Raw genomic sequence first — 57,396 nt, 5'->3', positions numbered from 1 at the left:
GCAGCAGTACCGTGGTCGGCGCATACGGCATCTCGCTGAAGCCGCTGGCGTGCGCAAGGGCCGCCGCGGACGCGGTCGGGTCGCCGACCTTGGACGGGGCGATCTCCGCGACCAGCTCGGCGCCGAAGCCGTCGCGCCGGTAGGTGCTACGCAGGCCATCGAAGCGCAACGTCGACGCCGGCAGCATCGCGTCCGGCCGCGCCACGCCGCCCGGCAGGCGGAAGCTGCCCATGTCCGCCCGCACCTGCCAACCGGCCGCGCGCAGGGTGTCGTCGTCGTGCAGTTCGCCGCTGGCGCTGCCGGCCCGCCAGCGCAGGAACAGCTCGCCCACCACCTGCTGCACCGCGTAGTTGTAGTAGTCGCGCACCTGGGTCTGCCGGTCCTCGAAGGCGCGCGCGCTGGCCGGCCGCTGGGTGTAGAACAGATACGCGTAGGCGTAGCGTGCCGCTTCCAGCCAGGCCTGCAGCGCCGCATCGTCCTGCGCCTGGCCCTGGCGCGAGGTACGCGCGTTGGCCGCATGCACCCACAGCTCCGACAGCGTCGCCAGCCGCCGCTCCTGGTCCAGCCCCTGCAATGCGCGCAGCTGCGTGACGCAGGCCGGGATGTCCGCCTCGCAGGTCTTGGGATCGAGCGCGAGCACGCGCAGCGTCTCCAGGCTGGCGTCGCTGAGCCTGCCGGTGCTGAGCACGTCGCCGCGCTGGGTGGCGATGTAGTCGGCGGCGCTGCGCGACTGCACGCTGACCATTGCGCAGCCGGCACCGAGCAGCAGCGCGGCAGCCAGCAGCGCGGCGCCCGCACACCGCGCAAGACGTGCGCGCAGGGTCATGGCGTGACCGTGGGATCGTCGCCGGGAATGCCGGCGCGGATGCGCGTGGAGAAGTCGGCGCCAGCGCCGGCCGCGCGTGCGCGCTCGCCGATGCGGCCGCGCGCGCGCAGCGTGGCCAGGCTGTAGCCTGGCACGAAGCCGTGTTGCGCGTAGACGTAGGACGGCAGGTAGCCGGACAGCAGCAGGCGATAGTCCAGCGGCAGCGCAGGATCGAGCTTGCGCGCCAGTTCGAACACGATGGTGGTGCAGTTGCTGGTGGCGGTGTTGTAGAAGCGCGGCGTGCGCTGCAGTTGCTGCGCCTGTGCCACGTAGCCGAGGAACAGCTGGCGCAGTTGTGCGCGCGAGAGATTGAGCCGGTACAGGTACACGTCCTCGCCGCGCACGTTGCTGCGCACCGCCAGGATGTCGCGCTCGTCGGCGGCCACCATCACCTGTTCGAAATTGCGGAAGAACCCGGCCAGCGCCGAAAACGCTTCGCCGCGCTCCTTGCGGATCTCCAGCGAGAACACCACCCGGCGGCCGTCGTCGAAGCCGAACGAGACCAGGGTGTGGGCGATCGCCGGCCCCATCCAGTACGACAGCGCCAGGTCCGCCGAGGCGAGTTGCTCCAGGTCGTAGCGCCGGGTCTCCCAGCGCGGGGTGTAGTCGTGGTCGCTGCGCCAGGCGAAGTTGCGCACGTTGTGCAAGGTCACCACCTGCCCGTCCACCTGCGGCTGCAGCAACTGCGCGACATCGTCGGCCCACTCGCGGTTCTGCTGCGGCTGCAGCGTCGACCAGCCCACCACCATGCCCGCACAGCCGAGCGCGAACAGCAGCGGCAGCACGCGGTACTCGCGCGGATGGCGAAGGCCCCACAGCGCCGCGGCGCCCAGCGCGGCCCACAGCAGTGCCGAGCCGTAGCGCACCACGGCACCGGTATGCGGCAGATAGGCCAGAAACAACGCGCCCCACAGGCTGGCGACCAGCACCGCCAGCATCGCCACGACGCGCGCCAGCCGCCACGACCAGGCGCGTCGGCGCGCGGCGCTGTCGGCGCTCACAAGTCCGCCGCCGCCGCGGGCGTGGCCAGGGCGTGGCACAGCAGGCGGCAACCGCGTTGCGCCAGCGCCTTGCGTTCGGCCTCGTCGCTGCCGCGCTGGCAGGCGCCAAGCATGTCCATCGCCAGGGCCAGGTCCTGCTCGCCCAGGTCCGCGCGGCACAGGCCGGCGCCGATCGCACGCTGCAGGAACGGCAGCAGGATCGCCATCGCCCGCGTATGCGCCGCAGCGATCATCGGATGCTCGCGCGGCATCGACCGCCAATAGTCGGCCAGCGGCGCCGACATCGCGATGTGTTCGGCGACGTCGTACATCAGCAGGAACAGCCCGTCCGGCCGCGCACCGATCTCGCGCGCGCAGCCCTCCAGGCCGTCCAGGCCACGATCCAGCAGCGCCGCGATCAGTGCGGTGCGGTCGGCGAAATGGCGGTACAGGGTCGCGCGGCCCAGTCCGGCGCGCTCGACCACCAGTTCCAGCGGCGCCAGCACGCCGTGCTCGCAGAACACCTCGTCGGCGGCGTCCAGCAACAGGCGGCGGCGGTGGGCGGTATCGGCTCGCATCTCCATGCGCGGCATTATCGGACGATTTTGTCCGCTTGCAAGCGAATGGCGACGGGCGGCCGCCGGCAGCGGCCGGCGGCGCCTTGATGCACCAGCCTCAGCCGGTGTTCTGCACGCCCTGGGCGACGCCGTTGACGCAGGCCACCAGCGCCCGCAGCAGGTCCTCGTCCTCGCCCTCGGTGGCGCGCCAGCGCTGCAGCAGATCCACCTGCAGCACGCTGATCGGGTCGATGTAGGGGTTGCGCAGGCGGATCGATAGCGCCAGGCGCGGATCGTGCTGCAGCAGCGAGGCCTGCCCGGTCAATGCCTTCACCCAGCCCTTGGTCAGCGCCAGTTCGTCGCGGATGCGCGGGAAGAAGCGCGCGTGCAGCGGCCCGGACAGGCGCGAGAACATCTCGGCGATGTTGAGGTCGCCCTTGGACAGGACCATGGCGATGTCGTCGAGGAAGGTGCGGAAGAACGGCCAGTCGGCGGCCATCGCGCGCAGCGCGTCCTCGTGGCCGGCGTCCACCGCCGCCTGCAGGCCGCTGCCCACGCCGTACCAGCCCGGGATCACCGCGCGCGCCTGGCTCCAGGCGAACACCCAGGGGATCGCACGCAGGTTGGATAGCGCCGCATCCTGGCCGAGACGGCGCGACGGCCGCGAGCCCAGGGTCATGCGCTCGATCACGTCGATCGGCGTGGCCAGGCGGAAATAGCGCATGAACTCGGCATCGCCGACGAAGCTGCGGTACGCCTGGCTGCTGTGTTCGGCGACCAGGTCCATCACCGGCCGCCAGCCGGCCTCGCGCGCGTCGGCCGCACGCGGGCGCAGGCTCGACAGCAGCACCGCGCCGGTCATCTGTTCCAGCGAGCGCAGCGCCAGCGCGCGGATGCCGTACTTGCGATGGATCACCTCGCCCTGCTCGGTCACGCGCAGGCGCCCGTCGACGCTGCCGCGCGGCGCAGCCTCCAGCGCACGCGTGGTCTTGCCGCCGCCGCGCACGATCGAGCCGCCACGGCCATGGAAGAAGGTCAGGCGGATGCCCAGTTCGGCCGCCGCCTCCAGCAGTTCCACCTGCGCGCGCTGCAGGCCCCAGCGCGAGGCGGCGATGCCGCCGTCCTTGCCGCTGTCCGAATAGCCGAGCATCACCATCTGCACGTCGTCGCGCGCGGCCAGGTGGCGGCGGTAGACCGGGTCGGCCAGCAGGTCGCGCAGGGTCGCGGTGCCGCCGCGCAGATCGGCCACGGTCTCGAACAACGGCACGATGTCCAGCGGCACCGCGCCGTCGGCATCGACCAGGCCTCCGCGGCGCGCCAGCGCCAGCACGGTCAGCACGTCGGCACGGTCGTGCGCCATCGAGATGATGTAGCTGCCCAGCGCGTCGGCGCCGTGCCGTGCGCGCGCATCGGCGAGCGCGGCGAACACCGCGTCCAGCCGCGCATTGCCGTCGTCGTCGGCCGCCGGCAGGGTCTGCTCGCCGCCGGCATAGGAGCCGAGCAGGTGCGCCCGCTCCTGCACCGACCGCGCGTCCCAGTCATGCGTGTCCAGCGCGGCGGCGACCGCGCGCGCATGCACGCTGGACTCCTGGCGCACGTCCAGCCGCGCCAGGTGGAACCCAAAGCTGCGTACCCGCCACAGCAGGCGCCGCACCGCGAACCAGCCGGCGTGCAGGCCCTTGTTGGCCTGCAGGCTGTCCAGGATCAACTGCAGGTCGCTTTCCAGTTCCGCCGGCGCGGCATAGGCGCCGGGCGCATCGTCCAGGGTCGCCTGCAGCCGCGCGCGCATCAGGTCGTTGAGCAGGCGGTAGGGCATGTCGCCATGGCGCGGGCGCGAGCGCGCCGCGGCCTCCGGCAACAGTTGCCGGTAACGCGCCAGTTGCTCCAGCAGCGGCGCGCTGACCGCGACCAGGGTGGTCGACTGGCTGAGTAGGCTGGCCAGCTGCCACAGCTCCTTCAGATAGCGCTCCAGCACCGCGCGCCGCTGCGCGTCGAGCGTGGCGGTGATGGTGGCGGCATCGACGTTGGGGTTGCCGTCCATGTCGCCACCGACCCAGGTGCCGAAGCGCAGCAGCCGCGGCAGGGGCAGCGCCTGGCCGTAGGTCTGCTCGATGGCGTGCTCCAGGGTCTCATACATCACCGGGATCACCCGATACAGCACCTGGGTCAGGTAGAAACCGACATGCTCGCGCTCGTCCTCCACGGTGGGCCGCACCGGCGAGGAATCGGCGGTCTGCCACGAGGCGGTCAGCGCCATGCGGAACCGCGCCGCGTCGGTCGCGCGCTCGCCCGGGGTGCGCAGGCCGTCGAGGTTGTCGACCAGGCTGGCCACCATCAACTGTTCCTTCTCCAGCAGCGCACGCCGCACCGCCTCGGTCGGGTGTGCGGTGAACACCGGCTCGACGTCGATGCGCGGCAGCCAGTCGCGCAGTTCCTCGATGCCGACGCCCTGCGCCTTGAGCCGGCGCAAGGCGTCGAGCAGGCCGTCCGGCTGCGGCGTGTCGGCGCTGCTGCGCTGGTAGTCGCGCCGGCGGCGGATGCGGTGCACGCGCTCGGCGATGTTGACCACCTGGAAATAGGTGCTGAAGGCGCGCACCAGCGCTTCGGCGTCGCGCGGTGCACGCCCGGCGAGTTGCTCGCTCAGCGAGGACAGCGGCGCGGCACGTTCGCGGCGCGCGATCGCGGTGGTGCGGATGCGTTCGATTTCGTCGAGAAACTGCGCAGACACCTGTTCGGCGAGCAGGTCGCCCACCAGGGCGCCGAGCCGGCGCACGTCGTCGCGTAAGGGAAGGTCGGGCGTGGCGAAGACGATGCTGCTGCGGGACTCGTTCATCGGGAAACGCATGGCTCGGCAGTGGGGGCGTCGCAAGCCTAACCGAAAAGGGAGCGCGTTCCCGTCGGCCATGGCGACGGTTTCAAAGCGAACCATTTGCCTTGCACGCCAGTCCCTGCTGCGCCCCGGCCGCGCGAATGCGCAGCCGGGGCGCAGGCACGGCTCAGGGCGACGCGGCGCCGGCCGCAGTCGTGCCCGGACTCGGCGTGGACTTGGGCGTGGGCGCCGGTCCCAGATAGGTGCGCAGCCAGCGCTCGCTCTCGGCCAGCATCTGCAGCACCGACTCGCGCGCACGGTAGGCATGCGCCTCGTTGGGCAGCATCACCAGCCGGGCGGTGCCGCCATTGCCCTTGATCGCCGCGTACATGCGCTCGCTCTGGATCGGGAAGGTGCCGGAGTTGTTGTCCTCGGCGCCGTGGATCAGCAGCAGCGGATCCTTGATCCGGTCGGCGTAGTTGAACGGCGACATCGCCTGGTACACCGGCTGCGCCTGCCAGTAGGTGCGCTCCTCGGACTGGAAGCCGAACGGGGTCAGCGAGCGGTTGTAGGCGCCGCTGCGGGCGATGCCGGCCTTGAACAGGCGGGTGTGCGCGAGCAGGTTGGCGGTCATGAAGGCGCCATACGAATGCCCGCCGATGGCGATGCGATCGCGATCGGCGACGCCGCGCCGCACCACCTCGTCCACCGCCGCCTGCGCATCGGCGACCAGTTGCTCGACGTAGGTGTCGTTGGGTTCGCGCGTGCCCTCGCCGACGATCGGCATCGACGGATCGTTGAGCACCGCATAGCCCAAGGCCAGGAACGCCTGCGGGCCCCAGTAACCGATCGCATTGAAACGGTACGGCGAATCGGTGACCTGGCTGGCGGCGTCGGCGGATTTGAACTCGCCCGGGTAGGCCCACATCAGCATCGGCAGCGGGCCGTCGCGCTTGGCGTCGTAGCCCGGCGGCAGCAGCAGGGTCGCGGTCAGTTCCACGCCGTCCTTGCGCCGGTAGCGGATCTGCTCCTTGTGCACGTCGCGCAACTGCGGCGTGGGATGGGTGAAGCGGGTCAGCGCCACCGGCGCCGCGTCCGCACCGTCGAGCCGATAGAAATTGCGCGGCTCCTGCGGCGTCTCGCGGGTGATCAGCAGGCGTTGGCCGCTGTCGTCGAGCAGCGCCTGTGGCACCGCGTAGTACGGTGCCTGCGACTGGAACAGGCGGGTGCTTTGCCGCGTGTCCAGATCGTAGCGATCCAGGAACGGCCGATCGCCCTGCGGCGAGGCGCCCTCGCCGCGCAGGAACAGGCTGTGGCCGTCGGCGGCGATCAGCAGGCGCGGGTTGCCGGCGGCATCGCGCACCGTCACCGGCGTCCCCGGATCGGCATAGCGGTCTTCCTGCGAACGCTGCACCAGCAGCTGCGGCGCCTGGGCGGGATGGTCCGGGGCCACGCGCCACTGCCTGGTCTGGCGCGTCTTCCACCAGAACTCGTCGATCAGGGCGAGATCGCCGCGGCCCCAGACAATGCCGGCAAAACGCGACTGCAGGCGCGCCAGCGTCACCGGCGGCGCGGTGAACGGCGCCGCCTGCATCAGCACCGCGTCGCGCACGGCCGCGTCGCGCGCCGGGTCGCCGCCGTCCTGGGCCTCGGCCCAGACCAGGGTGGCCGGCGCGTCGCTGCGCCAGTCGATGTCGCGCACGCCGGTGCGCACCGCATCGTTGCCGGTCGGCAGGCCTTCCACCAGCGGCAGCTGCGCCACCGTGTGCACCGGCTTGCCGGCGCGGTCGAGCACCTCGATGGTGCGCGGGAAGCCGCTGGCCGGCACCAGGTAGGAGAACGGCCGCTGCAGGCGCTGCGCCAGCAGATAACGGCCGTCCGGCGACGGCGCCAGCGACAGGTACAGGTTGGGGCTGGCGATGCGCTGCACCTGCCCGTCGACGTCGACCAGCGCCGGCTGCGCGCGTAGCTGGTCATCGAACTGGCGCGCATCGGCCTCGTTCTTCAGCAGGTCCTGGTAGGTGCGCAAGGCGGTGGCGCCGCCACCGGCGGTCTGTTGCACCGCCGGCCCGGTCGGCACCGCGTCGGCGGGCGGCGCCGCGCCCTGCTCCTGCGGCTGCAGCAGCACCAGCAACTGGCGGCTGTCCGGCATCCACGCATAGCCCTCGCCGGATACCGTATTGAGCCGCTCGGCGACGCGCCGTGCACGCTGCGCGGCGATGTCCACCACCCACAGCTCGTTGGCGCCGCTGCGCGCGTCGACGCGGTTGAAGGCCAGATGCCGCTGGTCCGGTGCCCAGGCCATGCCGGCGATCGACAGCGGCGACGGCAGGCCCTCGATCTGCAGCTCGCTGCCGTCGGCGATGCGCAGCAGCCACAGCTTGTCGCCGAAGGCGAAACGGCTCTGCGAGCGAGTACGCGGATGGATGCGCAGCCCGGCGAGCTTGAGTTCCGGCTGCGCGACCTGGGCGATGCCGGGCAGCGCGGGCAACTGCAGCATCGCCGCCAGATCGCGCCGCGGGCTCAGCGCCAGCTGCGGCGGCCGCGGCGCATCGACGATGGCCTGCAGCGGCGCCGACGGCAGTTGATAGCCGCTGTCGGCCGGATCGGCGCTCACGGCAGCCGCCGCAGGTACCGAGGCCGCGTTGGCGGCGGCGCTGCCGGCCGCGGCCAGGGCCGCGCACAGCAGGCTGAAGACCGGCCTGGCGACGCGGCGGCGCCCGCGCACTGTGATCTGGTTCATCTCTCCCCTCTCCTCGCATCGATCGAACCACCGACGGTAGCAGGGCCGGCGCCGGCCGCCCCCTGTCGATGGTTGGGCCTGATCGCGTGTTCAAGCGCCACACGCGGCAGCCGCTATAATCGGTTACCCCTTGCGCCGAGGGGCGCTGCGACCGGATCGAGACCGAATTTCCCGTCTCCAGACCCGGCCAGGCTCGGCGCGAGGCTTGAGCGACAACGGCGCCCGGACTTCGCGAGTTTCTCGCCATTGACCGGAGCTTTATCGATGAACGCTGCACTCAAGCATTTTTCCACCGAGGGCGACTACAAGGTCGCCGACATTTCCCTGGCCGATTGGGGCCGCAAGGAACTGGACATCGCCGAGCACGAGATGCCGGGCCTGATGTCGATCCGCCGCCAGTACGCCACCGCCAAGCCGCTGGCCGGCGTGCGCGTCACCGGCTCGCTGCACATGACCATCCAGACCGCGGTGCTGATCGAGACGCTGAAGGACATCGGCGCCGACGTGCGCTGGGCCTCGTGCAACATCTTCTCCACCCAGGACCACGCCGCCGCCGCGATCGCCGCCACCGGCACCCCCGTGTTCGCCTGGAAGGGCGAGACCCTGGAGGAATACTGGGACTGCACCCTCGACGCACTGACCTTCACCCTGCCCGACGGCACCCAGACCGGCCCGGAACTGGTGGTGGACGACGGCGGCGACGTGACCCTGCTGATCCACAAGGGCTATGAGCTGGAGAACGGCTCCAAGTGGGTGGACGAACCGGCCTCCTCGCACGAGGAGCAAGTGATCAAGAACCTGCTCAAGCGCGTGGCGGTGGAGCGCCCGGGCTACTGGACCCGCGTGGTCAAGGACTGGAAGGGCGTCTCCGAAGAGACCACCACCGGCGTGCACCGCCTGTACCAGCTGGCCGAGGCCGGCACCCTGCTGATCCCGGCGATCAACGTCAACGATTCGGTGACCAAGAGCAAGTTCGACAACCTGTACGGCTGCCGCGAGTCGCTGGCCGACGGCCTCAAGCGCGCGATGGACGTGATGCTGGCCGGCAAGGTCGCGGTGGTGTGCGGCTACGGCGACGTCGGCAAGGGCTCGGCGCACAGCCTGCGCGCCTACGGTGCCCGCGTCATCGTCACCGAGATCGACCCGATCTGCGCGCTGCAGGCGGCGATGGAAGGCTTCGAGGTCAACACCGTCGAGGACACCCTCGGCCAGGCCGACATCTACGTCACCACCACCGGCAACAAGGACATCATCCGCATCGAGCACCTGACGCAGATGAAGGACCAGGCCATCGTCTGCAACATCGGCCACTTCGACAACGAGATCCAGGTCGAGGCGCTGTACAAGCTGCCGGGCGTGCAGAAGATCAACATCAAGCCGCAGGTGGACAAGTTCGTGCTGCCCAACGGCAACGCGATCTTCCTGCTGGCCGAAGGCCGCCTGGTCAACCTGGGCTGCGCCACCGGCCACCCCAGCTTCGTGATGTCCAACAGCTTCGCCAACCAGACCCTGGCGCAGATCGACCTGTGGCAGAACAAGGACAGCTACGAGAAGCAGGTGTACCGCCTGCCGAAGAAGCTGGACGAGGAAGTGGCGCGCCTGCACCTGGAGAAGATCGGCGTGAAGCTGACCAAGCTCACCGACGCGCAGGCCGCCTACCTCGGCGTGCCGGTCGACGGCCCGTTCAAGCCGGAGCACTACCGCTACTGAGCCATCGGCAAGACATCGCCAGGCAGACAGGAACGGGCGCCGCGAGGCGCCCGTTTTTCGTGCGATCGGCGCTGCGCGCGCGTGGAGGAAAGGGAGCTGGAAATCGTACGGAGCGAAAAACCGCAGACATCGCCACCTTCCGCCAATCCTGCTCCAAGCGGCCTTTTCCCGCCAGTTGGCCGACGCGTCTGTACAGCTAGGTCATCTGCACCACACCTGCGCTACGGGGACCTGGCGTTGTATCGCGATGTGGACGTGACCGATACGGTGATCGTGCTGGCCATCCGCGCACAGCGGGAGGCGGGCTATGCGCGCGACGCATGAAACACCAGCGGCGCGATCACGATCATAGCCACCAGTTGGCGCCGGCCGCCGAAACGCTACGCTGCGCCGATCGCCCGCGATCCGGCAGCACGCCTTCATCGCCGTCCTCCATCTCCAGCGCGTTGCGCGGCAGGGTGATCGGTGCCATCGGCAACGCGTTCTGCCCCGCACGGCCGACCCCACTGCCCTCACCAAGCCGACCGACGCCCAGGCAACCCTCTCGCCCGCCTGCGGCGCATCCGCACCTGCGTTATCATTGGATGATAATCATTCGTATTAACCCGCAGACATGGCGTTCGCCGCGGCCACCGTCCCTTCCCGCTCGACCTGGCGCCACGATGCCCTGCCGCGTGCGCTCGCGGCCGGCATCGCCATCGGCGCGCATCTGGCGCTGGCGTGGCTGCTGTTCGGCATCGCCACGGCGCCACCGCCGTTGCCGCCGCCACAGGAATCGGTGCGGATGCGCCTGACCCTGCTGCCGCCTGCGGCGCCGCCGATGCCGGTGGCGCCGAAGGAGGCGCCACAACCGCGCCCGGAACACGCGGCGGCGCCGCAGGCGCGGCGACCGCCGGCCGTGCAGCCCCCGCCGGTGCAGCGCCCCACCGCGCGCCCATTGCCGGCATCGCCGCCGCTGCCGCAGCCTGCGGCCGATGCGCTGGCGCACCGCCCCGGCACCGATCCCAGCGCCGCCACTGCCGATGCGCCGCAGGCGGTGGAGGCGGCGGAGGCGGCGGCGCCGTCCTCGCCGCCGCTGCCGCCGGCGGCGCAGGCGGCCGGCACCAGCGACCCGAACTGGGAAGGCAAGGTGCTGGCGCGGCTGCACCAGTTCCGCCGCTACCCGCGGCAGGCGCGCAATCGCCGCCAGGAGGGCGTGGCCTACGTACGTGCGCGGCTCGACCGGCAGGGCCGCGTGCTGTCGGCGACGATCCGCCACGGCAGCGGCTACGCCCTGCTCGACCAGGAGGCCCTGCAGACCTTCCTGCGCGCGCAGCCGCTGCCGCGCGCGCCGGACACGCTGCCGGACCCGGTCGAAGTCGACGTCCCGGTCGAATTCTTCCTGCGCTGAGCCGGCGCCGGTGTTGGCGCGCGGCAAAGCGGCCGCTGCAGGCCCCGGCGCAGCGCGTGCCCGCGCCTGCGCAGCGGCGGCTGCCTACAAGGTATCCAGGAACGCGGTGATCGCCTCCAGCTCGCTCCGGTGCAGGTCCAGCGGTTGCAGCAACGGGTCCGGCTGCGGGAACAGGGGGTCGCCCAACTGCGCCGGCCTGGGCTTGGGCCGCGGCATGCCGACGTTGTACAGGTTGACGATACCGCGCAAGTCGGCGAACCCGCCGTTGTGCATCCACGGCCCGGTCTTGCCGACACCGCGCAGCGAGGGCGTGCGGAACTTGCCGCTGTCGGCGGGATCGCCGGTGACCTCGTAGCGGCCCAGGTCCTGCCGCGCGCGGCCGTAGAAATGCAGGCCCAGGTTGTGGAAGCCGTTGTCGGTCAGCGCCGGCCCGCTGTGACAGTTCATGCAGCGCGCGTGGGTGCGGAACAGATGCAGCCCCCACACCTGCTGGTCGCTGAGCAGGTCGCGGCGCCCCTCCAGGAAGCGGTCGAAGCGGTTGGCGCGCGGGACCAGGCTGCGCTGGTACGCCGCCAGCGCCTGCGCGAGTTGCGGCGCGTCGATGCGCCGCGTCCCGAAGACGCGCTGGAACTGCGCCGGATAGTCCGCACTGCGGTTCAGCCGCCGCAACAGCGCGGCGATGTCGAAATCCATTTCCTTGCGATCGACGATGGGATGCAACGCCTGCTCTTCCAGGGTGCGCGCGCGTCCGTCCCAGAACAGCGGCTGCGCATAGGCCGCCATCGCCACGCTCATCGCGTTGCGCCGCCCGCGCTGGCGGGCGTTGCCGAACGGCACGCTGCGGCCGTCGCCCCAGCCCAGTTCGCGGTCGTGGCAACTGGCGCAGGCGATCTGCCCGGAGCGCGACAGGCGCGGGTCCTCGAACAGCATGCGGCCCAAGGCGATCTTGTCCGGCGTGCCGGGATTGTCCGGCGGCGCCGGGGCCGTCGCCGGCAGCGGCGCCAGCTCGCTCCACTGCGCGCCGTCGGCCACCTGCGGTGCCGGCCACTGCGCGATCGGCTGGGCATACACCCGGCGCAGGCAGGCATAGTCGATCGTCGCTGCGCTCGCCGCGATGCGGGTGCGGCACTGCGCCAACGCCGCATCGGCCTCTGCCGCGGCGGCCGCAGGCGCGGGCGGGACCGCCTGCGGCGCTGCCGCCAGCCCGGCCAGCAGCAGCGCGAGGCAATACCGCCGCACGCGCCTGCGCCGGCCGCGCGCCGCCCCCTGCGGCGCAACGGCCGGCGCCCGCGCCTGCACGCTCTCGCGCATCAGAAGCGGTAGCCGGCTTCCAGCCAATAGCTGCGCCCGGCTTCGTAGTAGGCGGAACTGCCGGCGCCGACGATGGGGTTGGCCCGGTTGAGCACGTTCATCGCCTCCAGCCGCGCGTAGACCTGTTGCGCGCGCGGCAGCTCGACGCTGTATTCCAGGGTGGTATCGAGGCTGAAGGAGCGCGGATAGACCACGTCGGCATAGACGTCGAGGGTCTGTCCCTGGTAGTCGGCGCTGCCGCGCTGCAGGATGTTGCGGAAGCCGGCGCGGTAGCGCAGGAAATTGCTCCACAGCAGTTCGCCGGGTCCCAGCGCACGCCGGGTCTGCGTGGACAGGCGTGCGTTCCACCGGCGCGCGAAGTCGGTGGCCGGCAGGTCGTACAGCCACGTCGGCTGTCCCTTGTACAGCACCAGCGCGTCCGCGGCGTCGTTCCAGCTCGACTGGTAATCGGAGTAGTTGCGCCGGCTGTCGGTGTAGTCGAACGCGAACTGCGCCTGCGTGGTGCTGCCGCCCCACACCAGCGGCGCCTGCGGCGCCACGCTCAGGGTATAGACCGCGCTGCGGCTGCGGCCCTTGTTGACATACTCGTAGACGTTCGTGGCGTAGGCGCCGCTGGCATCGTTGCTGCGGACCGACTGTCGCAGCACTTCGTCGCGGTTGTCGCGGTTGACGTACTTCAGGCCGATCTCCATGCCTGCCCAGCGCTGGTCCACGCCCACCGTCCATTCGTCGGTATGGGGAATGTCGACGTCGGCCAGGCGGTTGCTGGAGCCGCCGCTGGTGCCGGTGACGCTGTCCCAGGCGGTGCGGCTGCTGCTGCGGGTCTTGGTCAGGCCCAGGCGCTCGCGCCCTTCGCGCAGCAGATAGCTGAAGAAGTTGCGCCCGTAGTAGCGGTTGAGGCCGGCACTGAGCACCGTCGCGCGGTCGCCGCGCAGGTCCCACGAGGCGGCCAGGCGCGGCGCCAGCGTGGCCCTGTCCCAGATATCGTCCTGGTCCAGGCGCAGGCCCGGACGCAGGCTGAGGTCGCCGATGCGGATGTCGTCCTGCAGCCACGCCGCCCATTCGTCGCCGCTGACCGCGAACTCGCCCGCGCGGTAGATCGTCAGGCGCCGGAAATACTGTCCGCGGCCGGCGATCAGCGTGCCGGACGTGGCCGCCACCGGCGACAGCGAACAGCTGTCGCTGTCCACGCGCCCGTCGGCGGTGGTGCAACTGGTCGTGGCGTAGGGTTGCAGGTAGGAGAGGTGGTCGTTGAGGCGGGCGTAGTTCGCCTTGCGCCGCTGGTAGGACACGCCGGCCTGCAGTTCGTGGCGGGTCGCGCCCCAGGCGAAGGCTTCGCGGTCGAGCTGGAGCTGGTAGCCGAGCTTGCGATCGTGCTGGTCGACGTTGCCCCAGCTGCCCTCGAAACTGCTGTTGTTGACGCCCCAGTCGTAGGCTGCCGACTTCGCCCAGGCCTTCCAGTAGTTCACCTGGCTGCGCCGCGAGCTCTCCAGGTCGCTGTAGCTGAGCGTGTTGCGCAAACGCCAGGCGCCGTGCTCGGCATTGGCACGCAGGCTCAGCACCGGGCCGCCGGACTTCAGGTCGAACCAGGCGTTGTTGGCGTTCTGGATGAAGTAGCGGTCGTCGCTGGGCGCATAGGCGAGGCTGGCGCCAAGCTCCAGGCCGCTCTGGCCGCGCCAGTCCGCGGCCAGGGTGACCGCGCTGTTCTGGCGCGTTTGCGTCTTGCGGTTGCTGTCGCTGCTGCTGAGGTTGCCGGCGGTGTAGCCGCGCAGCGGAATCTCCGAGCGCGTGCGCACCAGCGTGCCGACCAGGCCGAGGCCGGACGCGGTCCGCCCTTCCAGGCGCAGGCCGAACTTGGCCTTGTCGTAGCGCGGCTGGTAGGACGCGCTGGCCGACTGCGCGAAGCTCTGCTCCTGGCCCGTCGGCACGATGATCTCGTCCCAGGCCGAACGCGCCATCCGCCACCAGAGCTTGCCGCGCAGCGCATCGCCGGCCTTGCGGGTCTGCGCATCGACCACGCCGCCGGTGAAGTTGCCGAAGGCCGCCGGCACGTTGCTGTCGTAGACGGTCACGCTCTCCAGCAGATCGGTGTCCACCGCCACGCCTTGGGAGTGGCTGGGCACGTCGGCGAAATGGTTGGGGTTGTCGAAGGTCGGATCGATGTCGTTGTTGAAGCTCACCCCGTCCAGCAGGAACAGGTTCTGGTAGAACGGCGCGCCGTTGATGCTGATGTCGGCGGGACGGATCTCGCCCATGTTGCGCGAACTGCGCGCGGTCTCGCTGAACTGTACGGCCGGATCGATCCGCAGCAGCGTGGCGATGTCGCCGTCGCCCTTCGGCGCGCCCTCGAGGTAAGCCTGGTCCAGCGCCATTCCCTCCGAGTACGGAAACGTCCGCTGCGCGCCGATGCGCAGCGGCGCGAACGGCAGCGCCGCGGTGCCGGCCGGGGCCGGCACCAGGGTGTAGCTGCCGTCGGCGCGCGCGATCAGGCGCAGCCCCGATCCCGCCAGCAGGCGCTCCAGGCCTTCGCGATCATCCACCTGCCCTTGCAGCGGCGGCGCCTGCCGGCCCTCGGTCAGCGCGGGATCGAACGCCAGCGCGATGCCGCGCTGCCCGGCGAAGGTGCTCAGGGCACTGCCGAGCGGACCGGCCGGCAGATCGACCGGGGCGCTGTGCGCGTGGGCGAGGGACGGTGGCACGGCGGCAAGGGCGACGGCCAGCAGGCTGGCGCGGAAGGGACGTGGGAGGCGACGCATGGGCGATGGACTCGACGAAGAAGGATTCGCAGCCTTGCCACGCGAGTCGCGAAAAAGTGTCAGCGCGGTTGCGTAGGCACGCGCTCGCGCGGCGCCAGCGTGGTCCACCAGCCGTCCGCCTGCCGCCGCACGCGCACCGGATAGGTCGCTTCCAGCAGCGCCAGGCTGCGCTCGGGATCGTCCACCGGGAACGCGCCGGACACCCGCAGCCCGGCGATCGCCGGATCGCAGCGCAGCACGCCGCGGCGGTAGCGGCCCAGTTCGCGCAACAGCTCCGCCAGCGGCCACGCATCGGCGACCAGCATGCCGCGCGTCCAGGCGGCGGCTCCCGGCGCGATGGCCCGCAGCGCGCCGCAGTGGCGGCGATCGAAACGCAGCGCCTGCCCGGCCGGCACCCGGCAAGGACGCGCCGCCGCGCCCGGCTGCGCCAGCACCGCGCCCTCCAGCACCGCCACGCGCGTGCCGCCGGCATCGGCGCGCACCTCGAAGCGCGTGCCCAGCGCCTGCAGCGCGCCATCGGCGGTGGTCACCCGGAATGCGCGGGCGGGGCGCTGCGGGTCGGCCGCGGTCGTCACCAGGATCCTTCCGTGGCGCAGGCGGAGCAGGCGCTGCTGCGCACCGAAGGCCACCTGCAGCGCGGTGTCCGTGTCCAGCTCGAGCAGGCTCGCATCGTCCAGGCGCAGCCGCCGGCGTTCGCCGACCGCCGTCTGCAGCGTCGCGCCGGCCGGCGACCGGCCCAGCCACTGCCAGCCCAGCCACGCGCCGGGCGCCAGCAGCAGCAACGCGCCCACCGACTTGATCGCCGCGCGGCGCCCGCCACGCGACGGGCGGTCCAGCACCGGCCGCGCCAGCGTCGCCGGTACCGCCGCGATCAGGTCGTGCAGGCGCTCCACGCGCGCCCAGGCACGGGCGTGATCGGGGTGCTGCGCCCGCCAGCGCGCGCATGCGGCGTGCTCGGCCTCGCCGGCCGCGTCGTCGCCCAGCCGGACCAGCCACTCCACCGCCTGCTCCAGGACACGCGGATCCAGCCCCGCGTCCGCCGGCTCAGGGCGCATGCAGCAGGCAACCGAGCAGGGCGCGCTTCATGTGCCGCTTGACCGTGCTGAGCGACACCCCCAGCCGGCTGGCGATCTCGGCGTAACCGAGCCCGTCGAACTGCGACAGCAGGAACACCCGGCGCGCCTGCGCGGGCAGGCCGTCGAGCATCGCATCGATCGCCTCCAGCGCCTCGCGCACCAGCGCCTGCTGTTCGGCCGACGGCATCGCTGACTCCGGCAGCGCCGCCAGCCGTTGCAGGTAGGCGCGCTCCAAGGATTGCCGCCGGCACCAGTTGGCCATCAGGCCCTTGGCGACGGTGGTCAGATAGGCGCGCGGCTCGTGCAGGCAAGCAAGGTCGCGTCCGCTGAGCAGGCGCGCGAAGGTGTCCTGCGCCAGATCGGCGGCGACGTCGCGGCAGCCCAGACGCCCGGCAAGCCAGCGCTGCAGCCAGGGCTGATGATCACGGTAGAGCTGACCGAGCGAATCCCGATGGAGAAGCATGCGACCCCCGAGCGAAGCGGCATGGGGCCGCTTCGACGCGCGTGGCTCGCCCCCAACAAAAGAAAACGATTCTTATTTACTTTAGCGACCGACGTCAATGCCTGGCGGCGGGCGGCGGGGTCCGGCGTCGGCCTCGTCCATGCGTAGCGCATGGCGCGGAGGGCGATCGCACCAAGGGCTTCGGAAGCGTCGGCGCACGCCGCTGCCGGCGACGGGAGTGGCGTGCGCTACAGGGTGAAACTGCGCTTGATGGTGAACGCCCAGGCGCCGTCGATCGGGTTGGAGACATGTACCCGGCCATCCCCATCCGCCACGCCCGTGGTGTAGCGGCGATAGACGCCGGCGCTGTTCCAGGCGCGTGCATAGCTCACGCCGAACTCGGTGCCGCGCCAGGTGCGGCTCAGGCCCACGCGCGCGTCGGTCCAGCCGTAGTCGGCGAAGTTGCGTACGTGCTGGTGGCCGGCATGCACGCTCACCTGCCAGTCCGAGGCCAGCGGCAGCGTGGCGTCCAAGGCCAGATAGCCGGAGCCGCGCGAGTGCCGGCCCTGGCCGACGCCCAGCGTGGCGCTGTTGTAGCCGAAGTAGTCGCGCGTCCAGGTACTGGCGTAGGACAGCTCCAGTGTGCGCCAGTGACCGGCGACGATGGCCTCCCCGTAGTCGTAGCGGGTGCCGCTGGCGCTCATGCGCGCGCCGGGATAGGCGTAGTGGTAGATGCCGGCGCGCCAGCCCCAGTCGCCACGGCTGGCCGCGTAACCGGCATACACGTCCCACTCCACGTGCCCGCCTTCGATGAAGTACGGGCTTACCCCCGATGCCCAGGTGCCGGCATACCAGCCGCTGTCCGCGGCCACGTCCAGCCCGCCCTGCACCACCGGCCGGCCCCAGCTTTGCTCGAATCCGCGCGAGACGTAGTTCGAGGTCGCCGCCAGATTGGCGCTGGCGGTCCCGGCCCAGGCCGGTGCAGCGGCGCCCAACGCGATCAGCAGCATGCCCGTGCGCACGGCCCTCATGACACCAGCTCCAGCCGCGTCCGGCTCGACGCACCCAGGCCGCCCGGCGATGGCGCCGCGAGCTTGAACAGCGCCACCGCGCGCTGCAGTTCCTAGGCCTGCTCTTCCATCGCCCGCGCCGCCGCCGTGGCTTCCTCGACCAATGCGGCGTTCTGCTGCGTCACCTCGTCCATCTGCACGATGGTCTTGCCCACCTGTTCGATGCCGGCACTCTGTTCCTGCGAAGCGGCGGCGATCTCGCTCATGATGTCGGTGACCCGGCGCACGCTGGCCACCACCTCGCGCATGGTGTCGCCGGCGCCGTTGACCAGCGCGGTGCCGTCGTCGATCTTCCCGACCGAGGCGTCGATCAGGCCCTTGATCTCGTGCGCCGCGGTCGCCGACCGCTGTGCCAGCGCACGTACCTCGCTTGCCACCACCGCAAAGCCGCGACCCTGCTCGCCGGCACGCGCCGCCTCCACCGCGGCATTGAGCGCCAGGATGTTGGTCTGGAAGGCGATGCCGTCGATCACACCGATGATCTCGGCCATTTTCTTCGAGGCCGCGGCGATACCTGTCATGGTCTCCACCACCTGCTCGACCACCGCGCCGCCGCGCGAGGCCACGCCGGCGGTGTCCTGCGCCAGTCGGTTGGCCTGGTGCGCATGCTCGGCGTTCTGCTTCACCGTGGAGGTCAGTTCCTCCATCGAGGCCGCGGTTTCTTCCAGGTTGGCGGCTTGTTGCTCGGTGCGGCGCGACAGGTCGTCGTTGCCGGCCGCAATTTCGCCGGCGGCGGTGTTGATCGCGGTGGTGGCCTGCTGGATGCGGCCGACGATGCCGGTCAACTGCTCCACGGTGGCATTGGCATCGTCGCGCATCTGCGCGAACACGCCATGGAACTCGCCGTGCATGCGCGCGGTGAGGTCGCCCTGCGCCACGGCGCGCAACAACGCCGACAAGGCCGAGAGGTTCCCTTCGGTCAGCTCCATCAGGCGGTTCAGCCCGACCACCATGCCGCGGAAGTCGTACTGGAAGCGCTCGGCATCGCCGCGCCGGGAGAAATCGCCGGAGGCGGCCGCCTGCGCCAGCTCGGTGATGGCCTGGTTGATCGCCTGCAGGCTGTGCTTGGTGGTGCGCATCGCCTCGGTGATCGCCGCCTTCTCGCCCGGCAGCGGCTCCATGTCCACCTGCATGTTGCCGATCGCGTACTGCGACATCACCTCGACCAGGCGCCGCTGCACGTCCACATGCGCGGCGACCAGCGCGTTGGTGCCGTGGACCATGCGTCCGTACTCGCCGGGGAAGCGCTCGGCGTCCATCCGGTAGCTCATCTCGCCGGCGTCGTGGCGCTGCGCCATCTCCGCCTGCGCCTGCATCACCGCCTGCAACTGCGTCTGCATGCTGCCCATCGCGTCCAGCAACTGCCCCAGCTCGTCGTCGCGACGGTGGCGGACCTGGCTGTCCAGGCGTCCGGCGGCGACCGCGGAGGACACGCGCACCGCCTCGGCCAACGGATCGAGCACCTGCCGGCGCAGCAGCAGGTACAGCGCGCCGCTCAGCACCAGCGCCGAGAGCAGGCCGACCGCGGCGATGGTCCACAGCAACGCACGCGCCTTGGCCATCACCAGCGCGTACGGCACCGAGATGCCCAGCGCGAACGCTTGCGGCGCATCGCCGATCTTCAGCGGCACGAACACGTTCAACGCATCCTCGCCATCGGCACGGCGATGGTCGAACACCACCTGCCCCTTGGCCACGCGCGCGAGCATGTCCTTGGACCAGGCGTCGTTGCGGGTCTTGCCGACCTGCTGCGGATCGCGGCTGGCCATCACCATGCCCAACGGCGACAACAGGCTGGCATGGCCCTCGCCCATCGGCCGCAGCGCGGCGATGCGCTGCTGCAGGGTATCGAGGGTGAAGTCGACGGTGACCACGCCCAGGAAGCGGCCGTTCTCCAGGATCGGCGTGGCCAGCGTGGTCATCAGCGTGTCCTTGCCGGCCACCGGGTAGTAGTACGGCTCGATCACCACCGGCTTGTGCGTGTTGCGCGCCAGCAGGTACCAGTCGCCGTCGCCCGGCTTCTCGTAGTCGCGCAGCGCCTCGCGCACCAGCGTGCCGTTCTGCCGCGACCACCAGGTCATGTAGCGGCCGGTGGCGTCGTGGCCCTCGGCACCGACGAAGCCCTTGTCGTTGCCGTCGAACGCGTCCGGCTCCCACATGGTGCTGATGCCCAGCCACTGCGGATGCGCATCGAGCTGGCTGCGCAGCACCGCGGTGGCGGTGGTACGCGACAGGCCGCCGGCGCCGTGCTGCACGCGGAAGCTGTTGGCCAGCGCCTCGCTGGCGTCGAAGGCCACGCCGATCTCGCGCGACACGCGCTGCGCTTCCAGTTGCGCGAGGTTCTCGATGCTGGTGCGCGAGGTCGACAGCAACGCATCGCTGCTGCGCCAGTAGATGATCATCGCGGTCAGGCCGAAACAGGCCAGCGCGAGCAGGCCGGTACCCAGCATCAGGCGTTTGGCGACGCTGCCGCGACGGCGATGCGGCGACGGAGTGGACATGACAACTTCCTTGGCGGGGGGAGGGAATGCGGTCGCGGAGAACGCGCCGCGCAGCACAGCCCGCCGCGGCGCACGGCGCGAGCGCGCGTGTCCGTGCCGATGACCTGCTGCCCGGGACGCCTTCCCCACCGGCCACGACGCGCCGCCGGAAATCGCTTCCCGGCACTGCTGCGTGTGGCCCACCCTCTCGCTATCGTCCTGCCGTGCGCAAACTTGATGCCCATCCCGTGCGGACCGGATGAACGGACATGGCTCCGCCGTGAAAGTGGTCAATAGCGCGCTGTTTACTCTTGCGCGCGTGCGCCAGTGAACAGGCATGCACACTGATGCAGCACGGCCTTGTCGACTTCGGCAAGGTACAAGACGCAGGACCACAGACGTAACAGCGCATGGAGCCGCCGCAGGCAAGCGGCGATCACACCTGCGCTGTGACCGGCGCAAGCATCACCGTCGCGCACTCATCGATGCATGCGTACAACCGGCTCGCTGCGCGCAGATGGCGCGCGCATAGCGCTTACGGCCGCCAGTTGGCGTTGTGCTCCCAGAACGCCACGCTGCGCCGGTAGGCGTCGCGATCCAGCGCCACGCCCGAGCCGCCCTCCTCTACGCCCAGCGCATTGCGCAGCATGGTGATCGGCGCCATCGGAATCTCCTGCGGCTCGGCGGTATACAGGCAACCGACCACGCCCCAGTCGGCCTCGATCGGCGCCCCCTCGTGCGCGAGCTGTTCGCGGCTGTAGAGGATCGGCAGCAGATAGGCGGCCACCGGCGGCTCGACGCCTTCGAACCAGCGCACCAGCACCGGCAGTTCCTCGCGGCTGCGTGCCTCGTAGCCGGAGCGCAGCAGGCGCCGGTTGGCGTCGGTGATCGGCACGGTCAGGCAGCGCGTCGAGGTCCAGTTGCGATGCACGTGCAACTTGCAGAACGGCGCGTAGCCGTCCAGCACCTGCAGCGGCGCGTGCGTGTTGAGATGCTGCTCGAACTGCTCCGGCGTGCAGTCCTGGATCGCGTTGCGGCGGCCGTCGCGCGGAAACAGGCGGGTGCGGGCGAACGGCGTGAGGACGATGGACATGGCGTGCATGGCGAACAAGGGCGGACAAGCGTAGCGCGCGGCCGGGACCGTGCCCACCGCTGCCACCGTCACCGCGCCGGCAACCCTCGGCATCGAACGACCCCGTAGGGGCGGCTTCAGCCGCGACCGGCGTTCCCGGGGAGGCCGGTCGCGGCTGAAGCCGCCCCTACGGAGCGTGCAGCCGGCTTGCGCCTACGGATGCGCCAGGGCGTAGTCGATCGCCGCGCGCACCGCCGCCACCTGCGCGGCGTTGCACTGCTGCGGCGTGGCGCTGGCGCTGTCCGGGTACACCTCGGTGGTGGTGGTGTAGCGCGCGTCGGTGATGCCCGCGCACAGGCCCAGCCGCTTCACCGGGTAGTTGATGACCCCCGGCGCCGCCAGCGGCGTGCCGATCAATGTGCCCGCGGCGTCGGCCGGCGCGATGTGGGTAACCTGCGCCACCGCGGCCAGCACCGCCTGCTGGAAGGCCGGCTGCGGATTCTCGCTGTCGCCGACCAGGTAGAAGCCGTCGGGGATGCCGCCCGGTTCGTAGGCGATGCCATCGCGCGCGGCCAGCGCCGGGCGGAACTCGGACTCGTCGCTGTCGGTGGTCTCGTGCAGGTCGATGTGCATGCGCACCCGATCGCGCAACGGCGCGACCAGACGCAGCAGCGCCGCCGATTCCTGCGCCGGGCTGTCGGCGCGGAACGAACGGTTGGGATCGATCGCATCGGCGTTCCAGCGGTGGATGCGCTCGTACGCCCAGGGGCTCACGCACGGCGCCAGCAGCACGTTGGCGCGGCCGGCGTAGTCCTGCGCGTGCTGCTGCGCGAACTGCAGCGCGCCGTGCACGCCGCTGGTCTCGTAGCCATGCACGCCACCGGTGACCAGCATGCACGGCAGCGCGTCGTCCCAACCGCGGCTGCGCAGCGCCAGCAACGGATAGCGCTCCTGCGCGTACGCCAACTGCCCGTACTCGACCACGTCCCAGTGCCCGCGCAGGTCTTCGATGGCAGCGACCACTTCGTCCTGGTAGCTACGCCGGCGCGGCTGCCCGGCCAGCCAGGCCGCCTTCTCGGCGGCGCCCCAGGGCACGCCGGGGGTTCCGATCGGATAGAAGGCTGCGCTGGTCATGGTGCGGCTCCGCGTCGACAGGTGAGGGCGGCGACTGTAGCAAAGCACATGGGCCGCGATGCGACACGTGCCAAGAATGCAGCGCGCACGGTGCTCCCACGCGGAAGCGGATGCCGATCCCGCTTTCTTGCGCTGTCGCCATGAATACGTATGTAGCGCACGCATGTTGCGCCGCGATGCGCGCTTAGCATCCTCCCGCCGCACGCCTGCCCGCGGCGACGTCACGCCCTGTCCTGCAGGCGCCTTGCCTGCGCCCACGCACCGAGGAGATCGAACGATGCGCGTTCCATCCGCTGCAAATCGTCTGCTACGCCTGCACCGCTGGCGCAGCCTGCTGGTCGGCCTGCTGCTGTTCCTGGCCACCGCCAGCGCCCAGGCCGACGTCATCCTGCATGCGTTCAACTGGCCCTATGCCACCGTGGAAGCGCGCGCCGCGCAGATCGCCGCCGCCGGCTACCGCAAGGTGCTGGTGGCGCCGGCCTACCGCTCGCAGGGCGACGCCTGGTGGGCGCGCTACCAGCCGCAGGACATGCGCCTGATCGACAACCCGCTCGGCGACACCGACGCCTTCGCCAGCATGGTGCAGGCGCTGAAGGCGGTCGGCGTGGAGACCTATGCGGACGTGGTGCTCAACCACATGGCCAACGAGGCGGCCACGCGCTCGGACCTGAACTACCCCGGCAGCGCGGTGCTCGGCCAGTACGCCGCCAATCCGCAGCGTTATGCGTCGCTGCGGCTGTTCGGCGACCTCTCGCAGAATTTTCTCGGCGCCAACGACTTCGGCCCGGCGCAGTGCATCACCAACTACAACGATCCCTACCAGGTGCGCACCTACCGCATCTGCGGCGGCGGCAGCGATCCCGGCCTGCCGGATCTGGTCGGCAACGACTGGGTGGTGCAGCAGCAGCGCAATTACCTGCTGGCGCTGAAGGCGCTGGGCGTCACCGGCTTTCGCGTCGACGCGGCCAAGCACATGACCTTCGATCATCTGAACAAGGTACTCGATGCTCAGGTCCGCTCCGGCGTGCTGGTGTTCGGCGAAGTGATCACCGGCGGCGGCAGCGGCAATGCCGACTACGACCAGTTCCTGGCGCCGTACCTGCAGGCCACCCCGCACGCGGCCTACGACTTCCCGCTCTTCAACTCGGTGCGCAACGCCTTCGCCTACGGCGGCAGCATGGACCTGCTGGTGGATCCGGGCGCCTACGGCCAGGCGCTGCCGGGCGCGCGCGCAGTGACCTTCGCCATCACCCACGACATCCCCAACAACGCCGGCTTCCGCTACGCGATCATGGATCCGGTCGACGAGACCCTGGCCTACGCCTACCTGCTCGGCCGCGACGGCGGCGTGCCGATGGTGTACTCGGACAACAACGAGAGCGGCGACAACCGCTGGGTCAACGCCTACCAGCGCGACGACCTCAAGCGCATGGTCGGCTTCCACAACGCCGCGCAGGGCCGCGACATGCAGGTGCTGGCGCACGGTGCCTGCTACCTGCTGTTCCGCCGCGGCGACCTGGGCATCGTCGGCATCAACAAGTGCGGCACCACCGTCACCGCCGCGGTGCCGATGAACGGCAGCGTGCTGCGCTGGAACGTCGACTACACCGATGCGCTGGGCTCCGGCAGCGTGGTGCGCATCTCCAGCGGCAGCTACACCTTCAGCCTGCCGCCTCGGCAGGCGCGGATGTGGAAGCGCTGAGCGTCCGCATCCGGCCGATGCGCCGCGCGGGCGCGTCGGCCTAGGGCGTGTCGCCAATTCGCGAGTATTGCCGCGTTGGGTCTGGCAGGCCCGCGGCGGCGTTGCACGGCGCAGTGCCTGACTGGCCGTCAGGTCAAGCCGCGCGGGCCGGCCGCGCGCCTGCCAGGCCCAACCCGAAGCGCCGCGATTGCGCACGTCATGGCCGCGTCGTCGTGGCCCGGCATGCTCATGGATTAGTGACACGCCCTATCCGGCGACGGCAGCGCGACGCCGGCCGCGACCATTCCCAATCACCCGTAATCTTGCACATCCATCCGGATGAAGAGATATACTGACCGCACCGCCCGCTGCGTTGCGCCCATGACCGCCATCAGCTTCGAGTTCTATCCGCCCAAGACCGACGAGCAGCGCGCGCAGCTCGACCGCACCGCTGCGCGGCTGAAGGCCTACGCTCCGGAATACGTCTCCTGCACCTTCGGCGCCGGCGGCTCGACCCTCAGCTACACCTCCGAGACCGTGCGCCACCTCAAGCAGCACCACCGCTTCGAGGCCGCCCCGCACCTGTCCTGCGTGGGTGGCAGCCGCGAGGAGATCCGCGAACTGCTCAAGCTGTACCGCGCGATCGGCTGCCGCCGCCTGGTCGCGCTGCGCGGCGACCTGCCCTCCGGCATGGGCCACCCCGGCGACCTGCGCTATGCCGCCGACCTGATCGCCTTCATCCGCGCCGAGCACGGCGATGCCTTCCACCTGGAAGTGGGCGCGTATCCGGAGACGCATCCGCAGGCCAACGACGCGCTCAGCGACCTGCGCCACTTCAAGGCCAAGGTCGACGCCGGCGCCGATGCCGCCATCACCCAGTATTTCTACAACGCCGACGCCTACTTCCACTTCGTCGACGCGGTGCGCAAGCTCGGCGTGCAGATCCCGATCGTGCCCGGCATCATGCCGATCTCCAACTTCAGCCAGCTGCGGCGCTTCTCCGAACAGTGCGGCGCGGAAATCCCGCGCTGGATCGGCAAGCGCATGCAGGCCTACGGCGACGATGCCGAGGCCATCCGCGAGTTCGGCGCCGACGTGGTCGCCACGTTGTGCCAACGCCTGATCGACGGCGGCGCGCCCGGGCTGCATTTCTACACCCTCAACCTGGCCAAGCCGACCACCAGCGTCCTGGCGCGCCTGCGCGGCGCCATCGACGCCGGCTGAGCGGCGCGGTCGCTGCCGCTCGGGATTGGGGATTGGGGATTGGGGATTGGGGATTGGGGATTGGGGATTGGGGATTCGCCAAAGCGGGGCCGCGTGCCGCTGTTGCCAATCCCGAATCCCGAATCACCAATCCCGGCGTCACCACCCATTCGCTCCGCGGTCACGCCGGCTGCGGCTACCCTGCGCCGATGCGCGCTCTTCCGCCGATGCTGCTGCTCCTGTGCCTCTGCGTGTTCGCCACGCCCGCCGCGGCGCAGCGGGTGAACCGCTGCAGCGGCCCCGACGGCACCACCGTGTTCAGCGATCGGCGCTGCGAGGACGTCGGCGCGATCGACCGGCTGCCGCCACCGGCCGCACCCGGCAACGTCGATGGCAGCGCCCGCGCCCTGGCGCCGCCGCAGTGCGTGCGCCGGCTCAGCGTATTGGCGCAGCAGATCCGCACCGCGGTGGAAACCCGCGACGTCAACCGGCTGTCGGCGCTGTACTGGTGGAACGGCGTCTCCGACGCCGGCGCGCAGCGCGTGCTCGACCGGCTGGACGCGATCGTGCGCCGCCCCCTTGTCGCGATCGTGCCGGTGTTGCCGGGCGACTCGGCAGAGAGCGCCAACACTACGCCCGCCGCGACGGCGGCCGTGCCGATGCCGGGCACGCCGGACAGCGACGACACCGGTGGCCCTCCGCGGGCGCACGCGACCGGGCTGCGCCTGCAGCAGACCTTGAGCGGCAGCATCACCCCGGCCTCCACCGTGCTGGGGCTGCGCCGGCAGTACGACTGTTTCTGGATCAGTTTCTGAGGAGCCGGGATTGGGGATTGGGGATTCGCTATGGCGGCTCCCTGTACACGCCCCCCCCTCGCGTAGGAGCGGCTCCAGCCGCGACGTGGTGAAGCCGGGAATCGGGAATGGGGATTGGGGAATCGCAACAGCGGCTTCTCCCTACGCGCCACGCCACCTTCGCGGAGGAGTGGCTTCAGCCGCTACTTGTCGGCGATCCGATGTCGCGGCTGAAGCCGCTCCTACGGGCAGCGGTTGCCGCCGCTCCACTCACGCCACATCGGCCGCCAGCGGCCACAGCGCGCGGATCGCGGCGATGCCCTGGCCGCCATGGCGGCGCGCCTCGGCCACCTGGGTCGGCGCCAGGCCGCCGATCGGATAGATCGGCAGGGCGACCTGCTCGCGCAGGCGCTCGAACGCCTCCCAGCCCAGCGGTGCGGCGCCAGGATGGCTGGCGGTGGCGGCCAGCGGCCCGACCACCGCGAAATCGCAGCCAATGCGCTGCGCCGCCTGCAACTCTTCGAGGCTGTGGCAGGACGCCGCCACGGGCTGTCCGGCCGGCAACGGACGCGCCTGCCATTGCGGCAGTTGCTCCGCGCCCAGGTGCACGCCCACGCCCAGGTCCTGCGCCAGCGCCACGTCACGATTGACCAGCACCTGTGCGCCACGCGCCGCGCACAGCGTCGCCGCGGCCCGCGCCAGCGGCAGCCACTGCTCGGCCGGCAGGCCGCGCGCGCGCAACTGCACGCGGCGCACACCGGCGTCCAGCGCGCGCTCCAGCGCCGCCAACCACGGGCCCGGTTCGGTCGGCTCCGGGGTCACCAGGTAGCAAGCGGGTTGGCGCAGCATCGCCACCACCGGCTGGTCGGCCGGCGGCATCGCGTAGCGGCCCAGCTTGTCGGCGCTCACCCAGGTCAGCGCCTGGCCCTCGCGGCCGCGCGGCGTGCCCTTCCACGCCGACACCTGGCGCACTTCCAGGCGCAGGCGCTTGTCCGGGTAGCGCTGCGGCACTTCCATCAGCCAGTCGCCGACCACGGCCTCGATCCCCAGTTCCTCCTGCAGCTCGCGCACCAGCGCCTGCTCCGAGGTCTCGCCGGGCTCGCGCTTGCCACCGGGGAATTCCCACAGGCCGGCCAGGTCACGGCCCTCGGTGCGGCGGGTCAGCAGGATACGGCCGCGCGCATCGGTGATTACGCCGGCAACGACATGAATGGATCTGAGCGGTTCGGACATGGCGCAAGCTTGCCGTTTCCGGCAGCGCCAACGCAATCAACCGGGGTCACATCGGCGTCGATCGGCGTCGGAGCGCGGCGACCGCATCGGCGGGCATGCCCGCAATGTCGATGCGCGGCGCGGCAGTGCGCCTGACGCAGGGACCTGCCAGACCGTCATCGGACACGGTACGCGTGCGCCCCGATCCGCATGCCACGCTGCGTGGCGCGCCGCGCACGGCGCTGCCGCGGCATGCATCGCGACGGCTGCTGCATTTCTGCATCCGACCGCCACTCAGGCGTCCAGGCCGTGGCCGATGCGCCACAGCACGCCGCTGGGGTCGTGCAGGGTGAAGTCGCGCATGCCCCAGGGCCGGGCCTCGGGATCGCCCAGGCGCGCACCATAACGGCCGGCCAGATCGGCCGCATGCAGCCGCCGCCACCAGGCATCGGCGTCCTCCACCCACAGATGCAGCACCAGGTTCTGCGCCAGGCCTGCGTGGTAGAAATCCTGCAACAGAAACGCGCAACGGTCGCCGTGGCGGAAGCAGAGCAGGCCGTCGCCGAGCGGCTCGGGCGCGAACCCGAGTTCCGCATAGAAGCGCGCCGACAGCGCGAAATCCTGCGCGGGCACGAAGACCTTCAGTTCCAGGCTGTGCAAGGGAGCCAAGACGATTCCTCCGACGCATTCGTGCCCCGCATTGCCGAGCATGCCATGCCGCGACGGGGCGCGCGCCGGCAACGAGTGCACACGCGAAGCTCCACTCATGCCCCGGCCTGACACGGTCAGCGGCGCACGCGCGACCGCGACTCGCGGTTGACTCGACAGACGGGCTCCCCCCACCCTCACAGGGGCTGGGTCAGATACCGCTGCAGCGTCTCCCCCAACACCCGCACCGCCAGCGGCCGGGTCAGGCCCCTGGCCGGAAACTCCAGCACGTAGCGCACCAGGGCGAAGCCCAGCATCTGCGAGGCGATCAGGGTCGCGCGCGTCTCCGCCGCCGCGCCCGGCCCCAGGTAGCGGCGCACGGCCGTGCGCAACTGCTTCTCGAAGATCTCGGTGAGCCGCGCCTGCGCATCGGCGTGGCTCACCGCCGCGCGCAGCAAGGCCACCAGTTGATGGCCCGAGGGCGCGTCCTCCCAGACCGCGAAGAAATGCGCCGCCAGACGTTCGCCCACCTCCTCGGCCGGGACGTCGCGCAGATCCGGCAACTGCAGGTCGAACTCCACCGCCGCCAGGAACAACTGCTCCTTGCTGCCGTAGTAGCGGATCACCAGCGCGACGTTGGCCTGCGCCTGCGCGGCGATCTGGCGCACCGTGGCGCCGTCGTAGCCGTGCAGGGCGAACAGCGCCCGCGCCGATTCGAGAATGCGGTCTTTGGTGGCCTGCGAACGTGTCACGGGGGCGCCCCTGGAGAAAACAGGCGAAGCGCCTGTAAACATAAGTTTACTCCATGCCGAAAAGGGCGCAGAATGTAAACACACGCTTACCCAGGGAGAGGCGATGAACGCCCACGCAGACACGCTGTCCACGGACGTCCTGATCGTGGGCGCCGGCCCCAGTGGCCTGGCACTGCGCCTGGCCCTGGACCGCCTCGGGATCGCCTCGCTCCTGGTCGACCGGCATGCGGCGGGGCTGAACACCTCGCGCGCCGCGGTGATCCATGCACGCACCCTGGAAGTGCTGGAACCGCTCGGCGTGGTGCCGCGCCTGCTTGCGGCGGGCGTGCAGGCCACTCGGTTCCGCGTGCGCGACGGCGACCGGAGCCTGCTGCAGATCAGCTTCGACGACCTGCCCTCGGCGCATCGGTATGCGCTGATGTGCCCGCAGAACGCCACCGAGGCGATTCTGGGCGATGGGCTGGCGCCAGACTCCGCCACGGTGTGGCGGCCGGCACGCCTGCTCGCGTTTGCGGAGACAGCCGACGGCGTCAGCGCCGATCTGGAACTGCCGGAGCAGCGCCAGCGACGCGTCCATGCGCAATGGATCGTCGGCTGCGACGGCGCGCACAGCGCCGTGCGCGAGGGCGCGGGGATCGCATTCCAGGGCGGCGACTACGCGGAGACCTTCGTGCTCGCCGATGTGCGCATGGCCTGGCCGCTGCCGCGCGAGGAGGTCAGCCTGTTCTTCTCGCCGCAGGGCTTGATGGTGGTGGCGCCGTTGCCGGAACCCGACGGCACGGCGGGCGATCGCCACCGGATCGTGGTCACGGTGGCGGACGCCATCGGGCCGCCGACGCTGGCGCAGATGCAGGCCGTGCTCGACGCGCGCGGACCGCAAAGTGCGCGCGCGCGCATCGACGCGATGCTGTGGAGTTCGGATTTCCATCTGCAGCACCGGGTGGCCGCGCACCTGCGCCGAGGGCGGGCCCTGCTGTGCGGCGATGCGGCGCACGTGCACAGCCCCGCCGGAGGCCAGGGCATGAATACCGGCATCCAGGACGCGATCGCCCTGGCGCCGGCGCTGCAGCGGGCGCTACGCCAGCACGATGCCCGCGGCCTGGACGCGTGGGCGACCGGCCGCCATCGCATCGCCCGCGGCGTGGTGCGCATGACCGACGCGATGACGCGCGCGGCCACCGCCACCGGGCCGGTGGCGCGCAGCGTCCGCAACGGCCTGCTTGGGTTGATCGATCATGCGCCGCCGATCCGACACAGGCTGGCGGCCCGATTGGCCGAACTGGGTAACTGAGCGGCGAACCGCCGCTGCTCCGCAAAGGGACGGGAGCAGCGGATCCTGGTCCTCCGTGGTGGAGGACCAAGCACGCAACGGCTGCGCGCGTGCGCAGCCCTGCGTGGAGGCCAGACTCAGCTCAGCTGGCCGTGGCAGTGCTTGTACTTCTTGCCGCTGCCGCAGGGGCACGGATCGTTGCGGCCGACCTTCGGCGCTTCGCGGGTCACCTGCGCCACGGTCGGCGCCGCGGCGCCGCCGCCCTGCACCTGCTCGGCTTCCTCGTCGGCACCGTAGCCGCCGGCATCCTGGTGCTGGAACTGCGCCTGGCGCAGTTGCGCCTCCATCTGCTGGCGCTCCTGCGCCTCCAGCGCCGCCACTTCCTCCTCGCTGCGGATGCGCACCCGCGCCAGCAGGGTCACCACTTCGCGCTTGGCGTGCTCCAGCATCTCCGAGAACAGCTCGAAGGCTTCCTTCTTGTATTCCTGCTTGGGCTGCTTCTGCGCGTAGCCGCGCAGATGGATGCCCTGGCGCAGGTAGTCCATGCGCGCCAGGTGCTCCTTCCAGCTCTGGTCCAGCACGGTGAGCATCACGTGCTTCTCCAGCGCGCGCATGGTCTCGCCGCCGATGGCCGATTCCTTCTCGCGGAAATGGCGGTCCACTTCCTCGCGCACCTTCTCGACGATGCCGTCCGCGTCCAGTTCCTCCTGGCGCTTGACCAGGTCGCTGATCGACAGCGACAGGCCCAGCTCGCTGGCCAGCGTGGCCTCCAGGCCCGGCAGGTCCCACTGGTCGTCCACCGAGTTCGGCGGCACGAAGCGCGACACGATGTCGTAGATCACGTCGTCGCGGATGCCGTCGACGTTCTCCTTCACCGACTCGGCGTCCAGCAGCTCGTCGCGCTGGGCGTAGATCACCTTGCGCTGGTCGTTGTTGACGTCGTCGAAGTCGAGCAGGTTCTTGCGGATGTCGAAGTTGTGCGCCTCAACCTTGCGCTGCGCCTTCTCGATCTGCCGGCTGACCAGCTTGTCCTCGATGACGTCGTCTTCCTTCATGCCCATCATGCGCATCGCCTTCTGCACCCAGTCCGAGGCGAAGATGCGCATCAGGTTGTCTTCCAGCGACAGGTAGAAGCGCGAGGAACCCGGGTCGCCCTGGCGGCCGGAGCGGCCGCGCAGCTGGTTGTCGATACGCCGCGACTCGTGGCGCTCGGTGCCGATGATGTGCAGGCCGCCGGCGGCCTTGACCGCGTCGTGGCGCTCCTGCCAGGCCGCCTTCAGGCGCGCGCGCGTGGCCTCGTCCGGCTCCTCGCCCAGCGCGTGCAGTTCGGCCTCCAGCGAGCCGCCCAGCACGATGTCGGTACCGCGGCCGGCCATGTTGGTGGCGATGGTGACCGCGCCCGGCTGGCCGGCATTGGCCACGATCTGCGCTTCGCGCTCGTGCTGCTTGGCGTTGAGCACCTCGTGCTTCACGCCCGCCTTGCGCAGGTGCTCGGACAGCATTTCCGAGGTCTCGATCGAGGTGGTGCCGACCAGCACCGGCTGGCCGCGCTTGGCGCAGTCCTCGATGTCGGCCAGCACCGCATTGAACTTGCCCTGGCGGTTGAGGAACACCTGGTCCGGCCAGTCCTTGCGGATCGTCGGGCGGTTGGTCGGGATCACCACCACTTCCAGGCCGTAGATGCTCTGGAATTCGTAGGCTTCGGTATCGGCCGTACCGGTCATGCCGGACAGCTTCTTGTACATGCGGAACAGGTTCTGGAAGGTGATGCTGGCCAGCGTCTGGTTCTCGCGCTGCACCGGCACGCCTTCCTTCGCCTCCACCGCCTGGTGCAGGCCGTCGGACCAGCGGCGACCCGGCAGGGTGCGGCCGGTGAACTCGTCGACGATCACCACTTCGCCGTCGCGCACGATGTAGTCGACGTCGCGCTGGTAGATCGCGTGGGCGCGCAGCGCGGCATTGAGGTGGTGGACCACGCTCAGGTTCTGCGCGCCGTACAGGCGGTCTTCCTCGTCGGCGAGGATGCCGGCGGCGCGCAGCAGTTCTTCGGCGTGCTCCATGCCCGCTTCGGACAGGTGCACCTGCTTGCCTTTCTCGTCGACCCAGAAGTCGCCCTCGCCCTCTTCCGACTCCTGCTTGACCAGCTGCGGCACGATGCGGTTGACGCGGATGTACAGTTCCGGCGACTCGTCGGCCGGGCCGGAGATGATCAGCGGGGTGCGCGCTTCGTCGATCAGGATCGAGTCGACCTCGTCGACGATGGCGTAGTTGAGCCCGCGCTGGAAGCGGTCGGCCTTGGACAGCGCCATGTTGTCGCGCAGGTAGTCGAAGCCGAATTCGTTGTTGGTGCCGTAGGTGATGTCGGCGGCGTAGGCGGCGTGCTTGTCGCTGTGCGGCATGCCCGGGTACACCACGCCCACGGTCAGGCCCAGCCAGTTGTACAGCTTGCCCATCTGCGCGGCGTCGCGGCGCGCCAGGTAGTCGTTGACGGTGACCACGTGCACGCCCTTGTCTTCCAGCGCGTTGAGGTACACCGGCAGCGTCGCGACCAGGGTCTTGCCCTCGCCGGTGCGCATTTCCGCGATCTTGCCCAGGTGCAGGACCATGCCGCCGATCAACTGCACGTCGTAGTGGCGCATGCCCAGCACGCGGCGGCTGGCCTCGCGGCACACCGCGAACGCTTCCGGCAGCACCTTGTCCAGGGTCTCGCCGCCGGCGATGCGCCCGCGCAGTTCCGGGGTCTTGGCCTGCAGCTGCTCGTCGGAGAGCTGCTCCATCTCCGGCTCCAGCGCATTGATCTTGGCGACGATACGGTGGAGCTGGCGCAGTTGGCGCTCGTTGCGGCTACCGAAAACGCGAGTAAGCAGACTGTTGATCATTGAAGGAACCGGTTGGAAAGGAACGCCTCGGCGGCCCGATCCCCAGGGAATCGACGGGCCGCAAACGAAACAGGGCGCGAGGCGCCCTGTCGATGGCAAAGCACATTGTAGCTTGGGGCGGGGTCCGGCGATTCAATGCCGGCACACCGCCCCTGCCGGACTCAGCCGCGGCCGCGGCGGCCCACCGGAATGGCGCCATCGCCGAGGAACTTGGCCGGGTTCACCACCACCCCGTCCTTCCACACCTCGAAATGCACGTGGGCACCGGTGGAACGGCCGGTGGAGCCGGCCTTGGCCACTTCCTGGCCGACCCGCACCAGGTCGCCGACCTTCACCGACAGCCGCGAATTGTGCGCGTAGCGGGTGACATAGCCATTGCCGTGGTCGACCTCGACCACATTGCCGTAACCGCCGCGCACGCCGGAGTAGCTGACCACGCCGTCGGCCACCGCCAGCACCGGGTCGCCGACATTGGCGTGGAAGTCGATGCCCTTGTGGTTGCCGGTGCCGCGGCCGAACGGATCGGCGCGGCCGCCGAAGGCCGAGGTGATGTAGCTGTTGCGGATCGGCATCCGCGAAGGCACCGCGTTCTGGTCCAGCTGATGGTCGAACAGCAGCGATTCCAGCACCGACAGCTGCTGGCCGGAGGTGGCGAACTGCTGCTGCAGCCCGTCCAGTTCCTTGCCCAGCTGCTGCGCCGGCATGTCGTGGCTGGGCTCGTCGTCGCCGCCACCGACGCCGACCGGCTGGTCGAAGTCGAACTCGCCGTCCTGCAGCTTGCCCATGCGGGTCAGGCGCTCGCCGAGCGCATTGAGCCGGGTCGCCTGCGCCTGCAGTTCGCCCAGGCGCGCGGCCAGGGCGTTGACCTGGGTCTGCGCGTCGCGGCGCACCTGCGCCAGCTCCTGGTCCTGCCGCTCGAGCTTGGCGCGCAGTTGCGCCGAACCACCCCACCCGGCCGCAGCGCTGACGCCGATGCCGAGTACCATGCCGAGGCCGAGCACGGTACCGAGCGCGGCGAGGGGGCGGCGATCGGCGAATTCGCGCAATCGCCACGGCAACGTCTTGACCCCCTTTTCACTGGAACGGATTACGATCTTCTTGAACGTCATATGAGTTTTCATGTCTAAGCGAAAGTCCGGCGAAGGCCATACCGCCACGCCGCAGCCGGCGCTGGACGCCGCACTGGCGGACAAGGCGGGCGACCCGTTGCGACGTGCCTTGTGGCTCGACGCGCTGGACCGGCAGTTACGCCCCCATCTGCCGCCGAACCTGGCCTCCCGTTGCCGGTTGGCCAATGTGAACGGCGAGCAGCTCGTTTTTCTCGTTGAGTCTCCGGTCTGGCACGCCCGGGTCAGGCTGGCCGAGGCCGACATCCTTGCTGCGGCCCGTTCCCTCGGGCTGAAAGCCACCAAAGTGACCGTCAAGACTGCGACTGCACCCGCGCATTCCCCAATGCAGCAGGCAAGAAGCACGCCAGCTCCGGTTTCTGCGGCCACGCACAAGGGCTTGCGCGAGGCCCTGGCTTCCCTGCAGGACGTCGTCTCCACGACGCCCGATGCGACCACTGGCTCCGACCGTGGCCGTCGACGTACGTAGACAGACACGCCGCGACCGACGCATCCTAGCGGGCGCCAGGCGTCAGGTCGTTACCGATTCGTTAAATCGGCGTTAAGGGGAGAAGAAGAACCGGCCGATTGCCGATTCCGTGATACCCACCCGGCCGTTGGCCGGGCTTAACGGGTTCAGGCGTAAGCCGCGGCCCCGTAGGCCACCGGCGCCTGCTGCGCGGCGGATTCGAAGCTGACCCACTCCCACGCCGCCTGTTCGGCGAGCAGGGCGCGCACCAGCTTGTTGTTCAGCGCATGACCGGACTTGTAGCCCTCATAGGCGCCCAGGATGGGGCCGCCGGCCAGGTACAGGTCGCCGATCGCATCGAGGATCTTGTGGCGCACGAACTCGTCGGCGTAGCGCAGGCCGTCGTCGTTGAGCACGCGGAACTCGTCGAGCACGATGGCGTTGTCCATCGAACCGCCCAGGCCGAGATTGCGCTCGCGCATGTACTCCAGGTCGCGCATGAAGCCGAAGGTGCGCGCGCGGGAGATTTCCTTGATGTAGGCCATCGTCGAGAACTCGATTTCCTGGCGCGACTGCTTGGCCGGGATCATCGGGTGGTCGAACTGGATGGTGAAACCGAGCTTGTAGCCGCCGTCGTAGGGCACGAAGCGGGCGATCTTGTCGCCGTCGCGCACTTCCACCTCGCGCTTGATGCGGATGAAGCGCTTGGCCTTGCCCTGCTCGACGATGCCCGCCGACTGCAGCAGGAACACGAACGGACCGGCCGAGCCGTCCATGATCGGCAACTCGGCCGAGGACAGTTCGACGATGGCGTTGTCCACGCCGAGGCCGGCCATCGCCGACATCAGGTGCTCCACCGTCTGGATCTTGGCCTGGCCGCGGCTCAGGCCGGTGCACAGCGTGGTCTCGGTGACCAGCTCGGCATCGGCAGGGACGTCCACCGCCGGATCCAGGTCCACGCGTCGGAACACGATGCCGTGGTCGGCCGGTGCGGGGCGCAGGGTCATGTAGACCTTGTCGCCGCTGTGCAGGCCCACGCCGGTGGCGCGGATCGTGTTCTTGAGGGTGCGTTGCTGGGTCATGGCAGACAGTCTGGGAACGTCTGTTCGCACGGGAACTGAACAGACAACGAGAATATCACGCGTTTAGCCAAATTTTAACAAAGCGGTCACAGCATCCCATGGGTGCAACGCTGGCCCGTGCCGGCGTCGCCGTCGCAAAAACCTGCCGGGTCGCGAGGACCCGGCAGCAAGGGACACGGCGCGCCGGCCAGGGAGGCGCTCCTGGACGGCGGTATTGCGGGCCGGCGCGGACGCCGGCCGATGACGCGGACCTCAGTCGGCCTGGCGGCGCAGGGCGGGCCGCTTGCTTGCGAAGCATTGCTTCGCGAGCGGCCCCGCGCCCGGCCATGGACGGCCGGGCAGGCCCATCCGCAAGCCGGACGGCTGCGCCAGGGACGGCATCAGTCGGCCTGACGGCGCAGGAACGCAGGAATATCCAGGTAGTCGCTCGGCAGGTCGGCCGCGGCCGGTGCCGGTGCGGACGCCGCCGCGCTCATGCCGTCGCCGCTCGGACGACGCAGGCCCAGGCCCATCGCACCGCCGACCGCCTTGGACACGGCGTCGCCGCCATGCTCGAAGTCGCCGAACTCCGGCTGGCCGGTGGTGGCGTTGCGCACCAGCTTGATCGGCGCGCGCTGCTCCGGACGCTGCGACTGGCGCGACACCGCGCGGTTCAGGCCGGTGGCGACCACGGTCACGCGCACTTCGTCCTGCATGTCCGGATCCAGCACGGTACCGACCACCACGGTGGCGTCCTCGGAGGAGAAGCCCTCGATGGTGCGGCCGATCTCGTCGAACTCGGCCATGGTGAAGTCCGGGCCGGCGGTGATGTTGACCAGGATGCCGTTGGCGCCGGCCAGGTTGACGTCGTCCAGCAGCGGGTTCTGGATCGCCGCTTCGGCGGCGGCCTGCGCGCGGTCGTCGCCGCGAGCCGAGCCGGTACCCATCATCGCCAGGCCCATTTCCGACATCACGGTGCGCACGTCGGCGAAGTCGACGTTGATCAGGCCCGGACGCACGATCAGGTCGGCGATGCCCTGCACCGCGCCCTGCAGCACGTCGTTGGCGGCGCGGAACGCCTGGATCATGGTGGCGTTGCGGCCGAGCACGGTGATCAGCTTTTCATTCGGAATGGTGATCAGCGAGTCGCAGTGCTGGCTCAGTTCCTCGATGCCCTTCAGCGCCACCTGCATGCGGCGGCGGCCTTCGAACGGGAACGGCTTGGTGACCACGGCCACGGTCAGGATGCCCATTTCCTTGGCCAGCTGCGCCACCACCGGCGCGGCGCCGGTGCCGGTGCCACCGCCCATGCCGGCGGTGATGAACACCATGTCCGCACCCTGCAGCGCGTCCATGATGCGCTCGCGATCTTCCAGCGCGGCCTGGCGGCCGACTTCCGGGTTCGCGCCCGCGCCCAGGCCCTTGGTGACGTTGGTGCCGAGCTGCAGCTGCAGCTTGGCGCCGCAGTTCTTGATCGCCTGCGAGTCGGTGTTGGCGGTGATGAATTCCACGCCGTCCACGCTGCTGCTGACCATGTGCGCGACCGCGTTGCCGCCGCCGCCGCCCACGCCAACGACCTTGATCACTGCATTGGGTGCCATCTTTTCAATCAGTTCGAAATGCGCCATGTCCGTTTCCTCTTTGAGCCGGGATTCGGGATTGGGGATTAGGGATTCGGAAGTACTCCGATCCTTTTTTCCTGCCTCTCCGTCCGGCGAGTGTTGTTGTTTGGATGCCGGGATTGGGGATTCGGGATTGGGGATTCGCAAAAGCGGCCCTCCAGTCCCATGCCCTGCTCCGCGGCGGAATCACTGCAAAAAACTTATCGCCTGCCTACCTACCGCTCTCTACTCTCTCTCTGCCTACCGCTGTTGCTCCCACCAATCCCGAATCTCGAATCCCCAATCCCGGCTCCATCAGAACTCGCCGCGATACCAGTTCTTCAATTTCTTGAACAAGCTGCCGGCGCGGCCTGTCGGCAGCGACGGGCGGCGCGGGTGTTCGATCTGGCTGCCCATCAGCAGCAGGCCCACGCCAGTCGCGTGCACCGGGTTGCCGACGACTTCGCCCAGGCCGGTGACGTGCTGGGGAATGCCCACGCGCACCGGCATCTGCACCATTTCCTCGGCCAGTTCGACCACGCCTTCCATCTTCGAAGCGCCGCCGGTGAGCACCATGCCGGCGCGCACCAGTTCCTCGAAGCCGGAACGGCGCAGTTCGGCCTGCACCATCTCGAAGATTTCCTCGTAGCGGCCCTGCACCGCCTGCGCCAGCGAATGGCGCGGCATGCGCCGCGGCGGGCGGTCGCCGACGCTGGGCACCTGGATGCTTTCTTCCGCGGTGGCCAGCTGCGCCAGCGCGCAGGCGTAGCGCACCTTGATCTGCTCGGCTTCCGGGGTCGGCGTGCGCAGCATGTGCGCGATGTCGTTGGTGACGTGGTCGCCGGCGATCGGCAGCGAGGCGGTGTGGCAGATCGCGCCCTGCACGAACACCGCCAGGTCGGTGGTGCCGGCGCCCATGTCCACCAGCACCACGCCCAGCTCGCGCTCGTCGGCGGTCAGCACCGCCACCGAGGACGCCAGCGAGGACAGGATCAGGTCGTCCACCTGCAGGCCGCAGCGCTGCACGCACTTGCTGATGTTGGCCGCGGCCGACTGCGCGCACACCACCAGGTGCGCGTGCACCTCCAGGCGCACGCCGGTCATGCCGACCGGGTTGCGGATGCCTTCCTGCGAATCGTCCAGCACGTACTCGCGCGGGATCGCGTGGAGGATGCGCTGGTCGGCGGGGATCGCCACCGCCTTGGCCGCTTCCAGCACGCGGTCCAGGTCGTTCCAGGTCACCTCGCCGTCGCGGATCGGGACGATGCCCGGCGAGTTCTTGCACTGCACGTGGTTGCCGGAGATCGAGGCGTACACCGAGCGGATCTCGCAGCCGGCCATCAGCTCGGCTTCCTCGATCGCGCGCTGGATCGACTGCACGGTGGATTCGATGTCCACCACCACGCCGCGCTTGAGGCCGCGCGACTCATGCGAACCGATGCCGATCACCTCGATCGGATTGCCGGGCGAGTATTCGCCGACCAGCGCGACGACCTTGGAGGTGCCGATGTCCAGTCCAACGATGAGGGATTTGTCGCCTTTGCGGTTCATGTCTTGGAGCCGGGAATAGAGAATCGGGAATGGGGAAGGGAGAAGAGCGGGCTCTCGCGACGGGGCGGAGGGTCGGCCAGTGCCGCATGGCGTGTGGGCTGGGCCGGCGCCGCGGGCTTCTTCTCCTTACCCGGCTCCTTGCTCGGCTCTTTGCTCTCGGGCACCCATGCCACGGTGAATCCGTTGGTGTAGCGCAGGTCGGCGCGCGCCAGCGGCGGCTGGCCCGGCTGCAGCAGTTGCGGCAGCACGCGGGCGAAGCGCTCCAGGCGGGCGCGTGCGTCGTCGCGGCCGACCACCACCTGCACGCCGTTGCCCAGTGCCAGCGACCAGCTGCCGCGCGCGTCCAGGGCCACGCCCTGCACCGGCAAACCGACCGGCGCGAACAGCGCGCGCGAGGCGTTGTACAGCGCGACCACGTCGGCGGCCTTGGCATCCGGACCAGCCAGGTGCGGCAAGGCCACGTCGCGCAGTTCGTTGGGCAGGGCGAAGATGCGGCCCTGCTCGGACAGCATGCGGTCTTCGCCCCAGCGCGCGAACGGACGGTGCTCGACGACGCGCACTTCCAGCACATCCGGCCAGCGCTTGCGCACCCGCGCACTCTCCACCCACGGCAGGCGCTCGATCGCGTCCTGCGCATCCTGCAGGCGCACCGCGAAGAAGCCGCGCCGCGCATACGGCAGCACCACCTGGCGCAACTGCTCGGCGGACACGCGCTTGAAGTCGCCGCTCACCTGCAACCGGCTGAGCGGCCAGCGCTCGGCGCCGACCCAACCGTTGAGCACGGCCACGATCGGCAGCGCGACCAGGGCCAGCGCCAGCAGCCAGGCGAGGATGCGCAGGGAGGCGTTCATTGGCGCACCTTCCGGTGCGCGGGATTGGGGATTGGGGATTGGGGATTGGCGCAACGCGCACAGCGGAACTCGCCGGCGGCGCGAAGCGCCGACGGTGCGAATCCCCAATCCCGAATCCCCAATCCCGGCTTCACAGCGTCTGCTCCAGGATGCGCCAGCACAGGCCGGCGAAGTCCACGCCCAGTTGCGCCGCGGCCTTGGGCACCAGCGAGTGGCTGGTCATGCCCGGAGCCGTGTTGACCTCGATCAGCTGCAGGCCGCGCACGCGGTCGCGCATCACGTCCACGCGGCCCCAGCCGCTGCAGCCGGCGGCGGCGAACGCCTGCAGGGCGAGCTGGCGGATCTGGGTCTCGTCCTCGCCGTCCATGCCCGGGCACAGGTACTGGGTGTCCTCGGCGATGTACTTGGCGTGGTAGTCGTACCAGTCGCCGGCGGGGACGATGCGGATCGACGGCAGCGCGATGTCGCCAAGGATGCCGACGGTGTATTCCTCGCCCTGCACCATCTGCTCCATCAGCAGTTCGCCGTGGTAGTCGGCGGCGAAGGCGCGCACCGGCGCCAGGTCGGCCTCGGCCAGCACGCGGAACACGCCGACGCTGGAACCTTCGCAGGCCGGCTTGACGAACAGCGGGTAGCCCAGCGCGGCAGCCGCCGCGGCCAGGTCGGCCTGGGCGTCGATGCGGGCGAAGCCCGGGGTCGGCAGGCCGGCGGCGATCCACACCTGCTTGGTGCGGATCTTGTCCAGGGTCAGCGCGCTGCCGAGCACGTCGGGACCGGTGAACGGCACCTGCAGCGCGCGCAGCAGGCCCTGCAGCACGCCGTTCTCGCCGTCGCCGCCATGCAGGATGTTGAACACGCGGTCGACCTCGCCGGCGCGGATGCGCTCGAGCAAGGCCGGGATGCCGTCCACCGGCTGCGCGTCGACACCGCGGCTGCGCAGCGCCTCGAGCACGTTGGCGCCGGAGTTCAGCGACACCTCGCGTTCGCTGGAGCTGCCACCGAGCAGCACGGCGACGCGGCCGAACACGGCCGGGTCGGTGACGTGCGGCGGCGGCAGGGTCTGTGCGCTCATGCGTCCGCTCCGCCGGCGAAGCCGTGCTGGGCGATGTGCTGGGCGACGTAGCCGATGTCGCCCGCCCCCATCATCAGCAGCAGGTCACCGTCCTGCAGCACGTCCGGCAGCACGCTGCCGAGTTCGCCGACCTGGCCGACCACGACCGGCTCGCTGCGGCCACGCGCGCGGATCGCGCGGGCCAGCGAGCGCGCGTCGGCCCCCGGGATCGGCGCCTCGCCAGCCGGGTAGACCTCGCTGAGCACCAGCGCGTCCACTTCCGACAGCACCGCGGCGAACGCGTCGAACTGGTCGCGGGTGCGGCTGTAGCGATGCGGCTGGAACGCGACCACCAGGCGCTTGTCCGGCCAGCCGCCACGGGCGGCGGCGAACACTGCGGCCAGTTCGCGCGGATGGTGGCCATAGTCGTCGACCACGCGCACGCGCGCGCCGCCGGCGGTGGTGACCTCGCCCAGGTCGTTGAAGCGGCGGCCGATGCCGGCGAAGCCCTGCAGCGCACTGGCGATCGCCTCCGGCGCCACGCCCAGCTGCCAGCCGATGGCGGCGGCGGCCAGGGCGTTGAGCACGTTGTGGCGGCCCGGCAGCGCCAGGGTCACCGGGATGCTGCTGCCTTCCGGCAGGCGCAGGGTGAAGCGCATGCGCGGGCCATCCTGGACCACGTCCTCGGCGCGCACGTCGGCGTTCTCGCTGAGGCCGTAGCTCATCACGTGGCGCGGCGTCTTCGCCGCCAGCGCGGCCACTTCCGGATCGTCGATGCACAGGACCGCCAGGCCGTAGAACGGCAGGCGCTGCAGGAACTCGGCGAACGCGGCCTGCACCCGGGCGAAGTCGTTGCCGTAGTTCTCCAGGTGATCGGCATCGATGTTGGTGATGACCGAGATCAGCGGATTCAGGCGCAGGAAGCTGCCGTCGCTCTCGTCGGCCTCGGCCACCAGCCACTGGCCGCCGCCGAGCTTGGCGTTGGCGCCGGCGGCGAGCAGCTGGCCGCCGATCACGAAGGTCGGGTCCAGCCCGCCTTCGCTAAGCACCGCCGCGGCCAGGCTGGTGGTGGTGGTCTTGCCGTGGGTGCCGGCCACCGCGATGCCGCGGCGGAAGCGCATCAGCTCGGCCAGCATCGCCGCGCGCGGCATGATCGGAATGCGCTGGCTGCGCGCCTCCATCAGTTCCGGGTTGTCCTCGCGGATCGCGCTGGACACCACCACGCAGTCGGTGCCGAGCACGTTGGCGGCCGAGTGCCCGCGCATCACCCGCGCGCCGAGCTTGACCAGGCGCCGGGTCGCCGCGTTGTCGGCGTTGTCCGAGCCGGAAACCTCGTAACCCAGGGTCAGCATGACCTCGGCGATGCCGCTCATGCCGGTACCGCCGATGCCGACGAAATGCACGCGCGGGAACGCGCGGACCAGATCGCCGGTGTCGTGGAGGCGGCGGATCATTGTTGGCCTCCTGCGGAGGCGGGATTCGGGAATCGGGATTCGGGATTCGGGAAAAGCGAAGCGCTGGCGGCGATCCGCGCCTGCCGCGTGTTCGTGTCTGCGTGTGTCACTGCGTGATTCTGCCCTTGATTGTGCTTGTACCCATTCCCCATTCCCGGTTCTCCATTCCCGGCTTCTTCGAGCACGATGTCCGCGATCCGCTCGGCCGCATCCGGCTTGGCCAGCTCGCGCGCGGCCTCGGCCATCGCCAGGCGCTGCGCCGGCTGCGCCAGCAGGTCGCGCAGGACGCGCTGCAAGTGCCCGGCGAGGGCGTCGTCCTGCTTCAGCAGCACGGCGGCGCCGCGCTCGACCAGGTATTCGGCGTTGCGGGTCTGGTGGTCGTCGACGGCGGCGGCGAACGGCACCAGCACGCTGCCGATGCCGACCGCGCACAGTTCGGCCAGGGTCGAGGCGCCAGCGCGACACACCACCAGATCGGCCCAGGCGTAGGCAGCAGCCATGTCGCCAATGAAGGCTTCGACGCTGGCGGCGACGCCGGCGTCGGCGTAGGCGCGCGCGGCTTCCTCGCGCAGCGCTTCGCCGCACTGGTGGCGCACCTCGACGGCCACGCCGAGCGCGGCCAGCGCCTGCGGCAACGCCTGGTTGAGCACGCGTGCGCCCTGGCTGCCGCCCAGCACCAGCAGCCGCGGCGCGCCGTGGCGTGCGGCCAGGCGCTGCGCCGGCGGCGCCAGTGCGGCGATCTCGGCGCGCACCGGGTTGCCTACCGCTTCCTCGCGCGTGGCGAAGCTGCCGGGGAAGCCGGTCAGCACACGCCGTGCCACGCGTGCCAGCACCTTGTTGGTCAGGCCCGGCGCGCGGTTCTGTTCGTGCACCAGCAGCGGCAGCTTGAGCAGCCGCGCGGCCAGGCCACCGGGACCGGCCGCGAAGCCGCCGAAGCTGATCACCGCGCGCGGCGCGCGCCGGCGCAGCACGAAGCCGGCAGCGCGCACCGCGCGCAGCACCCGCACCGGCGCGCCGAACAGGGCCAGCGCGCCCTTGCCGCGCAGTCCGCCGATCTCGATGGTGTCCAGCTCGATGCCGTGTTCCGGCACCAGCCGCGTTTCCATGCGCCCGGCCGCGCCCAGCCACACCACCGGCACGCCGCGCGCGCGCAGCACCTTGGCCACGGCCAGCGCGGGGAAGATGTGTCCGCCAGTGCCGCCGGCGAGGATCATCACCGGACGACTGCCCTGCACCGTGCTCATCCCAGCCTCCCGAACGTGGGTTCGACGCGCGGCTGCATGCGGCTGGTGCCGCGCCCCGGGGCGCCGCCCTGGATCGCCGCGGCGACCGCGCTGGCGCTGGCCTCGCGCGCGGCATGCAGGTCCTCGGCGTTGTCCACGGTCTGCTTGACCGGCATCGCCGCGTCGCTGCGCACCAGCGCCACCTGGCGCTCGGCGCGATTGAGTTCGTAGGACACGCGCAGCAGCAGGCCCATCGCCACGCAGGTCATCAGCACGCTGGAACCGCCGGCGGAGATCAGCGGCAGGGTCAGGCCCTTGGTCGGCAGGATGCCCAGGTTCACGCCGACCGAGACGAAGCTCTGCAGGCTGATCCACAGGCCGATGCCGAAGGCGATGTAGCCGGAGAAATGGCGCTTCATCTCCACGCAGCGCATGCCCAGCCAGAACGCACGGCCGACCAGCAGCGCGTACAGCGAGATGATCAGGCACACGCCGACGAAGCCCAGCTCTTCGGCGATGACCGAGAAGATGAAGTCGGTATGCGCTTCCGGCAGATAGTTGAGCTTCTGCACCGAGCCGCCCAGGCCGACCCCTAACAGTTCGCCGCGACCCACCGCCATCAGCGCGTTGGACAGCTGGTAGCCGGAGCCGAGCTGGTCGGCCCACGGATCCAGGAACGAGGTGATGCGGCGCAGGCGGTACGGCTCGAGGATCGCGATGAAGGCGAACACCGGCAGGCCGATCACGATCGGCATCGACATGCGCGGCAGGTTCACCCCGCCCAGCACCAGCATGCCGGCGGTGATCGCCAGCAGCAGCGTGGAGGAACCGAAGTCCGGCTGCAGCAGCAGCAGGCCGACCAGCGCCACCGCCACGCCCAGCGGCTTGAGCATCGCCGGCCAGGTCGCGTTGACCTCGTCGCGGAAGCGCACCAGGTAGCTGGACAGCCACACGATGTACAGCACCTTCACCGCTTCCACGGTCTGGAAGCGCGAGATGCCCAGGTTGATCCAGCGCCGCGCGCCGTTGACGGTGCTGCCGAGACCGGGCACGAACACCACCAGCAGCAGGCCGAAGCAGGCCAGCAGCAGCAACTGGTTGTACTGCTCGATGTTCTTCAGTTCGGTGCGCATCGCCCAGATCGCCAGGCCGACACCGCCGGCCAGGAACAGCAGGTGGCGGCTGAGGTAGTAGAACGGGCTGGTGGTCAGCTCGATCGAGCTGGAGCCGACCATCACCACGCCCAGCGACGCCAGCGCCACCGCGGCACCGAGCAGCCACGGGTCGTAGCGGCCACCGATGGCCTCCAGGCGGGTCGCTTGGCGGGCAGCGTCGTTCATCAGCGCACCTTCAACGTGGCCAGGCCAACCAGCACCAGCACCACCGAAATGATCCAGAAGCGCACGATCACCCGCGGCTCCGGCCAGCCCTTCAGCTCGAAGTGGTGGTGGATCGGCGCCATGCGGAACACGCGCTTGCCGGTGAGCTTGAACGAGGCGACCTGGATCATCACCGACAGGGTCTCGATGACGAACACGCCGCCCATGATCACCAGCACCAGTTCCTGGCGCACGATCACCGCGATGGTGCCCAGCACCGCGCCCAGCGCCAGCGCGCCGATGTCGCCCATGAACACCATCGCCGGATAGGTGTTGAACCACAGGAAGCCCAGGCCCGCGCCGGCGATCGCCGCGCAGATGATGATCAGTTCGCCGGCGCCGGGGATGGTCGGGATCTTCAGGTAGGCGGAGAACACCGCGTTGCCCGAGGCATAGGCGAACACGCCCAGCGCGCAGGCCACCAGCACGGTCGGCATGATCGCCAGGCCGTCCAGGCCGTCGGTCAGGTTGACCGCATTGGAGAAGCCGACGATCCAGAAGTACGCGATGGCGACGAAGCTGATCCCGGCCAGCGGCAGCGCGATCGACTTGAACATCGGGATGTAGAAGGTGATCGCCGCCGGCACGTCGGCGGTGTAGTACAGGAACAGGCCGGCGGCCAGGCCGAAGATCGACTGCAGCAGGTACTTCCAGCGCGACTTCAGCCCGTTCGGGTCGCGGCGCACGATCTTGATCCAGTCGTCGTACCAGCCGATCACGCCGAACGCCAGCATCACCGCCAGCACCAGCCACACATAGCGGTTGCGCAGGTCGCCCCACAGCAGCACCGACAGCAGCACGGTGAGCAGGATCAGCGAGCCGCCCATGGTCGGGGTGCCGGCCTTGGAGAAGTGGGTCTGCGGGCCGTCCTGGCGGATCGGCTGGCCGCCCTTGAACTGCGCCAGCTTGCGGATCACCGCCGGGCCCAGCCACAGCGACAGGAACAGCGAGGTCAGCGCCGCGAGGATGCCGCGGAAGGTCAGATAGCCGAACAGCCCGAACATGCTTTCGAGCTGCTGCAGCCAGCGGGCGAGTTCAAGCAGCATGCGGCGCCTCCTGTGCCTGGTTCAGCAGCGCACGCACCACGGTGTCCATGGCGCTGCCGCGCGAGCCCTTGACGAGGAGCGTGGCCGCGGCCGGCTGGAGCGCGCCATGGGACGGCGCGCCGGTGGTCTCATGCATCTGCTTCACTTCCTGCTCTTGATCCTGCGTTTGTCGCGTGCCGGCCACGGCCGCCAGGTCGCGCTGCAGCGCCTCGATCAGCGCCGCGTGGCTGTCGAACACCCGGCCGTTCTCGCCGAAGGCCTGCGCGGCGTGGGCGCTGAGCGGCCCCAGCGCATACAGCCGGGTCAGCCCGGCATCGCGTGCCCGGCGGCCGCCGCTGGCGTGCAGCGCTTCGGCGCCGGCGCCGAGTTCGCGCATGTCGCCCAGCACCAGCCAGCGCTCGCCGCCGGCTGCGGCCAGCGCGTCGATCGCCGCGGCCAGCGAGCCGGGGTTGGCGTTGTAGCTGTCGTCGATCAGCACCGCGCCGTTGGGCAGCACGTGGGTGATCTGCCGACCGGGGACCGGCTGCACCTGCGCCAGGCCGCCGGCGATGCGTGCCGGCGCCACGCCCAGCGCCAGCGCCAGCGCGGCGGCGGCCAGGGCGTTCTGCAGGTTGTGCCGGCCCGGCAGCGGCAGCGTCGCCTCGACATCGCCACGCGGGGTGGTCAGCACGAACTGGGTACGATCGGCGGCCATGCGCACCTGCGCGGCACCGATCTCGGCGCCCGGCTGCAGGCCGAAGCGCAGCACCTGCGGCCGCGCCTCGCCCGTCGGCAGGCGCTGCTCGAACCACAGGCCGAAGGCATCGTCGGCATTGATCACCGCAGTGCCGTCGGCCGGCAGCGCGGTGTAGATGGCGCCCTTGGTCTGCGCCACGCCGAGCAGGCTGCCCATGCGCTCCAGGTGCGCGGCGGCGATGTTGTTGACCAGCGACACCTGCGGCGGCGCGATGTCGGTGAGATAGGCGATGTCGCCCGGCTTGCCGGCGCCCATTTCGTAGATGGCGTAGTCGGCGTCGTCCGGCGCCTCGATCACCGCCAGCGGCAGGCCGATCTCGTTGTTGCGGTTGCCGGGATTGGCGTAGACGCTGCCGCCGTCGATGCGGCAGGCGTGCTGCAGGATCGCCAGCAGCAGTGCCTTGACGCTGGTCTTGCCGTTGCTGCCGGTGATCGCGGCCACGCGGGTGGCGCGGCCGCGCTGCATGCCGGCGGCGATGCGCGCCAACGCCAGCTCGGTGTCGGCGGCGACGATCTGCGGCAGTTCGATCTGCGGCTGCACGCGCTCCACCAGCAAGGCGCTGGCGCCGCGCGCGGCGGCATCGGCAACGAAGGCGTGGCCGTCGAAACGCTCGCCACGCAGCGCCACGTACAGGCTGCCGGCGGCCAGGCTGCGGGTGTCGTGGCTGATCGCGTCGATCGCCACGTCGTCGCCGTGCAGCTCGGCGCCGGCCCAGTGCGCGATCATCGACAACGGTAGGCGCTTCATCGGGCCGCCTCCGCCGCATGCGCGCGCAGGGCCTGCGCGGCGACCTCGGTGTCGTCGAACGGATGACGCACGCCGGCGATCTCCTGGTAGGGCTCGTGGCCCTTGCCGGCGATCAGCACGATGTCCTCGGCGCCGGCGGCGGCGACCGCCATGGCGATCGCCTGCGCGCGGTCGCGCTGCACCTGCACCGTCTGCATGCCGTCGAAGCCGGCCAGGATGTCGGCGACGATGGCATCGCCGTCCTCGCCACGCGGGTTGTCGTCGGTGACCACCACGCGCTCGGCCAGGCGCTGCGCGATCGCCGCCATCTGCGGACGCTTGCCGGTGTCGCGCTCGCCGCCGCAGCCGAACACGCAGGTGATGCGGCCCTGCGCGTGCGCGCGCAGGCTCTGCAGCGCCTGCTCCAGCGCGTCGGGGGTGTGCGCGTAGTCGACCACCACCAGCGGCTGCGCACCGTTGCCGCCGAGCCGGTTCATGCGCCCGCGGATCGGCTGCAGTTGCGCCAGGGTGGCGGCGATGCGCACCGGCGCCACGTCCAACGCATGCAGCGCGCCGGCCACGGCCAGCAGGTTGTCGACGTTGAAACGGCCCAGCAACGGCGACTGCAGCGGATGCCGCTCCTCGCCGATCACCAGGGTGAAGCCGATGCCGCGCGCGTCCAGGCGCAGCGCCTCGGCGCGCACCTCGGCGCCGTCCTGGCCGCGCGAACTGACCGCGATGCGGCGCAGCGCCGGGTCCAACTTGGCCAGCAACTCGCGGCCGAACGCGTCGTCCAGGTTGATCACCGCCGACTTCAGCCCCGGCGTGGCGAACAGACGCGCCTTGGCCGCGCCGTAGCCGGCCATGTCGCCGTGGTAGTCGAGATGGTCGCGGGTGAGATTGGTGAACACCGCCACGTCGAAATGCACCGCGTCCACGCGGCCCTGGTCGAGCGCGTGCGAGCTGACCTCCATCGCCACCGCCTGCGCGCCGGCGTCGCGCAGCTGCGCCAGCAGCGCGTGCAGCGGCAGCACCAGCGGCGTGGTGAAGCCGGTCGGCTGCACCTGCCCGTACAGGCCGGCGCCGAGCGTGCCGATGCTGCCGCTGCGCGCGCCCAGCAGGTGCCAGGCCTGCGCCAGCAACTGCACGGTGGAGGTCTTGCCGTTGGTGCCGGTGACCCCGACCATGGTCATGGTCTGCGACGGATGGCCGTGGAACTGGTCGGCCATCGCGCCCATGCGCGCGCGCAGGCCCGGCACCGCGATCGCGTCGGCCGGCGCCGGCAGCTCGGCCGGGGCCGGCGGGTCGTACAGCACGGCGACGGCGCCGTTGGCGCGCGCCTGCTCGACGAAGCCCAGGCCGTGCGCGCCGAACCCGGCGATCGCCACGAAGGCATCGCCCGGGCGCACCGCGCGGCTGTCCATGACCAGCCCGGACACCTGCACATCGTGCGACAGCGCCACACCCGGCAGCAGTTGCGACAGCGACATGGCGCGGGTCACTGGCGTGTCTCCTGCAGCGGTGCCGGCGCCGGCGGCGCCACGGCGCGCGCGCTGGGCAGCGCGGCATCGACCTCGGCGGCGGCGTCGGGCACGGTGGCCGGATCCGGCTCCACCGGTGCCGGCGGCGGCGCATGGCCGCTCTTGCCGGCGGCCTGTGCGGCCAGCCACGACTGGATATCGTCCGGCGGCACGTCCATCAGGCGCAGCGCGCCTTCCATCACGTTGTGGAACACCGGCGCCGACACCAGGCCGCCGTAGTACTTGGCGCCCTGCGGGTCGTTGATGACGATGACCGTGGCAAAGCGCGGGTTGCTCGCCGGCACCAGGCCCGCGAACAGCGCGTTGTAGTGGCCGCGCTCGTAGCCGCCGGGGCCGGCCTTGCGCGCGGTGCCGGTCTTGCCGGCCACGTGGTAGCCCAGGATCGCCGCGCCCTTGGCGCCGCCCTGGGTGACCACGGTCTCCATCATCGCCACCACTTCCTTGGCGATCGCCGGGTCCAGCACCTGCTTGCTGTCCTCGTGCTGGCCCTTGACGAAGGTCGGAGTGACCAGGCGGCCGCCGTTGCCCAGCGCGCAATAGGCACGGGCGATCTGCAGCGGCGTCACCGACAGGCCGTAGCCGTAGGACATGGTGGTCTTGGACGAACCGCTCCAGCGCGCCGGCGACGGGAACACGCCGGCCGATTCGCCGGGGAAGCCGCTGTGCGGGGAGCTGCCGTAGCCGTAGCTGTGGACCTGGTCGTAGAAGGTCTGGTCCGGCAGCTTGGCCGCGATCTTCGCCGCGCCGATGTTGGAACTGCGGGTGATCACCCCGGTCACGGTCAGCACGCCGTTGTTGCGCGGCACGTCCTTGATGGTGAAGCGGCCCACGGACATGTAGCCGGGGTTGGTGTCGATCAGCGTGTCCTTGGTCACCACCCCGGCCTTGAGCGCGGTGGAGATGGTCAGCGGCTTCATCGTCGAGCCCGGCTCGACCAGGTCGGTGACCGCGCGGTTGCGGCGCACGTCCGGGTTGACCCCGTTGACCGCATTGGGGTTGTAGGTCGGCAGGTTGACCATGGCCAGGATCTCGCCAGTGGCCACGTCCATGATCACGATCGAGCCGCCGGCGGCCTTGTTCTCGACCAGCGCGTTGCGCAGTTCCTTGTAGGCCAGGAACTGGATGCGGCGGTCGATGCTCAGGGTCAGGTCCTTGCCCGGCTGCGCCGGCTTGACCAGGTCGATGCTCTCGACGATCGCGCCCTTGCGGTCGCGAATCACCCGCTTGGCGCCCGGCTTGCCGCGCAACCAGGAATCGAACGCCAGCTCCAGCCCTTCCTGGCCGCGGTCGTCGATGTTGGTGAAGCCCAGCACGTGCGCCATCGCTTCGCCCTGCGGGTAGAAGCGGCGGAATTCGCGCTGCGAGAACACGCCGGGAATGCCCAGCGCGACCACCGCATGCGCCTTGTCCGGATTGATCCGGCGCTTGAGGTACATGAACTCCTTGTCCGCCTTCTGCGACAGCTTGGCGGTCAGTTCGTCGACCGGCAGCTCCAGCGCCTGCGCCAGCTGCGGGATGCGGTCGGGGCTGCGCAGCAGTTCCTGCGGGTTGACCCAGATCGATTCCACCGGCGTGGACACCGCCAGCGGCTCGCCGTTGCGGTCGGTGATCATGCCGCGCGAGGTGGCGATCGGCAGTTCGCGCAGGTAGCGCGCTTCGCCCTGGCGCTGGTAGAAGTCGCTGTTGATCAACTGCACGTAGGCCGCACGGCCGATCAGCGTCACCGAACACAGGCCCAGCGCCGCGCCGACCAGCGCCAGGCGGCCGCGCAGGTTGAAGTTGCTGCGGGGGCGGTTGCGGCCGGTCTTGTTCACGGGCGCACCACCACGATGTCGCCGGTCTCGGGGAACTTCATCCCCAGCCGCTCGCGCGCGACCTGGTCGACGCGATTGCTCTCGGCCCAGGTCGCCTGCTCCAGCTGCAGCCGGCCGAACTCGATGTTCAGTTCGTCGCGGTTGTGCTCCAGCCGCGACAGCTCCACGAACAACTGGCGATGGCGATGGCGCATGTACACCACCCCGATCGCCGAGGCAATGGTGCAGGCGAGCAGCACGAGCAGCAGCAGCCGGCTCATTGGGCGCTCCTGTGGAGCGCGCCATGAGCCGGCGGGAATGGGGAAACGGGAATGGGGAATGGGGAAGAGCCGGTCGACTGCGCACGGAAACCTTCCGTCCCGGGAAGCGCGCTCTTGCTTTCGCCTTTACCGATTTCCGATTCCCGACTCCCGATTCCCAGCTTCTCGGCCACCCGCAGCACCGCGCTGCGCGCGCGCGGGTTCACCGCCAGTTCGTCGGCGTCGGCCTTGATCGCGCCGCCGTGCAGGCGCAGGGTCGGCACGAAGGTGGTGGCTTCGGGCAGGCGGCGGTTGCTCGGCGGCGCCTTGGCGTGGCGCTGCATGAACTGCTTGACGATGCGGTCTTCCAGCGAGTGGAAGCTGATCACCGCCAGGCGGCCGCCGGGCTTGAGCCGGGCCAGCGCCGCGTCCAGGCCGGTTTCCAGATCGGCCAGCTCGCGGTTGATGTGGATGCGGATGGCCTGGAAGCTGCGCGTGGCCGGGTGGGTCTTGCTGTCACCGCGCGGCATCACGCCGGCGATCAGGTCGGCCAGTTCGGCGGTGCGGGTCAGCGGCTGCTTCTCGCGGCGGGCGACGATGGCGCGGGCGATGCGCCGACTCTGCCGCTCTTCACCGTAGGTCCACAGCACGTCGGCGATCTCGCGCTCGTCGGCGCGCGCCAGCCACTGCGCCGCGCTCTCGCCGGCGTCGGGGTCCATGCGCATGTCCAGCGGGCCGTCCTTGCCGAAGGAGAAGCCGCGCGCGGCCACGTCCAGCTGCGGCGAGGACACGCCCAGGTCGAACAGCACCCCGTCCAGGGCGACCGCGGCGTCCCAGTGGCCCAGTTCGGCGAAGCTGCCGCGATAGATGGACACGCGCGCGTCGGCGCCGAACGCATGTTCGGCTTCGGCGATCGCCTCGGGGTCCTTGTCCATCACCAGCAGCCGGCCTCCTGGGCCGAGTTTGTGCAGCACCCCGCGCGCGTGTCCGCCACGCCCGAACGTGCCATCCAGATAGATTCCGTTTTCGATCACCTGCAGCCCGTCCAGGACCTGCGCGAACAACACCGGCACATGCGCCGCCGATGGTTGCGACACCGGGAGGTGACCGGCCTGCGCCTGTCCGCGCATCCGGACACCCCGACTCACAACTTCAGATCGAGCAATCCATCGCCCAGATCCTCGTCAGACAACGTCTGCTGGATCAGTGCGCGATGAGCCTGCTCGCTCCACAGTTCGAACTTGTCGCCCATGCCCAACAGCACGGCGCGCTTTTCAATGCCCACCGCGGCGCGATGGCTCGGCGGAATGGTGATGCGGGCGTTGGCGTCCAGCTCCAGCGCGGCCGACGAACCCACCAGCTTCTGCTGCAGGACCCGCACCACGCGCTGGGTGTTGGGCTTGGCCATGACGTCGTCACGGACCCGCTCCCACTCCTTTTCCGCATACAGCCACAGGCAGCCGGCCTCGAACGGGTTGTAGGTCAGCACCAGCCGATTGCCGCTCACGCGCGCGACAAGGTCGCGGTACGCGGTGGGAACCGCCATACGCCCCTTGTCGTCCACAGTGATTGCGGTTTCGCCCTGAAACACGACGCCTGCACCTTTCCGAATCCGCCTGGGCGGTCATTGAACCACGAAAAACCACAAAAAACCCGGTTTCCCCTCAAGTGCCCACCTTAGCAGTGCGCAACGGGTTGTCAACAACTTTGCGAGCGGCAAATCGCTAGCGGGATCAATGGTTTGCAACGATCTTTAGAGACTTGTTCAAGGCTTATCCACAAGTTACTGTTTCGTCTCAAATTTTGAGATTGAACGGAAATTCAGGCCTGTGTACGGGGCGTTAAGGCGGTCGTCCCCGGCCGTCGACATGCCCCCTGCACTCGCGCCGCGTTGCGCAAGCGCGCACACTGCGGCGCATGTGTCTGGTCGTTCTCGCGCACGCTGCGCACCCGCGATGGCGCTTGCTGCTGGTCGGCAACCGCGACGAATTCCACGCCCGTCCGACCGCGCCGCTGCAGCGCTGGCCGGCCCCGGCACAACGCCTGCTGGCCGGACGCGACCTGCGCTCCGGCGGCACCTGGGTGGGACTGGACGACGCCGGCCGCTGCGCCGTGGTCACCAACGTGCGCGACCCGCTGGCGGCGATGTCCGGCGCCTCGCGCGGCGCCCTGATCGCCGACTACCTGACCGGCGCGGAGCCGGCCGCGGCCTTTGCCGACGCGCTGGCGGCGCGCGCCGACGCCTATCCGCCGTTCAACCTGCTGCTGGCCGATGCCGCCGGCGCCGCCTACGTGGGCAACCACCCGCCCGGCCGCAGCGCCCTGGCGCCCGGCGTCCACGGCATGTCCAACGGCGCGCTCGACGCGCCCTGGCCGAAGACCCTGCGCCTGCGCGCGGCGGTGACCGCCTGGATCGCCGCCGGCGACGACGACCTGGCCCCGCTGTGGCGGGCGCTGGCCGACGAGACCCTGGCCGACTTGGCGGACCTGCCCGACACCGGGGTCGGCCCGGACCTGGAACGGCGGCTGTCGCCGGCCTTCATCCGCGGCCACGACTACGGCACCCGCGCCAGCACCATCGTCGCGGTGGACGCCGCCGGCCACGGCTGGATCCACGAGCGCCGGTTCGGCCCGGACGGGGTGTATCTGGGCCAGACGCGCCTGGAGAACCGTGACCTGGGGACGGACACCGGAAAGGAGTGACGCCTGCGCTCAGGTATCGATCCCGGCGGCGGTGGCGTGGCCGGACAGCGCGGGACCGTCGGGTGGCTGCAGTCGGGACTGAAGTCCCTCCCACACGGGAAACACGGCGACGGTGGAGGGAAGCAACATGGAGACGGCGGCGACAAGCCGGGACCCATGACGCCGCCGGCGTCAGCGCCTGACCGGCGAGCAGGACAAGCGAATGCCAGAGCGCGTCTGGAAAAGAAGAAGGTGGCGGAGCCGGCCGATAAGCCGGGTTCTGTCGTGGACAGTCATTCTTCTAGGCGCACCGTCACCGGTACGCTCAAGCAACCTACCCGGACCCGACGCGGGCCGCGCCATGAGGTCCCTATTTGGTCTTGCTCCAGGTGGGGTTTGCCGTGCCGGTCCGTTACCGGACTCGCGGTGCGCTCTTACCGCACCATTTCACCCTTACCGGCCTGCTTGCGCAGACGTAGGCGGTATCTTTCTGTTGCACTAGTCCGTCGGCTCGCGCCGCCCAGGCGTTACCTGGCACCTTGCCCTATGGAGCCCGGACTTTCCTCGGCATCCCGCCGCACCGAAATGCGAGGGGATGACGCGACTGTCTGGCCGGCTCCGCCGCGCGCATTGTCGCATGTTTCTCCATTAGAAGCGGATGCCATCGCCCTCTCGGGACACCAGCAATACCCGCGCAAAGCGGCTTTCTAATTGCCATTCATGCGCGTTTCGCGGCACAGCCAAACTTGCCGCCATCGGCCATAGGTCACAAATAACCAGAAGCCAGACTTGGTCACAGCACCCCAGGTAACCCTCAACGTTTTTGTTCTTTCTTGAGACAGCGGACTGCAGCAGATCCTGCGTCAAACTTGGCGTGCGCCACACGGAACCACCAATCCAGCGCGCGGGCTCATCGGACTCCTGAGTACATATCGTGAGCCCTTGAAGCCACTGGGGAAGGAGTTGCCGCGCACGGGCATCCAGAGCAAGAACCTGGAACATCGCTCCCGAATCAGTGCGATGTCTCTCCACGAGCGCCACAAGTTCGCGAACCGCCGGTTTTTTTGCGGGCGGCGTACCGTTGAAGGAGACATTCACAAACAAGCGGTGGCCGTATGTCTCCTCATACAACGTCCTCGCCTCGGCAAGAATGTTGCGTTGAGCAGCCTCTATTTCACGGGCAGGCAACCGCGACGCGGGATCGTCGCGCTGGAAAAGCTGAGTGACCTCGATACCAACGTTCGTGTTGCGGCTGCGGATCACGAGATCGGGCGCAGGCGGATCCGGTTGTTCAACAACGCCCTTGGGGATCTCCTCTGGCATGACCACCCTTGCGAGGTTCAGCCATGCCAACTCTCTTGCCTTCTGGCGTGCCGCCTTGCTAGCCACCACCGTACAAGGCCTTGCGCGAAGCGCCAGTCAGTTCGGCGGCGAGCTTGGCGGCGGTGGACGGCGGCAGGTGTTCGCTGAGCTTGGCGTAGACGCGGCGGCCTTCGGCCAGCTGCGCGTCGGCATCGTCGCCGGCGCCCTGCACCATCAGCACGAACTCGCCCTTGCGCTGGTTGTCGTCGGCCTCGACCCGGGCATGCAGGTCGGCCAGGGTGCCGTCGAGCACGGTCTCGAACAATTTGGTCAGTTCGCGCGCCAGCACCGCCGGGCGGGCGTCGCCGAAGGCGGCGCGGCAGTCGGCCAGGGACTCGGCAATGCGGTGCGAGGCTTCGTAGAACACCAGGGTGCGTGGTTCGCCGGCCAGCCGGACCAGGCGCTCGCGCCGCGCCGAGGCCTTGGCCGGCAGGAAGCCCTCGAAGGCGAAGCGGTCGCTGGGCAGGCCGGCCACGCTGAGCGCGGCGATCGCCGCGCAGGCGCCCGGGACCGGGCTGACCCGCACCCCGGCCGCGCGCGCGGCGCGCACCAGGCGGTAGCCGGGGTCGCTGACCAGCGGGGTGCCGGCGTCGCTGACCAGGGCCAGCGACTGGCCCTCCAGCAGGCGCGCGACGATGCGCTGGGACAGCGCCTCCTCATTGTGTTCGTGCAGCGCCAGCAGCGGCCGCTCGATGCCGAAGTGGGCCAGCAACTGGCCGCTGCGGCGGGTGTCCTCGGCGCAGATCGCCGCCACCGAGCGCAACGTCTCCTGGGCGCGCGGCGTCAGGTCGGCGAGGTTGCCGATCGGCGTGGCGACGACGTGCAGGGTTCCGGGCTGGGCGCTCATCTACGGGCTTTCCATGGTCAAGGGTAGAATCGTAGCGGTTTTCCCCGGCGCGCCCGGCGTGCCCAGCCGAATGGACCAGAAATGAACAAGCGATTCGCAAGGATTTCCGCCCTGTCGCTGCTGGCGCTGCTGATCGCCGGCTGCGCCACCACCAGCGTGACGCCGAGCGCCTCGCCGGCCCAATCGGCCGCGCTGGCGCTGCTGGATCAGGGCAAGCCGCGGGACGCGGCGCAGCAGCTCGAGGCGCAGGCCGCCGGCGCCACCGGCAGCGCCCGCAACCAATTGCTGGGCGACGCCGCCTTCGCCTGGTACGAAGCCGGCGACGCCGCCCGCGCGCGCAGCCTGCTGGCGCAGGTACAGCCGCGGCAGTTGCCGCCGCTGAGCAAGGTGCGGGTGGCGCTGGTCGAGGCCGAGCTGGCCCTGGCCGACCGCCAGCCGGCCAAGGCGCTGCAGGCGCTGGGCAGCGATCCGCAGGCGGTGCCGCAGAACCTGCGCGCGCGCTGGCACCTGGCCCGCGCGCAGGCGCTGGAAGGCACCGGCGACGCCAACGCGGCGCTGGACGAACGCGCCCGCGCCGACAACGGCCTCAGCGGCCAGGCGCGCAGCGACAACCAGCGCGCCATCGTGCGCCAGCTGGCCACGCTCAACGACGCCACCCTGCAGGCCCGCGCCGGCGCGCTGCCGGCCGGCGACCCGCTGTACAACTTCGTCGGCCGCGCCCTGCTGAGCCGCGGTCTGGCACTGCCGCGCCCGTTCGACCGCGGCGAGCAGTGGGGCTTCGACACCAGCAAGCGGCCGCCGGCCGAGCGCGACGGCTACCGCCCGCCGGCCAAGCTGGCGGTGCTGCTGCCGTTGAGCGGCAGCCTGGCCACCGCGGCCGCGCCGGTACGCGACGGCCTGCTCGCCGGCTACTACGGCGAGACCCGGCGGCGCCCGCCGATCGACTTCATCGACACCACCGGCACCCCGGCCGGGGCGCTGGCCGCTTACCAGAAGGCGGTCGATGGCGGCGCCGACTTCGTGGTCGGCCCGCTCGGCCGTGACGAGGTCACCGCGCTGTTCGCGCGCGACGCGCTGCCGGTGCCGGTGCTGGCGCTGAACCGCGGCACCCACGCCCCGCCCGGCGGCAGCGCCGGCTTCTCGCTGGCCCCGGAGGACGACGGCATCGCCGCCGCCGAGTACCTGCTGGCGCACGAGCGCAGCAACACGTTGGTCATCGGCAGCAACGACGACAACGGCCGCCGTGCGGTGGCCGCGTTCCGCGACCGCTTCAGCGAGCGTGGCGGCAAGGTCGCCGGCAACATCAGCGTGGCCGAAACGCCCGGCGACATCGCCGCGCAACTGCGCAACGCCGGTGCCGCCGACTCGGTGCTGCTGGCGGTGAAGGGCAATACCGCGCGCGCGCTGGCGCCGCAGCTGGCACTGGCCGGTTTCGCCGGCAAGACCCGGGTCGCGACCTCGCAGTTGGTGCTGGGCACCGGCAAGCCCGAGGACGACCTGGTGCTGGACGGCATCGTCTACCCCAGCGAACTGTGGAACGTGCGCGGCGTCGGCGGCCTGCCGGCGGCGACCAGCGTGGCCGACATGCTGCCGACCGCGCGCGGCCCGGCCGGGCGCCTGTTCGCGTTCGGCTACGACGCCTGGCAGATCACCGCGTATCTGGAGAAGCTGGCGACCGGCAAGGACAGCGCCCTGCGCGGCGCCACCGGCGTGCTGCACCTGGATGGCTTCGGCAACATCGTGCGCACCCCGGCCTGGTCCACCTTCAGCGGCGGGCGCCCGACCCCGCTGCCCGATGGAAACTGAGCGGCGCCGACGCGGCA

General features: G+C 70.3%; 46 protein-coding genes, 1 other RNA gene, 1 pseudogene and 1 riboswitch (2 of these 49 only partly in view). Of the genes and pseudogenes, 11 read left to right on the top strand and 37 right to left on the bottom strand.

Going from position 1 to position 57,396, the window contains the following annotated elements; translation table 11 throughout:
• The 5 genes from Q7W82_RS06675 to Q7W82_RS06655 form a co-directional block, all read right to left on the bottom strand.
• Positions 1-820 carry the start of an alpha/beta fold hydrolase gene (locus tag Q7W82_RS06675; protein ID WP_242160739.1) on the bottom strand. It extends 1,115 nt beyond the left edge of the window, so 820 of the gene's 1,935 nt are visible here — the first part of the coding sequence; its start codon is at positions 818-820; its stop codon lies off the left edge, out of view.
• Between the two features lie 2 nt (positions 821-822).
• Positions 823-1,803, bottom strand: a complete 981-nt coding sequence (locus tag Q7W82_RS06670) for a DUF4105 domain-containing protein (RefSeq protein WP_242160738.1) — start codon at positions 1,801-1,803, stop codon at positions 823-825.
• Between the two features lie 59 nt (positions 1,804-1,862).
• On the bottom strand, positions 1,863-2,438 hold the full coding sequence (locus Q7W82_RS06665) for a TetR/AcrR family transcriptional regulator (RefSeq protein ID WP_242160690.1): 576 nt from the start codon (positions 2,436-2,438) through the stop codon (positions 1,863-1,865).
• A gap of 82 nt (positions 2,439-2,520) precedes the next feature.
• On the bottom strand, positions 2,521-5,235 hold the full coding sequence (ppc, locus tag Q7W82_RS06660; protein ID WP_242160689.1) for a phosphoenolpyruvate carboxylase: 2,715 nt from the start codon (positions 5,233-5,235) through the stop codon (positions 2,521-2,523).
• A gap of 163 nt (positions 5,236-5,398) precedes the next feature.
• A complete protein-coding gene (locus Q7W82_RS06655; protein ID WP_242160688.1) occupies positions 5,399-7,954 on the bottom strand; it encodes a prolyl oligopeptidase family serine peptidase in 2,556 nt (851 codons plus the stop codon).
• Between the two features lie 131 nt (positions 7,955-8,085).
• Positions 8,086-8,185: riboswitch (S-adenosyl-L-homocysteine riboswitch) on the top strand.
• A 33-nt stretch (positions 8,186-8,218) separates the two neighbouring features.
• On the opposite strand from Q7W82_RS06655, the gene ahcY reads away from it, so the two are divergent.
• Together ahcY and Q7W82_RS06645 are read left to right on the top strand one after the other, a co-directional pair.
• Complete coding sequence (gene ahcY, locus Q7W82_RS06650) at positions 8,219-9,664, top strand: adenosylhomocysteinase (protein WP_242160687.1); 1,446 nt, start codon at positions 8,219-8,221, stop codon at positions 9,662-9,664.
• A gap of 225 nt (positions 9,665-9,889) precedes the next feature.
• Positions 9,890-9,988: pseudogene (locus tag Q7W82_RS06645) on the top strand (type II toxin-antitoxin system RelE/ParE family toxin); the annotation flags it as partial.
• A 22-nt stretch (positions 9,989-10,010) separates the two neighbouring features.
• Here the strand turns inward: Q7W82_RS06645 and Q7W82_RS06640 are convergent.
• On the bottom strand, positions 10,011-10,136 hold the full coding sequence (locus tag Q7W82_RS06640; RefSeq protein ID WP_260115036.1) for a hypothetical protein: 126 nt from the start codon (positions 10,134-10,136) through the stop codon (positions 10,011-10,013).
• Between the two features lie 141 nt (positions 10,137-10,277).
• On the opposite strand from Q7W82_RS06640, the gene Q7W82_RS06635 reads away from it, so the two are divergent.
• Positions 10,278-11,054, top strand: a complete 777-nt coding sequence (locus Q7W82_RS06635) for a TonB family protein (RefSeq protein ID WP_311195511.1) — start codon at positions 10,278-10,280, stop codon at positions 11,052-11,054.
• Positions 11,055-11,138: 84 nt separating this feature from the next.
• Here the strand turns inward: Q7W82_RS06635 and Q7W82_RS06630 are convergent, their stop codons facing one another.
• The 8 genes from Q7W82_RS06630 to Q7W82_RS06595 all read right to left on the bottom strand — a co-directional run bounded on the left by Q7W82_RS06630 (position 11,139) and on the right by Q7W82_RS06595 (position 22,395).
• Positions 11,139-12,293 carry a cytochrome c peroxidase gene (locus tag Q7W82_RS06630; protein WP_242160686.1) on the bottom strand — a complete coding sequence of 385 codons (1,155 nt, stop codon included), beginning with the start codon at positions 12,291-12,293 and terminating at the stop codon, positions 11,139-11,141.
• A gap of 71 nt (positions 12,294-12,364) precedes the next feature.
• Positions 12,365-15,121: a TonB-dependent receptor gene (locus tag Q7W82_RS06625; RefSeq protein ID WP_242160685.1), complete on the bottom strand. Its 2,757-nt coding sequence runs from the start codon at positions 15,119-15,121 to the stop codon at positions 12,365-12,367.
• Between the two features lie 59 nt (positions 15,122-15,180).
• Positions 15,181-16,176 (bottom strand): FecR domain-containing protein, encoded by a 996-nt coding sequence (locus Q7W82_RS06620; protein ID WP_242160684.1) that lies wholly within the window; start codon positions 16,174-16,176, stop codon positions 15,181-15,183.
• Positions 16,166-16,660, bottom strand: a complete 495-nt coding sequence (locus tag Q7W82_RS06615; protein WP_242160683.1) for a sigma-70 family RNA polymerase sigma factor — start codon at positions 16,658-16,660, stop codon at positions 16,166-16,168. The genes Q7W82_RS06620 and Q7W82_RS06615 overlap by 11 nt, the downstream gene beginning before the upstream one ends.
• Positions 16,661-16,887: 227 nt before the next feature.
• Positions 16,888-17,670, bottom strand: coding sequence for a TorF family putative porin (locus tag Q7W82_RS06610; protein ID WP_242160682.1), 783 nt, complete (start codon positions 17,668-17,670; stop codon positions 16,888-16,890).
• A 92-nt stretch (positions 17,671-17,762) separates the two neighbouring features.
• Positions 17,763-20,210, bottom strand: a complete 2,448-nt coding sequence (locus Q7W82_RS06605; RefSeq protein ID WP_311195510.1) for a methyl-accepting chemotaxis protein — start codon at positions 20,208-20,210, stop codon at positions 17,763-17,765.
• Positions 20,211-20,724: 514 nt separating this feature from the next.
• Complete coding sequence (locus Q7W82_RS06600; protein ID WP_160948087.1) at positions 20,725-21,282, bottom strand: DUF3228 family protein; 558 nt, start codon at positions 21,280-21,282, stop codon at positions 20,725-20,727.
• Positions 21,283-21,474: 192 nt separating this feature from the next.
• Positions 21,475-22,395 carry a M14 family metallocarboxypeptidase gene (locus tag Q7W82_RS06595; RefSeq protein ID WP_242160681.1) on the bottom strand — a complete coding sequence of 307 codons (921 nt, stop codon included), beginning with the start codon at positions 22,393-22,395 and terminating at the stop codon, positions 21,475-21,477.
• Between the two features lie 331 nt (positions 22,396-22,726).
• On the opposite strand from Q7W82_RS06595, the gene Q7W82_RS06590 reads away from it, so the two are divergent.
• The 3 genes from Q7W82_RS06590 (at position 22,727) to Q7W82_RS06580 (ending at position 26,094) form a co-directional block, all read left to right on the top strand.
• Positions 22,727-24,097, top strand: coding sequence for an alpha-amylase family protein (locus Q7W82_RS06590; RefSeq protein ID WP_242160735.1), 1,371 nt, complete (start codon positions 22,727-22,729; stop codon positions 24,095-24,097).
• 360 nt (positions 24,098-24,457) lie between these two features.
• Positions 24,458-25,300 (top strand): methylenetetrahydrofolate reductase [NAD(P)H], encoded by an 843-nt coding sequence (gene metF, locus Q7W82_RS06585; RefSeq protein ID WP_242160680.1) that lies wholly within the window; start codon positions 24,458-24,460, stop codon positions 25,298-25,300.
• Between the two features lie 188 nt (positions 25,301-25,488).
• Entirely contained in the window at positions 25,489-26,094 is a 606-nt protein-coding gene (locus tag Q7W82_RS06580) for a DUF4124 domain-containing protein (RefSeq protein ID WP_242160679.1), read from the top strand.
• Between the two features lie 249 nt (positions 26,095-26,343).
• Here the strand turns inward: Q7W82_RS06580 and Q7W82_RS06575 are convergent, their stop codons facing one another.
• The 3 genes from Q7W82_RS06575 to Q7W82_RS06565 all read right to left on the bottom strand — a co-directional run bounded on the left by Q7W82_RS06575 (position 26,344) and on the right by Q7W82_RS06565 (position 28,685).
• The gene (locus Q7W82_RS06575) at positions 26,344-27,306 is read right to left on the bottom strand and encodes a Nudix family hydrolase (RefSeq protein WP_160948092.1); all 963 of its coding nucleotides are present in this window, start codon (positions 27,304-27,306) and stop codon (positions 26,344-26,346) included.
• A 273-nt stretch (positions 27,307-27,579) separates the two neighbouring features.
• Complete coding sequence (locus Q7W82_RS06570) at positions 27,580-27,954, bottom strand: VOC family protein (protein ID WP_242160678.1); 375 nt, start codon at positions 27,952-27,954, stop codon at positions 27,580-27,582.
• A 176-nt stretch (positions 27,955-28,130) separates the two neighbouring features.
• Complete coding sequence (locus Q7W82_RS06565; RefSeq protein WP_242160677.1) at positions 28,131-28,685, bottom strand: TetR family transcriptional regulator; 555 nt, start codon at positions 28,683-28,685, stop codon at positions 28,131-28,133.
• Between Q7W82_RS06565 and Q7W82_RS06560 the strand changes: the two genes are divergently transcribed.
• Positions 28,666-29,976: an FAD-dependent monooxygenase gene (locus Q7W82_RS06560; RefSeq protein WP_242160676.1), complete on the top strand. Its 1,311-nt coding sequence runs from the start codon at positions 28,666-28,668 to the stop codon at positions 29,974-29,976. The genes Q7W82_RS06565 and Q7W82_RS06560 overlap by 20 nt on opposite strands.
• 116 nt (positions 29,977-30,092) lie before the next feature.
• Here the strand turns inward: Q7W82_RS06560 and secA are convergent, their stop codons facing one another.
• Together secA and Q7W82_RS06550 are read right to left on the bottom strand one after the other, a co-directional pair.
• On the bottom strand, positions 30,093-32,834 hold the full coding sequence (secA, locus tag Q7W82_RS06555) for a preprotein translocase subunit SecA (RefSeq protein WP_242160675.1): 2,742 nt from the start codon (positions 32,832-32,834) through the stop codon (positions 30,093-30,095).
• Between the two features lie 161 nt (positions 32,835-32,995).
• Positions 32,996-33,943: a M23 family metallopeptidase gene (locus Q7W82_RS06550; protein WP_160948096.1), complete on the bottom strand. Its 948-nt coding sequence runs from the start codon at positions 33,941-33,943 to the stop codon at positions 32,996-32,998.
• 10 nt (positions 33,944-33,953) lie between these two features.
• Between Q7W82_RS06550 and Q7W82_RS06545 the strand changes: the two genes are divergently transcribed.
• On the top strand, positions 33,954-34,430 hold the full coding sequence (locus Q7W82_RS06545) for a DUF721 domain-containing protein (protein WP_242160674.1): 477 nt from the start codon (positions 33,954-33,956) through the stop codon (positions 34,428-34,430).
• 146 nt (positions 34,431-34,576) lie between these two features.
• Here the strand turns inward: Q7W82_RS06545 and lpxC are convergent, their stop codons facing one another.
• The 15 genes from lpxC to Q7W82_RS06470 all read right to left on the bottom strand — a co-directional run bounded on the left by lpxC (position 34,577) and on the right by Q7W82_RS06470 (position 52,228).
• Entirely contained in the window at positions 34,577-35,491 is a 915-nt protein-coding gene (lpxC, locus tag Q7W82_RS06540) for a UDP-3-O-acyl-N-acetylglucosamine deacetylase (RefSeq protein ID WP_160948098.1), read from the bottom strand.
• A 380-nt stretch (positions 35,492-35,871) separates the two neighbouring features.
• Positions 35,872-37,098 (bottom strand): cell division protein FtsZ, encoded by a 1,227-nt coding sequence (ftsZ, locus tag Q7W82_RS06535; protein WP_010340120.1) that lies wholly within the window; start codon positions 37,096-37,098, stop codon positions 35,872-35,874.
• A gap of 288 nt (positions 37,099-37,386) precedes the next feature.
• Entirely contained in the window at positions 37,387-38,622 is a 1,236-nt protein-coding gene (ftsA, locus tag Q7W82_RS06530; protein WP_010340121.1) for a cell division protein FtsA, read from the bottom strand.
• A complete protein-coding gene (locus Q7W82_RS06525) occupies positions 38,619-39,473 on the bottom strand; it encodes a cell division protein FtsQ/DivIB (RefSeq protein ID WP_242160673.1) in 855 nt (284 codons plus the stop codon). Before Q7W82_RS06525 ends, ftsA begins: the two co-directional genes overlap by 4 nt.
• Before the next feature lie 130 nt (positions 39,474-39,603).
• Entirely contained in the window at positions 39,604-40,545 is a 942-nt protein-coding gene (locus tag Q7W82_RS06520; protein WP_242160672.1) for a D-alanine--D-alanine ligase, read from the bottom strand.
• Positions 40,542-41,978, bottom strand: coding sequence for a UDP-N-acetylmuramate--L-alanine ligase (gene murC / locus Q7W82_RS06515; protein WP_242160671.1), 1,437 nt, complete (start codon positions 41,976-41,978; stop codon positions 40,542-40,544). Before murC ends, Q7W82_RS06520 begins: the two co-directional genes overlap by 4 nt.
• Positions 41,975-43,222 carry an undecaprenyldiphospho-muramoylpentapeptide beta-N-acetylglucosaminyltransferase gene (gene murG, locus Q7W82_RS06510; RefSeq protein ID WP_242160670.1) on the bottom strand — a complete coding sequence of 416 codons (1,248 nt, stop codon included), beginning with the start codon at positions 43,220-43,222 and terminating at the stop codon, positions 41,975-41,977. The genes murC and murG overlap by 4 nt, the downstream gene beginning before the upstream one ends.
• Entirely contained in the window at positions 43,219-44,541 is a 1,323-nt protein-coding gene (gene ftsW / locus Q7W82_RS06505; RefSeq protein WP_242160669.1) for a putative lipid II flippase FtsW, read from the bottom strand. The genes murG and ftsW overlap by 4 nt, the downstream gene beginning before the upstream one ends.
• Complete coding sequence (gene mraY, locus Q7W82_RS06500; protein ID WP_010344435.1) at positions 44,541-45,626, bottom strand: phospho-N-acetylmuramoyl-pentapeptide-transferase; 1,086 nt, start codon at positions 45,624-45,626, stop codon at positions 44,541-44,543. Before mraY ends, ftsW begins: the two co-directional genes overlap by 1 nt.
• On the bottom strand, positions 45,616-47,109 hold the full coding sequence (gene murF, locus Q7W82_RS06495; protein ID WP_242160668.1) for a UDP-N-acetylmuramoyl-tripeptide--D-alanyl-D-alanine ligase: 1,494 nt from the start codon (positions 47,107-47,109) through the stop codon (positions 45,616-45,618). The genes mraY and murF overlap by 11 nt, the downstream gene beginning before the upstream one ends.
• Entirely contained in the window at positions 47,106-48,590 is a 1,485-nt protein-coding gene (locus Q7W82_RS06490) for a UDP-N-acetylmuramoyl-L-alanyl-D-glutamate--2,6-diaminopimelate ligase (protein WP_242160667.1), read from the bottom strand. Before Q7W82_RS06490 ends, murF begins: the two co-directional genes overlap by 4 nt.
• Positions 48,587-50,443, bottom strand: a complete 1,857-nt coding sequence (locus Q7W82_RS06485) for a penicillin-binding transpeptidase domain-containing protein (RefSeq protein WP_242160666.1) — start codon at positions 50,441-50,443, stop codon at positions 48,587-48,589. The genes Q7W82_RS06490 and Q7W82_RS06485 overlap by 4 nt, the downstream gene beginning before the upstream one ends.
• Entirely contained in the window at positions 50,440-50,703 is a 264-nt protein-coding gene (ftsL, locus tag Q7W82_RS06480) for a cell division protein FtsL (RefSeq protein WP_010344441.1), read from the bottom strand. The genes Q7W82_RS06485 and ftsL overlap by 4 nt, the downstream gene beginning before the upstream one ends.
• Positions 50,700-51,812 carry a 16S rRNA (cytosine(1402)-N(4))-methyltransferase RsmH gene (gene rsmH / locus Q7W82_RS06475; protein WP_242160734.1) on the bottom strand — a complete coding sequence of 371 codons (1,113 nt, stop codon included), beginning with the start codon at positions 51,810-51,812 and terminating at the stop codon, positions 50,700-50,702. The genes ftsL and rsmH overlap by 4 nt, the downstream gene beginning before the upstream one ends.
• A gap of 14 nt (positions 51,813-51,826) precedes the next feature.
• A complete protein-coding gene (locus tag Q7W82_RS06470) occupies positions 51,827-52,228 on the bottom strand; it encodes a division/cell wall cluster transcriptional repressor MraZ (protein WP_010344444.1) in 402 nt (133 codons plus the stop codon).
• Between the two features lie 371 nt (positions 52,229-52,599).
• Here Q7W82_RS06470 and Q7W82_RS06465 point away from each other — a divergent pair, with 371 nt between their 5' ends.
• A complete protein-coding gene (locus tag Q7W82_RS06465) occupies positions 52,600-53,385 on the top strand; it encodes an NRDE family protein (RefSeq protein ID WP_242160665.1) in 786 nt (261 codons plus the stop codon).
• A gap of 232 nt (positions 53,386-53,617) precedes the next feature.
• Here Q7W82_RS06465 and rnpB read toward each other — a convergent pair.
• From rnpB to rsmI, 3 genes are all read right to left on the bottom strand, one after another.
• Positions 53,618-53,984: RNase P RNA component class A (gene rnpB / locus Q7W82_RS06460), an RNA gene on the bottom strand.
• A gap of 28 nt (positions 53,985-54,012) precedes the next feature.
• Positions 54,013-54,717, bottom strand: coding sequence for a hypothetical protein (locus Q7W82_RS06455; RefSeq protein WP_242160664.1), 705 nt, complete (start codon positions 54,715-54,717; stop codon positions 54,013-54,015).
• Between the two features lie 28 nt (positions 54,718-54,745).
• Positions 54,746-55,573, bottom strand: a complete 828-nt coding sequence (gene rsmI, locus Q7W82_RS06450) for a 16S rRNA (cytidine(1402)-2'-O)-methyltransferase (protein WP_242160663.1) — start codon at positions 55,571-55,573, stop codon at positions 54,746-54,748.
• Between the two features lie 81 nt (positions 55,574-55,654).
• Here rsmI and Q7W82_RS06445 point away from each other — a divergent pair, with 81 nt between their 5' ends.
• Entirely contained in the window at positions 55,655-57,379 is a 1,725-nt protein-coding gene (locus Q7W82_RS06445; protein WP_242160662.1) for a penicillin-binding protein activator, read from the top strand.
• Positions 57,369-57,396, top strand: the beginning of a protein-coding gene (locus tag Q7W82_RS06440; RefSeq protein WP_160948109.1) for a YraN family protein. Its footprint extends 341 nt past the window's final position; only the first 28 of its 369 coding nucleotides appear in the window; it begins with the start codon at positions 57,369-57,371; its stop codon lies beyond the right edge, outside the window. Before Q7W82_RS06445 ends, Q7W82_RS06440 begins: the two co-directional genes overlap by 11 nt.

The organism is Xanthomonas indica, assembly GCF_040529045.1.
Lineage (GTDB): Bacteria > Pseudomonadota > Gammaproteobacteria > Xanthomonadales > Xanthomonadaceae > Xanthomonas_A > Xanthomonas_A indica.
The sequence above is the reverse complement of the archived record's forward strand: the minus strand, read 5'-3'. Positions and strand labels throughout refer to the sequence as shown.

Coding starts and splice junctions, on each gene's coding strand:
- ftsL (WP_010344441.1), bottom strand. CDS start 50,703: ATGAGCCGGCTGCTGCTGCTCGTGCTGCTCGCCTGCACCATTGCCTCG.
- Q7W82_RS06605 (WP_311195510.1), bottom strand. CDS start 20,210: ATGTCCACTCCGTCGCCGCATCGCCGTCGCGGCAGCGTCGCCAAACGC.
- ftsA (WP_010340121.1), bottom strand. CDS start 38,622: ATGAACCGCAAAGGCGACAAATCCCTCATCGTTGGACTGGACATCGGC.
- Q7W82_RS06600 (WP_160948087.1), bottom strand. CDS start 21,282: ATGTCCATCGTCCTCACGCCGTTCGCCCGCACCCGCCTGTTTCCGCGC.
- lpxC (WP_160948098.1), bottom strand. CDS start 35,491: ATGACCCAGCAACGCACCCTCAAGAACACGATCCGCGCCACCGGCGTG.
- Q7W82_RS06620 (WP_242160684.1), bottom strand. CDS start 16,176: ATGCGCCCTGAGCCGGCGGACGCGGGGCTGGATCCGCGTGTCCTGGAG.
- Q7W82_RS06595 (WP_242160681.1), bottom strand. CDS start 22,395: ATGACCAGCGCAGCCTTCTATCCGATCGGAACCCCCGGCGTGCCCTGG.
- Q7W82_RS06470 (WP_010344444.1), bottom strand. CDS start 52,228: ATGGCGGTTCCCACCGCGTACCGCGACCTTGTCGCGCGCGTGAGCGGC.
- Q7W82_RS06625 (WP_242160685.1), bottom strand. CDS start 15,121: ATGCGTCGCCTCCCACGTCCCTTCCGCGCCAGCCTGCTGGCCGTCGCC.
- Q7W82_RS06520 (WP_242160672.1), bottom strand. CDS start 40,545: ATGAGCGCACAGACCCTGCCGCCGCCGCACGTCACCGACCCGGCCGTG.
- Q7W82_RS06655 (WP_242160688.1), bottom strand. CDS start 7,954: ATGAACCAGATCACAGTGCGCGGGCGCCGCCGCGTCGCCAGGCCGGTC.
- secA (WP_242160675.1), bottom strand. CDS start 32,834: ATGATCAACAGTCTGCTTACTCGCGTTTTCGGTAGCCGCAACGAGCGC.
- ahcY (WP_242160687.1), top strand. CDS start 8,219: ATGAACGCTGCACTCAAGCATTTTTCCACCGAGGGCGACTACAAGGTC.
- murG (WP_242160670.1), bottom strand. CDS start 43,222: ATGAGCACGGTGCAGGGCAGTCGTCCGGTGATGATCCTCGCCGGCGGC.
- rsmI (WP_242160663.1), bottom strand. CDS start 55,573: ATGAGCGCCCAGCCCGGAACCCTGCACGTCGTCGCCACGCCGATCGGC.
- metF (WP_242160680.1), top strand. CDS start 24,458: ATGACCGCCATCAGCTTCGAGTTCTATCCGCCCAAGACCGACGAGCAG.
- murC (WP_242160671.1), bottom strand. CDS start 41,978: ATGATCCGCCGCCTCCACGACACCGGCGATCTGGTCCGCGCGTTCCCG.
- mraY (WP_010344435.1), bottom strand. CDS start 45,626: ATGCTGCTTGAACTCGCCCGCTGGCTGCAGCAGCTCGAAAGCATGTTC.
- Q7W82_RS06545 (WP_242160674.1), top strand. CDS start 33,954: ATGTCTAAGCGAAAGTCCGGCGAAGGCCATACCGCCACGCCGCAGCCG.
- Q7W82_RS06665 (WP_242160690.1), bottom strand. CDS start 2,438: ATGCCGCGCATGGAGATGCGAGCCGATACCGCCCACCGCCGCCGCCTG.
- Q7W82_RS06465 (WP_242160665.1), top strand. CDS start 52,600: ATGTGTCTGGTCGTTCTCGCGCACGCTGCGCACCCGCGATGGCGCTTG.
- rsmH (WP_242160734.1), bottom strand. CDS start 51,812: ATGCGCGGACAGGCGCAGGCCGGTCACCTCCCGGTGTCGCAACCATCG.
- ppc (WP_242160689.1), bottom strand. CDS start 5,235: ATGAACGAGTCCCGCAGCAGCATCGTCTTCGCCACGCCCGACCTTCCC.
- Q7W82_RS06525 (WP_242160673.1), bottom strand. CDS start 39,473: ATGAACGCCTCCCTGCGCATCCTCGCCTGGCTGCTGGCGCTGGCCCTG.
- ftsZ (WP_010340120.1), bottom strand. CDS start 37,098: ATGGCGCATTTCGAACTGATTGAAAAGATGGCACCCAATGCAGTGATC.
- Q7W82_RS06575 (WP_160948092.1), bottom strand. CDS start 27,306: ATGTCCGAACCGCTCAGATCCATTCATGTCGTTGCCGGCGTAATCACC.
- Q7W82_RS06635 (WP_311195511.1), top strand. CDS start 10,278: ATGGCGTTCGCCGCGGCCACCGTCCCTTCCCGCTCGACCTGGCGCCAC.
- Q7W82_RS06615 (WP_242160683.1), bottom strand. CDS start 16,660: ATGCTTCTCCATCGGGATTCGCTCGGTCAGCTCTACCGTGATCATCAG.
- Q7W82_RS06445 (WP_242160662.1), top strand. CDS start 55,655: ATGAACAAGCGATTCGCAAGGATTTCCGCCCTGTCGCTGCTGGCGCTG.
- Q7W82_RS06640 (WP_260115036.1), bottom strand. CDS start 10,136: ATGGCACCGATCACCCTGCCGCGCAACGCGCTGGAGATGGAGGACGGC.
- murF (WP_242160668.1), bottom strand. CDS start 47,109: ATGAAGCGCCTACCGTTGTCGATGATCGCGCACTGGGCCGGCGCCGAG.
- Q7W82_RS06610 (WP_242160682.1), bottom strand. CDS start 17,670: ATGAGGGCCGTGCGCACGGGCATGCTGCTGATCGCGTTGGGCGCCGCT.
- ftsW (WP_242160669.1), bottom strand. CDS start 44,541: ATGAACGACGCTGCCCGCCAAGCGACCCGCCTGGAGGCCATCGGTGGC.
- Q7W82_RS06550 (WP_160948096.1), bottom strand. CDS start 33,943: ATGACGTTCAAGAAGATCGTAATCCGTTCCAGTGAAAAGGGGGTCAAG.
- Q7W82_RS06580 (WP_242160679.1), top strand. CDS start 25,489: ATGCGCGCTCTTCCGCCGATGCTGCTGCTCCTGTGCCTCTGCGTGTTC.
- Q7W82_RS06670 (WP_242160738.1), bottom strand. CDS start 1,803: ATGCTGGCGGTGCTGGTCGCCAGCCTGTGGGGCGCGTTGTTTCTGGCC.